The following is a 57671-nucleotide window of genomic DNA, read 5'->3' on the forward strand; positions in this document are numbered from 1 at the left end:
CTTTATGAGATGGCTAGAGAATACGATGTGGCCATTATAGAAGATGATATTTACGGCGATATTGCCTATTCGTATCCTCGCCCTAAAACGGTTAAATCGTTTGATGAAGATGGCCGAGTTTTGCTGTGTTCGTCGTTTTCAAAAACATTGGCGCCGGGATTTAGGGTAGGGTGGATAGCACCCGGAAGCTTCAGAAACAAAGTGCTTCATGTAAAATATGTAAGCAGTTCGATGTGCCCTACATTTCCACAACTTGCCATTGCTAGCTTCATTGAGCAAGGCGGGTACGACAAGCATATTCGGGCAATGCGCCATTACTATTTAAGCGCAAGAGACGCACTACGGGCCGATATTAAACGCTACTTTCCAGAAGATACCTGCGTAAGTTACCCACTAGGAGGTTACGTGCTTTGGGTTGAACTGAATGCAAAATATGATGCGGTAAAACTGGCAGAGAAAGCCAAACAGCACGGTGTTTATATTGCCCCAGGGCAAATGTTTTCAGCAACTGGAAAGTATCGCAATTGCCTACGGTTTAATTTTATAGATGGCTCGCAAGAGGTTCGTACACAAAGCATAAAAGTGCTTGGCGAATTGATTGGTTCTTTAGTTAGCTAAGGGCTTTTGATTTTAGATAAAGGCTTATATATCCGCTGAAGGCTCATTTACCCGCTGAAGGCTCATCCGCTCAGGGCTGTTGTTCTAAAACTGGAGCCTCCGTTACCAATAGAAAGCTTTTTACCAGAGTATCTTTCTTGTAAGGTTATGGAAGTAAAAGGAGATAAGCAAATAAGGAAGAAAGGGAACAAGGAGAGCGAAGCTTTAGATTACAAGCGCACGTGTGCCAACACCCTAATTAAAGGCTGTTGGCATTCACTAAGGTTAGCGCTTCACTTTTACTTCTTGACTGTTAAGCACAGCCAACAGAGGGTTATCAGCCAGCACTTGCTTTTTAAAAATCATCCCGATGGCAATACCAGCAATGAAGCCACCGATATGGGCCCAATAAGCTACGCCACCTTCACTATCATCAGACAAATATAGGCCTAAAATATTGATAAGAAGCCACAACCCAAAGAATATCGCTGGGCTAACTTTTTTCTGATAAACAATAATCATCAAGGTTAAACTTGCATGCCTAAACCATAATAGGTACATACCAAACAAACCCGCAATAGCCCCACTTGCCCCTACCACAGGAATAAATGAGCTTGTATTAGCTAGGGTTTGAGCAGCAACAGCAGCCAAGCCGCACAAGATATAATAAAAAATAAACTTACGGTGTCCGAGAGCGTCTTCGAGATTGTCACCTATGATATACAAGAAGTACATGTTACCTACTAGATGCAAAATCCCTGCATGCATGAACATGTGCGAAAATATTGTCCATAGCTGCTGTCCGTGACTGATCTCGATAGGATGCAACGCAAAGTTATTAAAAGCATCAGTGGCATCAATAGGCCCAAAAGCATAACTAACAAAGAAGATTAGATTCAGAACCACTAAAGAATACATAGCCCAAGGCGTTTTTTTTGGCTTTAAGTTATACTCGACTGGCATTTGAGACAAGAATTGAAATAACCATGTACGCTTTTGAGTGGGTTTGTCTAATTCCAATAAGGCTTTTGCTATTGCAGGAGAATGGGTAACTTTTTCCAACTCATCTTTGTCTAACCACACACCACTGCAGCTTGGGCAGGCATCAACTTCAACTTCAAACCCCGACATTAAATAATATCGACATAGCTTTGTATCACAGATATGACAATGCCGCTCTGATACACCAAGCATTTCCCCCAAAGCATCCTCTAAAACAACTTTCGAATGACCATTATCAGCCACCGATAAAGCATCGTTTAGTTCACCGGCCTCTAGCCAGATACCATTACAGTCTTGGCATTGCTCAACTTCCTGATGGTGAAATACATGTTTATCCATTGAAGCGCTTACACAATTGGGACATTTTTCCATGGTTATGCGCCTTCAATATTCGTCAATGGGCTAACATCAATACCAGCTTCCATTAATTCATGGTGCAGCTGAGTATAATGACGAATAAGATCTTTTAGCGCGCCATCGGTTACCTTTTTATTGAGCGCTAACAACAAACTCGAACCGTGCTTAGGCCCGAATTGATTACTTTCCATTTTTGTAATAATCAGGGCAACTTCAGAATTATATCGACGGATTGCAGAGAGAATATCACTTGGTGTTTCTAATGCATTTGGAGAATACTTCATACTCTCCCACACAAAATCGCTGACAACCGGTCGATTAGCTTTTATGTCATAAATAGGTTTATTTTGAAGCAGGTCGGCGTAGGCATTTAGGGAAGTAATATTATCGTCAAGCTCATCTGCTAAAGCGTGTTGTAAATAATAATTTCTTTCTTTGCTATTGAGATTTTCAAACAATAATGCTTGCGACAAACCTTCTTGGGCCGCTAAATAAACGCCCACCACGGTTGCAATAACCATAAATATTTGTCCGATCCAAAATCCAGTTTTAACTAAATCAGAGTTATCAAGCTTTATGATAGGTTGTTGCCTTTTGATAGCTTTTGCGGGGGATTTAGGTGTTGCAGAGTCCATTTCTTCTCACTTCTGTTATATGTTGCTTATATAATATTACTTCGGGGATTATGTTAAAAAAATAATACCATAAACGCATGGGGTTTCTATAAATTACTATGTAAATTAATAAGATATACAATATAACCGCGCTACAAGAAAATGAAGTTTTTGTAGTGAAATTCTAGAACTAACGCGCCTATTGTAGAGGCAGAAAAGAATAACCCATCTTTACTCTAAGATGTTCATTAAAGAGGTGAGGTAATGTATTTTTGTGGTATGTAACGATAGTGGCCTGTTATTTGATATTTAAACAACATATCTTCACTATTTGGGCCTGAGCCAATATTATGAATTATAAGTGGGTTGCCACTAACTTCTGAAATTGTATCGCTGACAATCCCTATATGGGGTAAATTTCTAGGCAGCGACCAAGTTACAATATCTCCTGGCGCATAATCTTTTGCTGCAAGCGTTATAGGTAAACTCTCACCATATCGAGATAAAAACACCTGTAAATTGGGCACTCGGCGATGATCAATATTTCTGTCTGGTTTATCTAAACCCCAAATTCTTTTCGATGGATACACTGCAAAGTTACTAGACATATCTTGATGAACAAGCATTTGTAAATCGGTACCCAGTGAACGGTAGCTGCGGATAACTACGTCTGTGCAAACGCCAAAATTTTGGGGAACGTCTCCATTGGGGTATGGAATAGAAAAATATGACCCATCATAGGTAATGTCGTGTTTGGTGCGTTCAATTGCAGCTGAAACAATATCTTGCTTGAAACTACCACCCATACAATGTTGAGAAAATATCAACACTATAATACTTAGAAGTTTATTCATGACTTAAACACCACCTCTGCCGACACTTGCAGAGTAATACGTTTGTTAGCGACTAACGTCACAGTCAGAGCTCTTATGTAATAACTTTAAGAAAAGCCAACACATACATACTTGGAAACACTCAAATCTAGGCAGACTATCTGCCTAGATTCAGAGTGAGAAGCTCTTCGAGGTGTATTAGTTGTCGCTATCGCACTCGCTAACATCACCACCCATTTTTTCTTTCATTTTAATGCAGGCTTCACGTACCTTTTTAGAGCCTGCATCCATCATGTCAGCACCCTTTTCTTTGCCATCTTCATATGCATCAGAGGCCATGTCTTTGCCATCTTCATAGGCATCTGATGCCATGTCTTTACCGTCTTCATAGGCATCAGAAGCCATGTCTTTACCGTCTTCATAAGCACTTGATGCAGAGTCCTTAGTTTCGTCCCAAGCATCAGCTGCTTTTTCTTTCCCTTCTTCGTAGCCTTCAGCTGTCGCGTCGCCAGCCTTCTCCATTTCCATCATGGCTTCTTTTTTAGCTTCTGCTGCTGATTCTTCGTTAGACTCAGAACAGCCTACAACGGTGAGTAATAATGCTAACGCAATTGCTTTGTTTTTCATGGTGAAACTCCTTTTGCTGAATTTAGTGCAAATATTAAGGTTAGTAAAAATGTTGCTTTCAACTATTAGCGTTAAGCTAGAATGTGCAATTAGCTTTTTTACGGACTAATATTTGATATTTCCAGTCTAGCCTAATTATCCATCAAAGTATAAATAGTATTATAATCATAACAATATAGACTAATTACATTAGTCGATAGTCTAATAAATTGCTGAATTTCTTCAGGAATGAGCGACAATAAACAAAACAGCTTTCTACAAATTAAGATGGACACCACAGATGAAAAAGCTTTCTAAAGTGCAAATTAAACAACAAGCACTTGTCCTTGATGTTGCGAACATGCTTGAAGCGCAAGGGCGCGCTGAAATTCCTGGCATGGTGCAATGCTGGTTTGATATGAAATACGAGCTGTTTCCAAGCTCTTTACTACTGCGCTTTCAGTTTGAAAATGAGCAAGCCCTAGCCGCTGCAGAACCCGAATTATTAAAATGGCGAAAGCGCTTAAGCGCCGCCATGGTCAAGAAAGGCGTTATTTTAAAAGATATGCGTAGGCACTTGGTGTTTACCCTAGAAGGGCCTGATGATTAAATCAGGACTGCGCTATTTTTGCATTTCACATTGCATTAGCTCCCTGCATTTCTAGCCTAAATTGAAGCCAAACTTCATATTCAACATTAATTATCCCCTACAGTTTTGCGTAGTCCTTATGATATTTGATCAATATCAATTTACGCTTTTTAGGTATCCGCTATATTAACTACTCTATCGTTACTACGCTGAGCATCATTGAATGGAATTTAAAGATTATTATCAGATCCTTGGTGTTAAAGAAGATGCTGATTTAAAAGAAATCAAAAAAGCATATCGCAAGCTTGCCTTAAAGCTGCACCCCGATATGCAACCTGATAGTAATTCCGATGAGGAATTTAAAGAATTAGTCGAAGCTTATGAGGTGCTTAAAGATCCGCAGCGCAGAGCCGAATATGACGAATTGAAAAAATATGGTGCAACTTCACGCGATAATTTTCAACCGCCACCAGGCTGGCAAAGTAACAATGATTTCAATGGCGCTCACACCAGCGGCGACTTTTCCGATTTTTTTAATTCAGTATTTGGCGGTGGGTTCAATCAGGGGCCGCGTAGCCATCATTCAGACGACTTTTCAGGGTTTAACAATCACGGGCAAGATGCTGAGATTGAAGTTCCAGTATTCCTTGAAGACTTATTTTCAGAAACACCTAAAACCATTCAGTTTTCGATGCCAACGCTAGAAGATGGAGAAGTTAAACACGTCAATAAAACTCTCAAAGTTAAAATACCAACTGGCGTGGTTGACTCAGAACGGATCAGGCTGAAAGGCCAAGGCGGTAAAGGGCAGGGGCAGGGTAGAAACGGCGATCTATATCTACACATTCGTTTAGTGCCGCATCCACTGTTCGATGTAGAAGGACACAACCTCGTCATTACAGTGCCTATATTGCCTTGGGAAGCCGTACTTGGATGTAAAGTTGAGGTACCGACTTTGGCAGGTAAGATTAACCTGAATATAAAGCCAAATAGTCAAGCTGGTCAAAAACTGCGAGTTAAGGGCAAAGGGCTTAAAATGAAAACGGGCCAGGGCGATATGATTGCTGTTTTAAAAATCGTTACTCCAGATAAAACGACCGACGAAGGCAAGGCTTTGTGGCAACAACTAGCGCAATTAGAGCATGATGATCCTCGCGCGCAATGGAGTAAGTAAAATGACTAATTCACTGCTAATAATATCATTTGAAGAACTTTGCCACGTTGAACGACTAGACCAAGAAATGATTATCGAAGTTATTGATTATGGCATTGCTGAACCCATCTCGGGTGACGGTACGAGTAATTGGGTATTTGATACAAATAGTGTGCGGTGGGTAAAAAAAGCTATAACGCTATATTCCCAATTAGAGTTGGATTGGGTAGCGGTAGCGATGATTGTTGAGTTGCTGAAGCAAAAAGAAAAGCTGGTAGAAGAAAACGAAAATCTTCAACGTCGGCTAACGCGGTTTTAACCTGTTTTTACGTTTGTAGTGCTTCATGGTTTGCCATTTTTTCTGTCAGCCATTCACAAAAATGCGCTATACGTTGTTGCTTTGGCGAGTTCTTTAGATATACAAAGTGAGATTTCCAGCGCACTGGATGGGGAATATCAACGGGCACTACCAATTGCCCTGATTTTAAATACTGCCCAATCATAACATCAGAGGCTAACATGATGCCTTGGCCTGCCAGCGCAGCGCTAAGCGCCAGATCGCTAGAAGACACTACGGTTTTTCTCAACACTTTACTCGATAGATTTATTTTATTGTGTTCGAAGTATGACTCCCAACTGGCTTTCTCTTCCCCTGCTAGTGCTAACAGGCGAGTAGCTAACATATCTTCAACAGTATGCAGCTGCTTTTGGGTTTGAAAAGCTGGAGAGCAAGCGGGCACTACGCCATTTTCACCAAACCTTTGCATGATAAGGCTGTCATCTTGCGATGCGGTGGTTGAGGTATAAAAACGAATAGCTACGTCGATATCGCCTTTATGTAAACTTTCGATGCGGTTAGATGCCTGAATATTGATATTAATGTTGGGGTACTGATTAAAAAACTCGAACAAATTAGGCATAAGCCATAACGAACAAAAAGCTTGAGTAGAGGTAATTGTTAAGCTGCCTTCCAACGGCTCTTCGTGTACTTGGTTCAAACCATTGACGATTTCGCTAAACCCTTTCTCACACGATGCATAAAGGGTTCTTCCCGGCCCAGTTAATAGCATTTTTCGTGACTGCCTGCGAAACAAGCTTACCCCCAAGTTTGCTTCTAACTGCCGCATTTGTTGGCTTACCGCAGCTTGCGAAATATACAACTCTTCCGCCGCCTTACTATAGCTCTCATGTCTTGCCGCAACCTCAAAGCAAAGCAAGTTATTTAGCCATCGCAATCGCTTGTCCATTATTTTCCATTATATAAGTTCAGCTTATTTTATAAGTTAGATTTAATCGTTGGTTAAGTAAAGAGCTAATCGAGACACTAGCTCCACTAAATGACAAGGAGTTACTGGCGTGAATGCTAAAAAAAGTGGAGCGATTTCATATTTAATAGCAGTAAAAAATAAACTTTCAGGCAGTTTTCACCATGCTGGTAAACAAGAACCTCCACATGTCGAAAATAACGCTAGCGTTGAATGCGCTGACAGTAATGAAACAGATAATACTTGTGAGAACATCGCTTCAAAGGGCATGCTTTCTAATATGGGAGATAAGCTGTGCTTATCAAAATGGAGTGCGTTTAAGTAGTCTTGGCAAAATGTGCTTCCAAACTAGGCTCAATCAAAGAGTTGGTACATAACGACTTAGCAAAAAAAATACAAAGTGAAGAAGATAAACGCAGCCAAATTCTATCGCTAACGGAAAGTGGAAAACGCGCACTTGAGATATTCATATAGTATAGATAGAAGAGCGCGTTTTTTCTGACATGCTGAAAGGCGTTAGCGATGAAGAAAAAGAGATACTTAAGAAACTAGTACTTACACTTAAAAGTAATTTAGATGAAAGGTGAGTTAAGCCTGGTTATTTGGGGTTATGAGTTATTACTTGATGTCAGTGAGTAATATTTTTTAAAAGGTGAACTTGAAACTTTAGCAGATTGAAAAATTTCACAATAGGGTTGCCATTTATCTTGTTTCTTTTACCAAACCGGTCAATGTCGCTTTGTAGTTTTCTTGTCTTAAACGGGTAAGGTTTTATACCGAAAGCCTTTATTTTATCTACTGACAACCATTGAAGCTCAACATCAACAGGCCTAGAAAAAGACTCTGTATATTTTAATAACTTTTCTGCACCGCTATAAGAGATTACTTGCGCAGAAGCACCAATAGGTAACTTATTGTATTTCACCACCGAGAGATTGTTCGTGGTGTACATGGTTTTCGCTGCCCGCTTTTCATGCACTTCATTGAGTTTGATATAGTCCCAAGGCTCTTTGATTTTATCTATCGCTTCACCCAGTTGTTTAAAGCTACTCTCAAACATCACATCGTCTTCTAGTACAATGGCGAATGTTAATTTCTGCTCGAAAATAACAGACCAAGCTTTTCTGTGACTAAGAAAGCAGCCAATTTCCCCAGGGGTTAATTTTTTGTAGTAATTAAGTTTGTTCGCGCGCGCCGAGTACCCTTGACAAATAGCGCGATCTTCCGAGCCATTAACTGCCGTTATGATCGAAAAGTCAGCTGAATAATGCTTTGCGCTCTCTGAAAACAATTTGAGTCGGTCGACTGACTCAGGCAAGTTAATTAGTAATATTTTCACATATTGACTATAGCTGTTTCTTTATTTAATTATTTTATTAGGCATAGATTACAAAAATAAGTCAGCTAGTGGGGAAATTTATTGCTCTGCATTCTTTTAAGTTTTGTAAGCTATAAATGCTTTTCAATTTCCACTTCTATACATTCGCTATTGCCAGCGCTTTCGATAGTTAGCCAAATTTGGCCATCTTGCACCGTTACTTGCATTTGCATTGAACGGTCAACGGCATTCGCCAGTGTGGTAGATAAGCTTTCAGGCAAGGTAAACACCGATAAGTTCTTTCTGGTACGCAAGCTGTTCTGTTCTTTTTTCCACCAAGCATCAAAGCTGTTATCTGCGTACGCATAAATCATCATCTGCTGACTTTGATTGCAGCCTTTTTTGATACGTTGCTCAGAAGGTTGCCCTAGCTCAATCCACAGCTCTATTACATCGCTGAAGTCCTTTTGCCAAATGTCTGGCACTTCATCGTCAGATAGGCCCTTTGTAAACTGTAATTGTTCGTGAGCATTCACAATAAAAGCTACGATACGAAGCATCATGCGTGCATCGTTTTCAGAAGGGTGGCGAGCAATAGTTAAATTGTGCTCGTTGTAGTAATTTCGATCCATATCGGTTATCGATATGTCAGCTTTGAAAATGGTTGCTTTAAGAGCCATGGTGATCCTGAGTATTATGCCAAGTGCGTTATGTAGTGCTTAACGCTAGTCTTATTTTTATATTTATATTCATTTGGCGCACGCACTAGTGTTATTGGGCGCTAAAACTTGAAGCTAGCGCTTTTATACAAGTATACAGTTTCGTGCATTGCTTATTTTTAGCATATGTTTGCTGAGAATATATGTCGCGCTTATTTGCTGCGCTTGTTTAATGAATATAATAACAGGTATTAAGGCCTTGCGCCCTCTTCTAAAATTTCAGTAACTACAGCTTTCACATCCGCATATCTGCAAAACTCACAACTTCCGAACCCTTGAACTTGCCTTACTTTTAAACGCGTAAATAAAGGCATAGTCATGGCGGTTAAAAACCGGCAATAGATAGATTCAGTAATGGCTTCATTAAACTTACCGTCAAGGTGAGCATTAAGCGCTGCCATTGCTTCGGCTACGTGAGTTTTATCTGGTAAGGGAATAGGCGATGAATAATCCAATTTAGCCACTTTACCATTGCACACGCTGCAGTGGCCGCATTCTTTTGGGGCCTGTTGGTCATCAAAATAGGCCGATAAGTTATAGTTTAAACAACTATTAAGCTCAAAGAACCGTACCAGAGCAGCAATACGTTTTACTTCTTTAAGCTCATTTTCAGCAAAGTAGTGTGCGAGGGTTTCAGCTAGGCTATTCGGTAGATCTTCGGCTAACAGTGCTTGTTGATTCACCTCGTACACATCGGTGATTAAACGCGACGCTAACTCGATATGATTGTGTTCGTGTAAATACTCTAATGCCGATACTACTCTTGCGCGCTCGGCGCCATAATGCTCAAAAATACTGTCGAAATTCACTACCCCCCACACTTTTTTCATATCGGTATGGGTGAAAACCGCGTTTAGGAAATCGCTTCGTTCTTTGCCAAATAGATCAAGAATGTCGGCTTTTTCGGTATTAAAACGGTATTTGAATTCAGCAAAATAGGCGTATAAAGGGCGGATGACCTTGGCTAGCTCCAGTTGTACTAACAGTGTTTTTAGCGGCAACTGACGAATATTGCTTAAGGTTGATAAGCTATTAATTTGTGTTTCCCACTGGTACGTACCTTTGTCCGAAGCACTGTTTGCAGTGCTACTTGAAGAACTGCCTGAAGAACTAGCGCTTTGCTCAGGCGCTTGACTGGCAATGTCTTTGAGCACCCGCTCAATAGCGGATTTGTCTGGCGTATCGCCATAAACAAAGTTTTCGATAGTTACCAGACCATCAAGGTTGGCCAGCACAGTGCAGTTAGCGTTTTGACCGTCGCGGCCGCCTCGACCAATTTCTTGGCTGTAGTTCTCTATAGACTTGGGTAAATCGTAATGTACAACAAAGCGAATATCAGATTTGTCGATGCCCATGCCAAATGCAATGGTGGCCACTACTACTTGGAGCTTGTTGGCCATGAAATCTTGTTGAATGTTCTGGCGCACATCACTGTCTAGCCCCGCGTGATAGGCACTTGCTGCACAGCCGTTTTGTTGTAAATAGCGAGCCACTTGTTCAGCGGTTTGTTGCAGTGTTACATATACAATGCCTGCGCCTTGTTGGCGCTTAAGTTCATCTAATAGCGCTTGGTTTTTATTTGCTTCTACAACAGGCAGCACATTCAAGTTAAGGTTTGGGCGGTAGAAACCGGTTTGAACAATATTGTCTGGCGAAATATCAAACCGGCGTGCCATATCAAGTTTCACTTTTTTAGTGGCCGTTGCGGTTAGCAGCAGCACTAAAGGGATATTTAATTCTTGTTGATAAGCTGGCAGTTTCAAATAATCAGGGCGAAAGTTGTGCCCCCATTCAGAGATACAGTGTGCTTCGTCTATAACCAACATTGAAACTGCAACAGACTCTATAAACTGCCTGAAACGTTCGTTCTTAAACCGCTCTACCGACACCATCAAAATTTTGCATTCACCTGAGCGCACTTCATTCATCACTTGCTTATTTTGCTCAGCAGTTAATGTTGAATCGATGCTCGCAGCAGCAATGCCTTTGCTATGTAGAAAAGCGAGCTGATCTTTCATCAAGGCTAATAGGGGGGATACCACCAACGTTAAATTAGGCAATTGGGTTGCCACAAATTGATAGCACAACGACTTGCCAGAGCCGGTAGGGAATATGGCAAGCGATGAGCGCTGACTTAACAGACCTTCTACAACCTCTTGCTGACCGGAACGAAACGAGGGAAATCCAAACAGGTTTTGTAAAAGTGAAGAGTAGTCTGGGGTCATTTAACTGCGCATAGCCTTGAAGTATTTGAGGGTATGATACAACAAGATAAGGGGCGTTTGCGCAAAAGCCTTTATAGGTAAAATATATCGATTTGTGCTACCTAACTAAACTTATAGAAAATAATACTTTAGCTATATAAAACATAGGCTTCGCGTGTTAACAAATACAAAGAATACAGGCAGAATTGCAAGAAACTAAAAAGGAGTAATTAATGACCGGAGAGTCAAAAGCTTTTTCAGGTAGGGATGTTGAGGAAGGTGTAACTAGTTCGAATGGAGCATCATCCCCCTTTACAACAGGTCATCAAGGTATTGACATAGCTGAGTTGGACAAAGGTGAGATGGAATGGTTGTCCACGCAGCGAAGTAAGTTAAAACTGGTTAACCCCGAGGCGGTATATAGGTTTCGTAACTCTAAGATAAGTTACTATCACTCTTTTTGTCACTTCGTTCTATTAGTCCTATTATCCCCACTGTTAATTGGCTTTTTAATTTTACCTATTTTTTTATATAAAACTCATGTGCAAGGAATAGGTGACGTAGGTGCGCTTAATTTTGTTGACCATTTCACTATTACGCTAATAGTGTTTTTTTCTATCTTTAAAATATGGCAAGTGTTTAAGGTCAAAGGAGCGGGCAGTGCTAGTCAGTATCGCCTAGCTATTATCGCTAACTCTATTGGGAGGGGGGGGATTGGCTTTTTTAAACTATCTATAATTGTTGTAGCTTGTTATTTACCAATTATAAGCATGTATCCGGATGAGAAGGTATCAGATGCATTTTTGCATGCGGGGAACGGCGTATTTTCCGATACATTTGATTTAGTATGTAATTTTTTGTTGATATTCATTCTCTTAAGATCATTTAGATGGTTAGGTAGGGGGTGAAAATGAAATATATGTATCTCTTTATTTTTTTAGTTTTTTCTATGCCTTCTTTTTCATACGAATCGCTACCTAGCAACTGTAGTAACCTCGATGAGGTTGTGGAAGAAAGCTTTGTAATTTTTAGTAAAATGGAATTTATTCAGCTCGGAGAATGCTTAGCTGAAAACCTATTAAAGAAAAGGAAGACTCTCAATATTGTAGATGCATGCAATGAGGTTGTGGAAGATAAGAATAATTACTTAGGCATATTATCTTTGTCAAAGGCCGAGTCTATAAAAATTGGGCAGTGTGCTGGCGCTATAAAATATATATACACTCGTTATGATGAAGAGTTGGTTCCTCACCGACCAGGGTACTATTCAAGCCATCGAGTGTATCGTTGCAAAAAAGGCTCAACAGCGATAGAAGCTATTCGGAAAAGCGGTGAAGTATCTATGAATCGTGAAAATCTGAGAGATTTACTTTGTGATTAGGCGAAGGTATGAATTCAGAAATTGAGATTCAAACATTTGTAGATATAGCAAAGTCGTGCTTGGAAGCTGATCAGCTTCCTGAGCCTATCAGAATAGCTTTGTATACTATTCTTACTAAGAAAACATCGGCTTCAAAGAGCTATCATCATATCGTTATCAACGAGAATGTTAGGGGAGTTCCAAAGAACAAGTCACCGCTTAACAAAGGGAAAAGAGATAGCATCAGGAATATTCTCATTCTATGGTATCTCTTTGGCGCTGACACAAATAAAACAAAATCTTTTTTAAGTGCTTATGCTGAAAGGCGCTCATTAAGCAGCAGTATTAAAGAACTCGAAAAGCTAGCTAATAAACAATATCTTGAATTTTTCTGTTTGGGTGTTGTTAGAGAAAACGTTGAAAGTATCATTGATAAGTTAACATCAAGCGAATTCAACCTCTTCGAGCAAAAACTTCCATCACCATTCTTCACCACGAAAAAAACGCCCTATGATATATCGCCCATGAGGAAGTTATTTTCTCAAGAGATACCATGGCAAGACTACATGGAAAGATATAAACAGGCAGATGCTCTTTTCAACGAGAAAAAATATTCAGACGCCAAGCAAATTTTAATAAAGTTAGAGCAGGATACGATTGTACGCCTGCCAGTAATTGAAAGCTTGAACAAAAATATAAAAGCTCAGGAAGACGAGGCATTGGAAGCGTGGGAATATTTTAATAAAATTTTAAATTAACCGTTGTTTGTGCGGCGCACAAAATGAATATGGTTCTCGTCATTTGAGAGGAGATAATCATGACAACAGTTAATCTACTATTTAGCGAACAAAGTACATCAGAGTGTCGCCGCTACCTTACTAAAGCTAAGGCTATAGAAGAGGCATTAAATACAGGAGTTCAGTATTCTCGATTCGGAGGGAAAAAACTGAAACTCTCGAAGAACCTTGTAAGATTTAAATTAGGTAACTACAGGCTGATTTTCAAATATACGCCTAACGGCCTTATTCCAGAAAGTCTAATTCAACGAAAGCATCTTTCACGTTTCCTTAAGCGAAGGTAATACAAAGCGTATTACATTCACCATAGTTAAATACATTTAAGGAAATCAAAAAATGAACGATAAAATCAAGCCGAGCGATAATTCCGCAAATCAAAAAAATCGCAACAAGGGGACGTCAGGTACGAATCGTCAATACGATCAAGCTCAGGGAAATCGTAGCAAGCAAAAGCAGCAAGGAGGGAAGTAACATGGATTTATCATTCAAAGATTTATCAGACAATGCCCATTCGTCTGTGGCGGGTGTATCAGTAGATAGTATTGAATACACATCAATGGTCAATACGTTAAATTTTGATAAATTAAAATGGAAACTTACTAAATCTAGCGAGGCGTCTTGGTCCAGTGACTTATGTGACTTTGCGGAAGAAGAGTATAAGAAGTTTTTATACTTGAAGCTGCGTTATCCGAAAGTTTCTTTGGTACCGAACAAGTTAGTTGATAAATTTTGGCATGAACATATCTTAGACACTAAGTCTTATCAAGATGACTGTAATAAGATATTCGGACACTTTATTCACCATTTTCCATATTTTGGTATTTACGGAGAAGAAGATCAAAATGCCTTACAGCAATCTTTCGATATAACTGTATCGCTATATGAGGAGCACTTTGGTGCTTATCCGTCCAATGAAGTTCATGGGAATCTAGGAAACGTAGCAGCACGTTGCGGGGAGCATGCGTGCCATGTACCGACTTCGTGTGCATGTCGCGTTCCAGGAGCATGCAAGTAAGTTCTTAAAGTAAATAACCAGCAATACATTAATTTTTGTATTGCTGGTTTTCAGAGTTGTAACGTTAGATTGAAATTCACTGACTTCAACTACCCCTCAAGTCCTCCGGCGTATTATCTGCCACCACAGCATTGCGTTCACCCATAGGTTTGTCTTTTCCAATGGTGCTGTCGGCGGTGGTCTGAAGTTCTATCGATGCATTTACCTCTGCTCCAATCAATATGATGTAGGCACTTAAATACAGCCACATCAACAGAATGATGATCCCACCTACGGAGCCGTAGGTTTTGCTATAGCTGGCGAATTCGTTCAAATAAATTGAAAATCCATAAGATGCAGCTATCCACATTAGCGTTGCCAAAAGTGCGCCTGGGGTTACCCATCGCCATTGGGCAGAGCGGCGATGCGGAGCATAACGGTAAAGTGCTGACAGGCTAATATTAAATAGCACTAACATGACAGGCCACGTTAGCCATGCTGCTTGTTTGTCGCTTAGCAAACCTCCTGCTGCCCAGCTTATAATTTCTGGAAGAACGGAAATGCATGCTAAAGCAACAATAACGGTGGCTATCATAAAAACAGTACAGGTTATACGCGCTAGCATGCCTCTGAAAAAGCCTCTGCCGTTGTCTTCACTGTAAGTAATATTGCATGCGGTAATTAATGCATTAGCACCTTTACTACTACTCCATAAAGATAAAACTAGCGTGAGTAGAAAGCTCCACCCTAAGGCTGAGTTTGATTTCTCGGTAAGGTTTTTAAGCTGCTCTTCAATAATATATCTGCTGTCGGTAGGTACAACGTTCACCAACAGTGACATGTGTTTTTGCAATTCATCAGGCGATACCATCAACCCATATAATGAAATAGTTGCCCCCAATAATGGAAATATTGCTAACAAGCAATAGAAAGCCACACCTGCTGCAATAAGCGGCACATTGTGTTTTTGAATATTAGTGAAAATGCGCTTGGAAATGCTCCACCAATTTTTTACTGATAGTCCAAATGCGGATTCGGCTCTGTTCTGATGGGTTGTGTTCATGTAGTCGCGTTAAAATGATAGTAGTTACAGTTAATACAGCGCAGTGAACAACTAAGTTTATAAAATTTATTGGCTTATTCATTTAGGGCGGTCAAAAATAGAGAAGGACGTGGGATAGACCCCATTTAGTCCTATTGAAATTAGCCCGTATTGAGATTAGCTGGTCATGAGAAAAGGAGCCGTTTTACTATTTTGACAGCGAGCCACTTCCATTGGCGTACCTTTAGCCACTATTTTCCCACCAGCATCACCTGCACCAGGGCCGATATCTATTAAATAATCACTGGCCGAAGCAACTTGCATATTGTGCTCTACCATTACCACGCTGCTGCCTTCATCCACTAATGTATTTAGATGCTTCATGAGCAGGGCGATATCTGCGGGATGAAGCCCAGTAGTGGGTTCGTCTAGTACATAAAGTGTATGTTTCTTGTCGGCTCGTTTTAACTCGGTAGCCAGCTTTATTCGCTGTGCTTCTCCCCCTGAAAGTTCGGTGGCAGGTTGGCCTAATCGCAAATAGCCTAAGCCGACTTTTACCAGCGCATTTAGTGCACGAAAAACAGGAGCTTCATTGGCGAATATGTTATGAGCCTCGGCCACGCTTAGCGACAGCACGTCGGCTATCGATAAGTCGTTCCAAGTAACGTCTAAGGTGTCTTGATTATAGCGTTTTGTGTTGCACACGGGGCAGGGGGAATACACCGATGGCATAAAGAGTAATTCTACCGATACGAAGCCTACACCCTCGCAGTTGGCGCACCTACCTTTGGTTGTGTTAAACGAAAATCGACCTGCATCGTAACGTCGTTTTTTTGCTAAGGGTGTGGCGGCAAACAGTTTGCGCACATGGTCGAATAGCCCAGTGTAAGTCGCTAAATTCGAGCGGGGCGTTCTGCCGATTGGGGATTGGTTGACTACCACCAATCGCTTTATTTTCTCCGCATCACTTGTTATGGATTCTGAACTGCCGTCTTCACTACTTTTATTTATGTAATCTTTATCAATATAGCCACTAGCGGGTTGCTCATCGTTGTTTTCCAGTAAGGTGGCTTCGGTAATATCTGCTGGTGAATTTTTATTGGCAGTGCTTTTATCTAGCGTTTTGCTAGTTCCAAGTGACGCTTTCACTAGTTCTACCAATGCATGGCTGACTAAACTCGACTTACCTGAACCCGATACGCCGGTTACCGTAGTAATAGTACCTAGTGGAAATGCGCAGTCGATATTTTCAAGATTATTTTTGGTAATGGCTTTTAATGACAACCAACCCTTCGGGGCGCGGTTATGGTGCTTAAGGGCTAATGCGTCATCGAATAGATATTGCGAGGTTATTGAATTAGATGCTTGCTGCAATGCACCTACTGGCCCACTAAATACTAATTCGCCGCCATTAATGCCGGCATTGGGGCCTATATCAACAACCCAGTCAGCGTGTTTAATGACTCGTGGGTTATGCTCAACCAAAAATACGCTATTACCAGCCTGTACTAGCGCATCAAATGCATCGAGTAAGGCATTTACATCGTTGGGGTGCAGGCCAGACGAAGGCTCATCCATTATGTATACCACGCCAAACAATTTTGATTTTATTTGGGTGGCTAGCCGCAATCGCTGTAATTCACCCGCTGAAATAGTCGTGGTGCTTCGCTCTAACGACAGATACCCCAACCCTAGGGCAATAATGGGTTTGATACGCGCCACGATGTCTTTGCCAATATTGCGAATAACTAGCGCCCGCTCGTTGTTTTGCGCTTCGGCGGTTTCAAGTAGCGTATGTAAATGTTCCACCACGTCGCTTAAAGAAAGCCGAGAGAAGGCGGTGATGTCTAGGCCACAAAGTGTCACTGAAAGCGAAGCTTGCTTTAACTTTTTCCCATGGCATTGTGGGCAGGTTGAAACCGCAAGATATTGGGCGACTTTTTGCTTAATTTTTTCTTTTTGAGAGGTTTTAAAGGTTTCAAGTACATAGCGTTTAGCCCCAATAAACTTGCCATTATAACTGGCGGGTTCGCCTTCTTCCTTCGCCGCTTGGGTTTGCGTCAAATTGTAGTTTCTGTAAACAGGCACTTGGGGGGTATCGTCGGTGTATAAAATCCAGTCTCGGGTAGACTCGGGTAACGCATGCCAAGGTATATCTACATCAATGTCTAACGACAGCAATACCCTAACTAGATTTTTACCCTGCCACGCTCCGGGCCACGCTGCAATAGCGCCTTCTCGAATAGTAAGGGTGGTGTCGGGTACAAGTTTGTCTTCGGTAACATCAAACACAGTACCTATACCATGGCATTGCTCGCAGGCACCTTCAACGGTATTTGGCGAGAACCCATCGGCATAAATAATCTTTTGACCAGCAGGGTAATCACCTGCACGGGAATACAACATACGCAGGCTATTTGAAATAGTGGTAATACTGCCTACCGATGAACGAATAGACGGTGCGCCTCGGTTCTGATGCAGCCCAACCGCGGGTGGTAAGCCTTCAATACTATCTACATCGGGGGTTTCAATTTGATCAATTAACCTTCTGGCATAGGGGGAAACTGAATCTAAATAACGGTGCTGCGCTTCTGCGTACAAGGTGCCAAAGGCGAGTGAGGACTTACCTGAGCCAGAAATACCCGTAAATGCCACAATCCTATTCCTGGGGATATCAACATTCACGTCTTTTAAATTGTGAACCCGTGCTCCGCGTACCTGCAGAAAATTATCATTATCTATAGTCATGCTTCCGTTACCACCTTAATCACCTATTCCACTCTTACCGCTTTAGATAAAACCAGCAAACGTAAGATGAGTAAGCATCAGACATTTATTACGATCATAAATTGGACCGAGAAACCTAAAGTATAGAGATCAATTTATACACCTCTCTATTTACTTAGCGTGCTAAGTAATGCTATTGTAGTTAGCATGCTAAGTAAGTTGGAGGTGTGCATGTCTGCACAAAAGCCGTTTCACGAAACGTTAGATTTTACGCTTATTGGAAATATGGGCCGAGTACATCGGTTGTGCAGAGAGGCCGTGACCTTGATTGTTGAGCCCTTGGGGTTAACCCAATCAAGGTGGCTTGCGTTAATGCACATCAATTTAATTGGCGAAGGGGTTACCCAACTAGCGCTAGCGCAAAGCTTGGGCATAGAAATGCCTTCGTTAACCCGCACATTAAAGCAGCTTGAAGAGCAATCGTTGATTAGCCGCCAAGTTGATGACAACGATAAGCGCAGCAAAAAATTGTATTTTACCAAGGAAGGTCGTGTTGTTTTGAATTCGCTAAATGAAAAAATAGCAGATGTTAAGCAGCAGTTTTATGCAGGGTTAACCCACGAACAACTTGATGTGATGGCGCGCGCGTTGTTGCAAATAGAGCAAAATGCCTCTGACTGTATTTCTCTGCAGGAAGAGCGCCGAAAAAGTAAAATAGAGGAAGGTGAATAATGACGCCCGATCAGAAGTTTTCTCTTTACGTTAGGTTTTCTTTAATTGGTTTTGTGTTGGTATTTATTTACTACCTAATTGCCGACACCTTTATGCCAGTAACGCCCCAAGCACGTATTTATCATCCGGTTGTGCAAGTTGCGCCTCAGCTAAGCGGCGAAGTAACGCAGGTTTTTGTTACCAATAACCAAACGGTAAAAGCGGGCGACGTGCTGTTTCAGATTGATAGGGGGCCTTACGACATAGCATTAACCCAAGCTAAGTTAGCGCTAGATGATGCCAAATTACAAAACAAGCGACTGGATACCAATATTAAATCGCTAGAGGCTCAAATTAAGGCGGCTAGTGCCAAGTTGCACGAGCAAAAGTTACTTCAGCAACGCAGCGACGCTTTATATAAACAGCGCGCAATTTCAGAACAAGAACTGGAAGCAATGCGAGCCAATTATGAAGCGAGTGTTGCCGATAAATTAGCCTTAGAGGCACAGTTATCTGAGGCTTTACTGGCAAGAGGCGATTCTGGTGAAAGCAATCTTACGGTACGCCATGCTGCAAATCAGCTAGCCGAAGCCAAATTAAATCTATCTTACACCCAAGTACGAGCACGCAACGATGGTGTGGTGTCTAACATGCAGTTACGTGAAGGCGCCTATGCGGTAAAAGGTAACTCGTTGTTGGCTATTGTAACTAGCGAAACGGATCTGGTTGCCGATTTTAGAGAAAAATCCTTGGCACATATGCCGGTGCATAGCATCGCTAAAGTGGTGTTTGATAGCCGCCCAGGTGAAGTATACGATGCGCATATTGCCTCTTTCGAGGCCGGTGTTAGTGATGGTCAATTAAGTGCAAATGGTACGTTAAGCGTTACCGAAACGAGCAATAGATGGGTGCGAGACGCCCAGCGTCAGCGGGTTCATATTGTCCTGCAAGAAAACGAAGCCTTGATAGAAAGTATGCCAAGTGGCGCTCGTGCCACAGTACAATTATTACCTGAATCAACACTAGGTCAGTGGTTTGGTACGTTGCAAATTAACGCCATTAGTTGGTTGCATTACATTTACTAGCGGAGGCTAAATGTCGACAACAGTTAGTAAAGGGCCGCGGTTAGATGCCAATGGTCTGCGCCAAGCATTACGTATAGCGGGTGGCTGTACCCTGGGCTTTGCCATCAGTAATGTGATGAACTGGCCTTATGGTATTTTCTTTACGGTTTATCCCATGTTGTTACTGGGTTTAGTACCCGTTATTAATAAAACAGTGATAAAGCAGTTCGTCGCCAGTGCGGGGTTCAGCGCCTTTATTGTATTAGTACTGCAAGGGCTATTTTCCCACATTCCAGTGGTGATGACCCTTATTGTGTTTCTATGCTTTTGTATTTTGTTCTATCAAATGAGCAGTGGTGGCGGCTTTTTGTTTGGAGCATTAGGGGCAGTAGGGCTTTCAATACAGCTGCACTTTTCAAGTTATGTAACCGGCATAGATACTGTCTACCCGTTAATAGTGAGTAATGGGGCAGCTACGCTTTTATCGATTGTTATTGCGGCTTTCATGCATGGCATATTTCCGGATGTTGCGCCGCGAACACCTCGTGTTCCACCGCCTAAGGCGAAAGAGAGTATTCGTCACGAAGTACTGTTATGTGCAAGTGTGGCAACCTTATCGTTTGTAGTGTTTCAAGCGCTGGATTTGCAAGACTCGATATCAGCTCAGGCGTCATCGGTGCTTATTCTATTTTCGCTTTGCTGGAAAGCAGCAAGTTTAGCTGGGTGGCAACGGGCAATAGGTACGCTTATCGGGTGTAATCTGGCATTGCTGGCTCAATTGTTTTTGTACAATCACAGCGATTTTTTACTTTTTCCGGTGCTTGTATTGTGGATTTTAGCTTTCATTTTTAGTCGCTATCATATTTTAGGCGGTGGAATGCCAGGCATTGGGTTTGGTGTGCTAACCACGTTTGGTATTTTATTTGGAAACTCTTTAACGCCAAACCAAGATTTGGTGTATAGCGCGCTTTACCGTTTTAGTTCTGTGGCCGTAGCCATTGCCCTTAGCTTAAGTGCTGTTTACGTTATGCATCATATATTAAATCGCTTTAGCGTTACCCGTCACCATACTTATGAATAGCAAATACGCTTAACCATGACACATTAAAAAATGCCGGATGTTTTCACATTCGGCATTTTTATTTAGTGTTAACTTACATGATTAATTAAAAGCTATAAGTCACTTTTCCGTAAACATAACGGCCTGTGAATCCATACGACGAGAAGCCTGAATATGGAAAAATCATAGAGAAAGTCGTTACGTCATCAACTAAATCACGGGTGGCTTCTGGGTATACATCAAAGATGTTATTTGCACCAACAGAAATCGCTAAGTTGTCGGTAAGGGCGACGCGAACATCTAAATCTGTGATCCACTCAGAAGGTATAATTTCGTTACGAGCTTCAACCGATGATGGGTCTTCCACTTCGCCATAGCGAGTAGTACGTAACGTGGCATTATAACGGTCGTAAGACCAAGTTACGCCAAGGTTAACTTTGCTATCTGGTGAGCTTGTTTCAAAACGGCGTAGTTCAACATCGTCAAACAAGTTACTTTGATCGAACCCTGCACCTTGCAGTACATCTGGCGCTTCTAAAATATCAGTCACTTCGATATCGTTGAAGTTGATACCCACATTGAAGTTAAACGCACCCAAATCAGCCGTGTTTAACGTGTAGGTAGAAACAATATCTACCCCTTCAGTACGAGAATTAATAGCATTTAAGAAGAAGCGAGCTTGGTTAGCACCAGTACCTTCAAGTAATGCTTCAATAGCATCGCCTGATAGGTTGTTCGACAACACAATACGATCGTCAATATCAATACGGTAGAAATCTACGGTTAGGTTGAAGTTGGCGGTAGGCGAGTAGGTGAAACCAGCACTGTAGTTATCTGATTCTTCAGCATCAAGACCTGGACTACCCAATGCCTGTGCAACATCACTTGAAGCGGCAAACGTACCCGTTTCAGTTGGCTCGCCATCCACAAATACTGTGGCAATAGAAGTAAAGTGCTGTTGTTGCAACGACGGCGCTCTAAAGCCAGTAGATACAGAGGCACGTAGGGCGAGGGCATCGGTAATGGTTACTCGATGTGACATTTTCCAGTTAAAGGTACTACCGAAATCAGAATAGTCTTCATAGCGACCAGCTACTGCCACATTCCAGTTCTCAAGCACATCGGCTTCTACATCTACATAAAAGCTATAGTTGTGACGCGTGTTTTCACCTGCTGACTCTGGGGTGAAACCAGGGAATACTTGTGATCCCGCTGAGCCAAAAGGGCCATCAACAGGGTCGGTTACTACGCCACCTGGGCCAAACGTACCTTGGATATACGAATTTTCTTCACCTGCGGTAATTTCATAGCTTTCGTGACGATACTCCGCGCCCATAGCGAAGTTCATTTCACTGTAGAAATAGCCTGTATCAACAAGGCGCGAAGCATCAGCGTTAATAATAGTGGTGTTGTATTCAAGCTCACCGGCGTTAAAGCTGGTTTGGCTTGTTGGCCCAAGAGAGGTGTTTAAGCTATTTACTACGCTGTACTCTAGTGCATTTCCACCGTGTGTGAGTGACAAATCGTAGTTCCACACATCGCCGTAACCTTTAATACCGCCTAGTACCGACATATCTTGAATATCAGTTTGAATAGAAGGTAAGAAGCCATCAGGGTAGATAGAAGTGATATTGCGGCTATCTGAAGCTCTGCGATAAAAACCACCGCCAATAGAATCACGCGAACTAAAACCAGCAGTACCGTAAAATTCGATACTGTCGTTAATAGCTTTACCTGCGTTTACAAACAGCGCGTAATCTTCTACTTCACCGTTACCATATACATGGTTGTAGCGGTTAACCGTAAATTCTCTTTCATCTAAATTACCATCAGCATCACGGGCATAGTTTTCTCGTGTATCGAAGTCGGAACGATTTGATTCGCCGCGATCGCGGTATTCTGCTGATACATTTACAAAACCATCGTCGCCCCATTCAAAGCCCATGTTGCCGCGAAGGGTAAGAGTTTGTCCGTCAGTTAGTTCACGATCTGAACCTGTATCAAAAGCTAGGTCGCCATTGGCATCTGCACTTACGCCTTCTAAATTCGGCACACCGTCCATCGTAGTTACGTTCGCGCCGTATGTGGCCGACACTTCACCGCCTTCGCTAGCGTCTTTCAATACAATATTAATCACGCCCGCAATGGCGTCTGAACCGTATTGTGCCGCCGCGCCGTCGCGAAGTACTTCAATGCGTTTAATCGCATTGGCCGGTATAGCATTTAAGTCTACAGCCGAAGAACCACGGCCTACAGAACCGTTTAGGTTAAGTAGTGCAGAAGTATGGCGGCGCTTACCATTTACTAAAACAAGTGTGTGATCTGGCGCTAACCCACGAAGCTGTGCGGGGCGAACATGGTCTGTTCCATCGGTAACAGAAGGCTGCGGAAAGTTGAAGCTTGGCAACAACGAGTTAAGGATCATGTTGGTTTCGGTTAAACCAGTGGCTTCAATAGAAGACGCATCGATAATATCGATAGGAACCGGAGAGTCATTCACAGTTCGGCCTACACGGCGTGAACCAACAATTTGGATTTGCTCAACATCTTGCTCGTCAATGTTGGTTTGTTCCTGAGCCATTACCGATGTTGAAAGCGGCATAGCAGCGATTGCGCCTGCAATTAAAGAAAGCTTAAAAGCAGAAGCGTTAAAATTTGCCTGTTGCATTGTGTGTTCCCGAATTTTTATAAGTGTATTTTTAAGCGAATGAAATTTGCAATAACAGTGTGCTTTTGTATGCAGGAACTAAGCGTATTTTGGGTACGCATACTGGATGCATTGCACAAACTGCAAATACTTCTTTTCTGTTGCGGGGTACAGCTAAAAGCCGATTTGTCTGATAAGACTTATAATTATTAGATGTGATAAACGAGTTTCGTCTACGGGACTGAGTTAAGCACAAAAGAGAAGGTCGATACAATACTTAAGTAATAAAATTTACTTTATGTTCATTATGAAGTGGCCAAATATTTAAAGTGGCTGATTTGTGTACCGCTAAGTTCAGGCCTTTTTATTGACATTGTCGCCAAGCTGAATAAATGTAGAACCTATATACGGGAATTGCAGCTTCTAAATGTCAAAGGTTCTGAATTTGAAAGCTGCTAAAGCTAAAACGACTGAACTACAAAGAACAAATAAAAAACAATAGGGAACAGAATGAAAACTTTCTTTAAGTGGGTAGGTATTGGTGTACTGGTAATTATACTTGGTGCAGCAGCGTGGGGTACACATGAATGGAATGCTGATAAGCCATTCTCATATCGTGTGTTTTTAGACAGAGCACTTATTCAGCAGGCATTAAAGAGTCCGCAAACCTTAACCTCAATTGGGGTGTTGGACGGTATGGGCATAAAAGGCCATAACGCCCACCTTGATGATGCGAGTTTAGCGTCTTCACAAGCTACGTTTGACGAGCTGATGGAGATTAAAAGCGTACTTATACAATACGAGAATTTGGATGAAGAACAGCAATTATCCAAAGATATCGCAATGTATTTGCTTGATACCTTAAGCGGGTTCGAAAAGTATCAATATCATAGCTACCCGTTCAACCAAATGTCGGGGGCGCAAAGTAACTTCCCTAGCTTTATGGATGGCCAGCACCCGATCACTGATGTAGAAAGCGTTGATTTCTACGTTAGCCGGTTAAGTGAAAGTAAGCGTTACTTTACCCAGATGCTTGAAGGCATGAAGTTGCGCGAAGAAAAAAATATCCTTCCGCCACGCTTTGTTATTCAAAGAGTTATCGATGAAATGCAGGGCTTTATTGACACGCCGGTAACAGAAAATATTTTGTACACCTCGGTACTGCGTCGAATGGAAGAGTCTGATGCCATTGTTGAAGACGAATACGACGGGCTTTTGTCCAATGTATCAACTGAAATAGAAAATACGGTTTATCCTACTTACCAAATGCTTATCGATTACTTTACTGGTCTTAAAGAAAAGGCAGGTACGGATGATGGCTTGTGGCACTTAGAAGGTGGCGACGAAGCGTATAAACTGGCCCTTCGCTTCTTCACTACCACTGATTACTCTGCCGATTACATTCATAATGTGGGTTTATCGGAGGTTGATCGTATTCAGGCTGAGATTTTAGCGATATTAGCGCAAGAAGGTTTTGATATTAGCCAAGGTTTTACCGCGGCGATAAGTACGCTAGCAGAAGATGAACGCTTTTATTATGAAGATACTGATGAAGGACGGGAGCAAATTCTAGCCGATTATCAAACTATTCTTGATGAAATTGATGGGGGCCTTGGCGATGCATTTTTAGTGCGCCCAGAAGCGGGTATGGAAGTGAAGCGTATTCCATTGTTTAAAGAGAAAACAGCGCCCGGTGCATACTATCAACCGCCTGCTTTTGATGGCTCTCGCCCAGGTATGTTCTTTGCCAATCTATATGATATTAAAGCAACGCCTACCTACAGCATGCGTACGCTGGCCTATCATGAAGGCATTCCTGGTCACCATTTCCAAATTGCGATTGCAATGGAGTTAGAAGGTTTACCGATTTTTAGAACCGTAGCGCCTTTTGTGGCCTATGTAGAAGGGTGGGCTTTGTATTCTGAACGCTTGGCATGGGAGCTAGGTTTCCAAGACGATCCGTTTGATAATATTGGCCGCTTACAAGCAGAGCTTTTCCGTGCGGTAAGGCTTGTGGTTGATACTGGCATTCATGCAAAACGCTGGACGCGAGAAGAAGCCATTGACTACATGCTAGCGAATACAGGTATGGCTGAATCTGACGTAACTTCTGAAATAGAACGTTACATCGTTATGCCGGGGCAAGCAACTTCGTACAAAGTGGGCATGATGAAAATTCTAGAACTACGTGAAAAAGCGAAAGTAGCGTTAGGTGATAAGTTTGTTCTAGGTGAATTCCACGATGCAGTACTGAAAAATGGTGCAGTGCCTTTAGATGTATTAGAGCGAATTATCGATAAGTACATTGCCGACAAACTTGATTAGACCAAGGCTTACTTATGACAGCGTTCAATTTGGAATTCGCTTTATCAGGGGGGTGCTGATTTAACAAAGTGCACAATCAAACAAACAAAAGACGTTACTTTTTAAAGTAACGTCTTTTTTATTGCTATAAATATGTGAAACTAGGACAAACCAGCAACAAAGCGCTGTATGCATTTGTTCACTTTGTCATATTGCTCGGCAAATACCATATGGGTTCCAGCTTCTATAACGTCTAATTTTGCGTTTGGTAACTGTGCTAATAAGTATTCAGAATACTTAACAGGGGTCATAATGTCTTTGTCGCCTACAATTAGCTGAACGGGTAATACTAGATTAGCTAGGTCGTGCATAATGTTGAAATGGTCACAAGCGGTGAAGTCTTTTAGCATAACTGCTGCACCGTTGTTAACAATTGCCATATTCACCTGGGTTCTTAAAGGCTCTTGCAATTGTTGGTTTGAAGCCAGCAGGTAATCGGGAAACTCCCCATCTTCTTCTATAAGCGTGGCTAGCGAGGTAAGTAACTGTGGCATTACTTTTAATTTAGCGCCCGCACCTATTAGCACCAGTGCTTTGAGCCGATTTGAATCAAAGGTAGATGTTTCCTGTAAAGCAAGCAGAGCGGCTTGCATAGCAACCGCGCTACCTAAAGAGTGACCAACGAGCACTACGTCTTTTGACTCTTCTTGTTCAATGGTGTCGAGCACCCACTGAGCAATAGATTTCACATCACTTATTGCTTCGCCGTTAGGATGACCAGGAAAATCCAATGCTAGGCTATTTTTGAAAAACGAAACTTGATGCTTCCACACGTTACTTGTGCAACCAGAACCGTGTAAAAATACTAAAGTCATACTAAGCCTCTTTTGTTAAATTGTGATGTGAAGGTACTGTATTGCCAACGTTGTCCACGCTGTCTACGTAGGTCTCTTTATTACTGAAATGTAGAGCCGCGTCTTCGATAGGGTCGTCCAATAGCATTTTTCTGTCCTTTCCATAATGCATGGTCACTTTCCAAGGGTATTTACGACCTTGGCGTGGCAGTTGATGTTTTCCCCTTTGTACATAGCCTGCTTGCAGAGAATCCATGACACCGTCATCCAGCGCGCAATTGTCATGATCTTCTGGGATTACTACATCAAATTCATTGTCTTCCATGTAGTTAAATAAACGGCAAAGGTACGTTGCGGAAATATCTGCTTTCAATGTCCAAGAAGCATTAACGTAACCAAATATCCACGCCATGTTCGGCATATCCTCAATCAACACACTCTTGTAGGTCATTTTTTCTGAGAACGAACAGGGGGTATTGTCGATGCTAACAGCAGTACCACCAAGGGTAAGTAGATTTAAGCCCGTTGCGGTAATAATAACGTCAGCCGGTAGTGTTTTACCGCTTTTCATTAAAATACCATTTTCAGTAAATCGCGCTATTTCACCTGTTTCAATAGACGCTTTACCATCATTAATCGCGTTAAATAAATCGGCATCAGGTACTGAGCAAAGTCGTTCATCCCAAGGCAAATATTTGGGGGTGAAATGGCGCATATCTACATTGGGGCCAACTCGTTTTTGAACATGGGATATAAGGTACTTTCTCATGAAGTTGGGCCAACGACGACAGGCTAAATAAATGATGCGTTGCATTGTTAAATTGCGCTTTCGCGCAAATTTGTAAGCCCAACTTTTAGGCAAAAAGCGCTCAAGTCTGCCTGTCATTTTATCGATGGAAGGTACTGACACAATATAAGAGGGAGAGCGTTGAAGCATAGTGACATGTTTAGCATCTTCAGCCATGGCGGGCATAAGTGTAACTGCTGTAGCGCCACTTCCTATTATGACAACGTTTTTGTCTTTGTAGTCGAAATTTTTCGGCCAATGTTGAGGATGGACCTGTTCTCCCTTGAAGCTAGATTCGTTGGGAAACGCTGGCCGGTAGCCTACATCTTGGTCGTAATATCCGGTACAACTGATAAAAAAACCGCAGGTATACTCACGTTTTTCACCTGACGCTTCGTGAAGGGTTGTTACTGTCCAGCACTTGCTTTGGCTATCCCAATTGGCACTTAGCGTTTTAACGCCAAATTGAATTTTCTCTGTTACCCCAAATTCATCTGCAGTATCAGAAATATATTGTTTAATTGCAGGCCCATCGGCCAACGTATGTAATTTGTTCCAAGGGCGAAAGTTATAGCCAAATGTAAGCATGTCAGAGTCTGAACGAATACCTGGGTATTTGAATAAATCCCACGTTCCACCCAGTCTTTCTCGCCGCTCTAAAAGGGTAATAGATTTTTGCGGGGACGTGTTCGCAATATGACAAGCCGTACCAATACCAGAGAGCCCCGCACCAATAATGAGTACATCAAAATGCGGTATATCAGCAGCTTGCTTATGCATCATGTATTTCCCTAATCCATACCTATGTAACTAAATAATAACTCAATTGTTAATTTTTTGTTTTATTTTAACCCTTTGAGTATTTACCAGATTAAGTATTTAGCACTACGCGACAGTCATTGCGATTGAGCAAAGGCTTACAAAGAAAGCGGAGAACGGTGGCTAGTAGACTGAATGCTTCTAGGTTGAATGCATCGCGATTGAAGAGCGAGCAATCGGTACGAATATTGTAACTACTCATCGTATGACTAAATAAGCAGCAGTTTTGTGAGCAATTTACAGCCTTAGTGTTTTTCATAAGTAAGTGTTTCACAGGCTGGCTACTTACGCTTGATTCAAAGAGTCGCTATTCACAACGAACATTATTAGCAAACACGACACAGAAGGGGAGAATGATGAATAAAAGTGCAATCCTATACAGAATGGTAACCGACAATCATATTTGCCCATTTGGTTTACGTTCGAAAGATTTGCTTGAAAGAAAAGGCTATGAGGTAGACGATCGCCCGCTTACTTCCAGAGAAGAAACCGATGCGTTTAAAGCTAAACATGATGTTGAAACCACGCCACAGGCTTTTATAAACAATGAGCGCATAGGTGGATACGATGAGTTGCGTACGTATTTTGGAAAAGGCGAGGCGGGTCAAACCGGCACCACTTATACCCCCGTAATCGCCATTTTTTCTGTAGCAGCATTACTAGCACTAGCATTTCAATATACTGTAGCCGGTGCGTATTTTTCGCTTCGCACGCTAATGCTATTTATCGCGTTTTCAATGTCATTATTAGCAGTACAAAAGCTTAAAGATTTATTCAGCTTTACCAATTCATTTATCACCTACGATTTATTAGCCATGAAATGGGTTCGCTACGGGTATATCTATCCGTTTGTAGAAGCCTATGCAGGTATTGGTATGGTGGCTCAACTGCCCGCGCTAGTAGTGGCACCGTTTTCTCTATTTATCGGTACGGTGGGAGCGGTTTCAGTTATCAAAGCGGTGTATATCGACAAGCGAGAGCTTAAATGTGCCTGCGTAGGTGGTGACAGCAATGTGCCATTGGGCTTTGTCTCGTTAACTGAAAACCTGTTCATGATAGCCGGTGCTCTGTTGATGTTTTTCTACATGTAGTTGGGTTCATCCTCATGTAAAACCTTCATAAATGCTGAAAAAGTCGCACGCTCAAGGTTCCGGCTAAAGCACTGTAACTTTTCATTTCTGACAAAAGCTTTATATAAACAAATGCTTAAGGTTTTTATGGCACTGGTTTGGTTATTGCAGTCTCAAAGTACACACACTAGTTAGTTATTCGAGTTGCCAGCTTAGAAAGTGTACGCACTGATGAGCGTACATACCAGCAACCTTCATTTTTCAGCTTTGCTTTACGCAAACACTGAATGGGAAGTGGCATTAGATGTTGATTAAGAAGTAGGAGTTTAATTATGAGCAACCAAAAAAATTTAGAAGGCAAAAAAATCGCAATTTTAGCTACCGACGGTTTTGAGCAAAGTGAGCTAGTGCAGCCAAGAGATATGCTTACAGACCAGGGCGCCACAGTAGAGATACTTTCAATTGATGACCGAAGCAGTATCACTGCATGGAATGAAGGGAATTGGGGTAAACAAATATCGGTAGATGCCCAAGTGTCCTCGGTAGTACCAAGTGATTACGACGCGCTGATATTGCCAGGTGGTCAAATTAACCCAGATATCTTGCGTACAAACAGCGATGCGGTTTCATTTGTTAAGCAGGCATACACTGAACTTCGTATTAGAGCACTTGCGGCTATATGTCATGGACCATGGCTACTTGTCGAATCGGAAGTGGCAAAAGACAGCACAGTTACGTCTTTCCCAAGTATCAAAACTGATTTAATCAATGCCGGCGCAACCTGGAAAGACGAACAAGTGGTACAAGACGGCAAATTGGTAACCAGCCGAAACCCAGATGACATTCCAGCCTTTGTGGAGAAAATTAGTGAACTCATTGCTTAAGGTTTTAGGTGAGACTAGAAACTCACAGGAAAAATGTTAGGCGAGTAAACAAGTAGATTTAAAGGAGTAGGTATGTCTGATCAGAAAACAGATTCAAAGGTTATTGTTATAACCGGCGCATCAAGCGGGATTGGCAAAGCGACTGCGCAAGCACTGGTAGATGAAGGAAACAAAGTTGCCTTAATTGCCCGAAGCGAAGGTAAGCTTAATGACCTAGTGGCAGAGCTTGGTGAAGGAAATGCATTCGCCGTTACTGCCGATGTGAGCGATTTCGATGATTTAGAAAAGGCGTTTAGCAAAGTTACTGAGCATTTCGGTCAAGTAGATGGTGTTTTCGCTAATGCTGGTACAGGCGCTAAAAGCGCAGGTATTGAAAATGGTGAAGTTGAAGAATGGCAAAGTATGTTGGGCGCGAATGTAAATGGGCTTTTATATACCGCTAAATTAGGGCTTCCTTTACTTAAACAAACCAAAGGACACTTTATATTAACCAGTTCGGTAGCAGGAAGAATTGCGCTGAAAGGTTCTGTATATGGCGCAAGTAAATGGTTCGCTTATGGCTTTGGGCAAAACTTAGCGGTAGAAATGAAAGAGTGGGGCGGGCGATGCACTACTATTTGCCCTGGTATGGTTAATACGCCGTTTTTCGATGAACCCAAAGAAGACAAACTACAACCTGAAGATATTGCCAAGTCGGTGTTGTTCGCGTTATCGGCAAACGATTCTGCGTGCATAAGAGAAGTTTACGTGATGCCTACATCGACTAACTGATCAAGTAGTATTGGGCAGTAAAGGTTTGAAACTTCAATACTCTTAACCTTCAATACTCTTAACCTTCAATACTCTAGACCTATAAAGCTCAAAGGTTAAGCGCAAGGTAGGAAGCCTGCGAGTCAGGCTCCTACCTAAACTGTACTAATTAAAGAGAAACGATACATGGTGGTGGTAATCCACCGCCATGGCAATTGATAATGCGGTGATATTAACGATTGAAAACCCGAACACTTGGCGCGCCCAGCCTTCAATATTTATATCGCGGCGATAACCCCGTAACGCCATTATTAACCACCACAAGCTGGTGGCAAAAGCGACGGCCAAAAAGCCCACACCGGTATAACCACTAATTGGTAACAGCAGTGTGACCATGGCATACACCGCAATGTATAACACAATGTGTTGCTTCGCTTTTGCAATGCCTTGTGCCACTGGAAGTACCGGTATATTGGCCGCTTCGTAATCTTTATAACGAAAAATAGCGATGGCGTAAGAATGAGGCATTTGCCATATGCTGAACATCACTAGCAATATAGCCGCGGCCGCATCGAACTCTCCGGTTACTGCACAGTAACCTACCACGGGCGGTACCGCGCCAGACAAACTACCTACAAGGGTGCCATACACAGAGTTACGTTTCATGTATAAGCTATACACACCTACGTAAACCGCATAACCTAAGGCAGCGAAAAACACTGCCGTTAGATTGGTGTAAAAAGCCAGTAAAGCGAACCCTGCAACCCCTAGCACTGCGCCGTGCCAGAAGGCTGCTTTCAACGACATTTCGCCGGTAACCGTGACCCGAGTGCGCGTTCGCTGCATTTTGGGGTCGATGTCGCTGTCTATGCAGTTGTTAACCGCACAACCAGAAGCCACCACTAAAGACAAGCCAACCAAGGTTGCTATCATTAAAGGCCAGTCAACATCCCCACGGGCGGCAAGTAAAAATCCACCTGCTACGGAAATTAAGTTGCCCATAATAATGCCGGGTTTGGTCACCGATAAATAGCGGCGAAATATAGCGTTCATTTTACTGTTTACCTTTTTTGTTGCTGTAACTCATCGCTTGCGAAGCGCTAGTACATCATCATGGCGTTCGATTCGTAGATTATCCAAATCGACAAGCCCACTACCATGAAGATAATGAGTGCGCTGAATAAAAACGAAATGGTACTGGCTCGACCGTCTTCAGTAACAAAGTTAAGATGAAGGAAGTACTTTAGGTGAACCCAGATTTGTACCAGAGCAAAAATAACGATGCTCCATAGGGTGGTCACTTTTGAGAAGTCGCCTTCCATTACCATCCAAAATGGGATAACCGTCAGGATCACTGAAAGCACAAAACCAATTAGATAGGTTTTCACATCGCCATGATCTTGTGCGTGAGCACCGTTATTATGAGCCGATTCAGCATGAGCAGCCGTGTGTGAACCTTGATGCGCCATTACATTGCTCCCATTAAATAAACCACGGTGAAAACACAAATCCATACGATATCGAGGAAATGCCAGAACAAGCTTAAACAGCTTAATCTTGTTACCGTTTTCTCAGGTAAACCACGACGAGATACTTCGATAAACAAAATTGTCATCCAAATAAGCCCCGACGTAACATGAATACCGTGTAAGCCTACTAGTGAGAAAAAAGCGGTAAGAAAGGCGCTTTCTTGAGGGCCGTTACCATGCACGATTAAGTGATGGAATTCATACACTTCCATACCGATAAAAGTAGCACCCAACACCCACGTAATAGCAAGCCATGCCAATGCACCACTTTTGTTTTGCTTGTGCGCACAAATCATGGCGAAGCCAAAGGTGATACTACTAACTAGTAGCGCGGCGGTTTCAACCGCCACAAAGTTTAGTTCGAAGATGTCTTTACCAGACACGCCTCCGGCCGTGTTCATGAACAACACGGCGTAGGTAGCGAAAAACGAAGCGAACAACAAACAATCAGTCATTAAGTACAGCCAAAAGCCGAATACCGTATTGTTTTCGTGATGTTCATGCTCATGTTCTTCATGTATATCGTGAGCCATATCAGTTGCTATATCATTTGCTAGTGCGCTCATACAGACGCTCCTTTCGCATTGGCAGCTAAATGCGCTTGTTCAATTTTTTCTATCTCATCTACCTGAACGTAGTAATCAACATCAGAGGTGTAACAACGCTTAATAAATACACCTATTCCAGCAATAAGCGCTGCAGCGGCTAACCACCAAATATGCCAAATAAGCGCAAAGCCCATCACGGTGAAGCTCATGCTCATGAATACGCCAGCAGAGGTATTCTTCGGCATGTGAATAGGCGCGTATTTCTCAGGTTTATGATAAGAGTCGCCCCGTTCTTTTGCGTCTGTCCACGCATCAATATCTTGGATGTGAGGAATGTGCGCAAAATTATAAAATTGAGGCGGAGACGCAGTAGACCATTCCAGTGTGTGTCCATTCCATGGATCGCCGGTGGTGTCATCAAGTTTGTCTTTATTTTTAAAGCTTATGAACAACTGTAATAGCTGGAAGAAAATACCAAGGGCAATAACAAACGCACCAACTGCAGCAATGTATAACCATAAGTTCCAGTCAGGGTTGTTGGTGTGGTTAAGTCTGCGGGTCATGCCCAAGAAACCCAACACATACAATGGTAAGAATGCCATCATGAAACCAATTTGCCAGCACCAGAAAGCGGCCTTACCGGTTCTTTCATCAAGCTTGAAGCCCATGGCCTTCGGGAACCAAAATGCAAAACCTGCCAAGTAACCAAATACCGCACCACCAATAATGGTGTTATGGAAATGAGCAATCAAAAACAGACTGTTATGAAGTACATAATCGGCGCCAGGTATAGCTAATAGCACACCGGTCATTCCACCAATGGTAAAGGTCACCATAAAGCCTAATGCCCATAGAACAGGTACACTAAGCACAAGACGGCCGCGGTACATGGTGAATAACCAGTTAAATAGTTTCACCCCTGTCGGTACGGCGATAACCATGGTCATAATACCGAAGAAGGCATTTACATTGGCACTTGAACCCATGGTGAAGAAGTGATGCAGCCATACCACAAAGCCTAAAATAGCAATTGCACCCGATGCATATACCATTGAGGTGTAACCAAATAAGCGTTTTGCCGTAAAGGTTGATATAACCTCTGAGAAAATACCAAAAGCAGGTAGCACCAAAATGTAAACTTCAGGGTGGCCCCATGCCCAGAATAAATTAATGTACATCATAGAGTTACCACCCGCTTCGTTAGTGAAGAAGTGGAAGTCTAGATAGCGGTCTAGTGTTAGCATAGCTAGCACTGCCGTAAGAATAGGGAACGACGCAGCAATAAGGATATTTGCCCATGTGCATGTCCACGTGAAGATTGGCATTTGCATCAATTTCATGCCCGGTGCACGCATCTTAAATACAGTCACTAAGAAGTTAACCGCAGTAAGTAGCGTGCCGAGCCCTGATATCTGCAAGGCCCATATGTAGTAGTCGACGCCAACCCCCGGGCTTAATTCAAGCCCCGCTATTGGCGGATAAGCTACCCAACCTGTTTTTGCAAATTCACCTATACCTAATGAAATATTAATGAGGATGGCGCCGCCAGCGGTAAGCCAAAAACTTAAATTATTCAAAAACGGGTAGGCAACATCACGAGCACCAATTTGCAGCGGCAGCACAATGTTCATTAAACCAATCATAAATGGCATGGCCATAAAGATGATCATAATAACGCCGTGGGCGGTGAAAATTTGGTCGTAGTGTTCCGGTGGCAAATAGCCAGGCGCACCATTAGTCGCTACCGCAAGTTGGGTACGCATCATAATGGCGTCGGCAAAACCACGCAGTAACATCACCATAGCCAGCACGATGTACATAATACCTAGGTGTTTATGGTCAACAGACGTGATCCAATCGCTCCACAGTGTGCCCCACTGCTTATATTTTGTAATGAGTAGCGCAACAGCAATACCCACTACAGCAATCACTGCCAACGTAACCATGATAATGGGTTCGTGGTAAGGCACTGACTCTATAGATAATTTACCTAAAAAAGACATAATTATTCGTTAACCTCTTCATGATGACCCTTGTGCATAGCAGGCATCGCTTTTTTCATACCTGTAGCAGCGTTATTAGGCTTGCTGTAAAAATCCATCGAGCCGTGGTCTTTCATATATTTCATTAGTATTTCGTGGAATAACCCATCACTTACATCGCCGTAGTAGGTCACAGGGTGATTTTCGGTGGGCTCTGCGAGTTCTTTGTAAGAGTCAGAAGTTAATACCGTATCTTCTTGCTTAACCTTTTCTACCCAAGCGTCGAAATCAGCTTCTGTAGGGGTGGCAATTGCATCGAATTTCATGCCCGAGAAACCAGCGCCACTGTAGTTGGACGAAATGCCTTTGAACGTACCTGGCTCATTTGCAATGAGGTGTAGCTTGGTTTCCATTCCGGCCATTGAGTAGATTTGACTGCCCAATTGAGGAATGAAAAACGAGTTCATGGCGTTTTCAGAGGTAATTTTGAACGCGATAGGTTTGTTAGCAGGAAAAACTAATTCGTTAACCGTAGCAATGCCTTGCTCTGGATAGATGAATAGCCACTTCCAGTCTAACGACACCACTTCTACAGTAAGGTGTTCACCTTGACCTTCAAGCGGCGCATAGGGGTCTAGCGCTATGGTTGAACGCCAAGTTATAACGCCTAGCGCAACAATAATGAGTACGGGAACTGACCATACCAAGGCTTCGATTTTGGTCGAGTGGGCCCATTTTGGGGTATAAATTTCAAAGTCGCGGCTGGCGCGATATTTCCAGGCAAAATAGAGTGTTAGCACAATGACTGGGATCACAACAATGAGCATAAGTATGGTGCAAAGAATGATTAGATTCTTTTCATCCACACCTACTTGCCCTTTTGGATCGAGTACGCCGCCACTGCAACCGGCCAGCATCAGCGCGATTGTGGTAAAAGTTAATTTCAAGAGGTTACGAATAGACAAAAACATTTTTCCTATAACCCGTAAGTTCAAGGGAATGCGGCAATTAGTCAGCAAAAATAGACAGTGCAGACGAGCAGCAAAGATAAGTATTAAAGACGAGCAGCAAATAGATCATCGATATACATATCGAAGACAATAGAGAGCCGCGGTGCTTAATCCGTAAAGATAAGCACGCCATTTAGCGTTTTCGGGTAACGATTAGTGTGTATACATCGATATCAAAAACGGTTAGCTGAGAGTAGGAGGTGCTCGGCTACCAACTTTTTGAATAAAGGGGTGAGGATATTCGTGAAAAACGAAAGGAACTGGTTGGTCATTGCCAATAAATTGGGCTCTAGCGATGGCACAAGCATGAACTTGAAGGCCAATCAGCACCAATATAATGGTAGGAAGAGAAAACAGGGAAAGCGCTTGGTTAAAAGCGGCAATGAAAAAAGGCTCAATAACAATATTGTCGTGAAGTGCGCTAACAAACTCGCCAGAGTCGGCCATTGTACCGCTGGCTATCAATGCAACGTTAAGCAGTAAGGCCGCGTTTGCAATCCATAGGAACACCCCTACACCAGTGGTGTAGCGTTGAAGCTTCTGCACAAATGCTGCGAAAGCAAGCTGCAGAAAAACATCAATTGAAGGGCGTGGATTAGCCATGCTTAAGTAAAAAACCTCGAAAATTGTTGGGGCAATAAAATGAACTTGAGTCGCTATTTCAGCGAGGGAGAGTAATGATTAATTCTATTCATCACAAGGGGGCGCATGCCCACTTTAATAAAAGTCACCTCAATAAAAAACTTTCGATTTTCACTCACGTTAACAAATAATTAATTTCTAATAGGGTTGGGAGTATAGATGCTGTGGGTAGTTAACAGCCTGATAAATCGAGCATGTGTATTCGGCTTATGTATTTAACTCACAGCTGAGATGTGAATTTGTTAATTTAATGTTTTGTTTTTCCGCGTGATTGAGCATACACAAAGTAAGTTTAGATAACAGTTAAGTAAGCCGATTTTTGCGATGAGTAGAAGAACTCCATTTTGGCTTACAACCTAAATATATTTTGATTATCAGTCATATTCCATTTAGAAGTCATATTTTGGAATAATGAAAAACACGTTGGTTTATTAGCTTCACTAAAAAGCAGGAATCTATTCTCTTCACATTATTGATTTCATGAAGTATCTGAAATTAGCCAAATAAAGTATCTACCCTTACATCCGCAGACTACTCTACTTACCGATTATATAACTTATTTAGCTCCGCTTCTTTGTTGACCTTACTTTGATCTGGTCGTAGTGGTGGCGGCAAGCAGAGGTTGCAGCAATCATATTTGCTGCGCTAATAAAAGCAACAGGAGAGCAGATGTCTCAGTCTAATGAATTTTCAGGTAAAACCGCGGTTATTTCTGGCGCAGCGGGTGGAATTGGCTTGGCCCTAAGTGAAGCATTAGCGGCGCAGGGAATGAATATTGTGATGGCCGATATAGATGCCGCAGCCCTTGCACAATCTAGCGAAGATTTGCGCGCTAAGGGTTATAAGCTAATAACCTGCTCACTTGATGTAACCGACTATGCCCAGTGGGAAGAGGTTGTCGCGAAAGCCAAAGAAGCGTTTGGCAAAATCCATATGGTCATCAACAACGCTGGTGTTGGTGGTTCGCCTGGAAAAATAGAAGACTCAGAAGCTGAAACCTGGCGCTGGGTGATGGACGTAAATGTGATGGGCGTTTTGTATGGGGCTCAAGCTTGCGTGCCTGCTATAAAAGAGCACGGTGAAGGGGGCTGGGTATTAAACGTAGCGTCGATGGCCGGCATGATGGGTATGCCATACGCTGGCGCATACTGCGCCTCTAAGGCGGCGGTTGTGTCTATGACTGAAGGTTGGGTGCCAGAGCTCGAGCCATTTAATATTCACACATCGGTATTATGCCCTGCATTCGTAAAAACCCGTATTCATGAGTCTTATCGTAATAGACAAGAAAAGTATGCGGTAGCCACTGCAAAGCGTATCGATAAAGAAAAGCTTAAAGCAGGGGCGAAAGCTGCCACTATGGCCGTGGAGTCGGGAATTCCTGTATCTATGCTGGCTGAACGTGTGTTGGAAGCATTGCGTTCAAAACAAACCTACATTTATACCCATCCTAATTACCGCAGGGTAACTCGCGGGCGCGCTAAGGCCATCGATAACGGGTTTGTCGATGCAGAGAACAGCTCGATAGTGGGTCATTTGATTAATGATGACATCGTCACTTTTTAGTTAGATGCTGGTGCGTATTGAAAGCTGCTTATTGGAGTAGCTTATTGAGTGAGGCGTATTTTTATTAAGCGCCTTACTTTGTCACTATCTTCTGGCGCTATTAAAAAAGCGTAATTAATACCGCTGAAACCAAACATGCCAACCATTATTTAGGGAGGGAGTATAAAAATCTCTCCTTAAAATGCCCGTCCACTCACGACCATTTTTTAACCTCTATATTCGGTAGTTGGTCGTGTGTTTATTGAAACTTTATAGGTTTGTTAGTAACTCTATATAGTGTAAATACCTATAGTTCCAAATTCAGAATTCTAAATTCAAAATAAACACTCTGTGGATAATAATAATGAAGAAGCTTTTTAAAGCTGCAGTAGCTGTATCTCTTGCACTCTCATGCTCGACTGTTTTTGCAGAAAAATCTAACGACAACAAATCTATTTTTAGCAGTTCAACTTTCAAAGCTATGGAGCTTAGAAATATTGGGCCCGCTTATATGTCTGGCCGAATAGCTGATATTGCTATCGATCAAAATAACCCTTCAACATGGTATACCGCTGTAGGTTCCGGTGGCGTATGGAAAACCACAAACGCAGGTAACACCTGGACGCCTATTTTCGACAAACAAGCGGTTTACTCTATTGGCGATGTGACCATTGCGCCTAGTAACTCAAATATTATTTGGGTAGGTACTGGTGAAAATAACGGCGGGCGCCATATCAGTTTTGGTGACGGTGTTTACAAGTCTGTCGATGGCGGGCAAACATGGAATAATGTGGGTTTAGAGAAATCTGAACATATCTCTGACATTATTATTCACCCAACAAACCCAGACATCGTGTGGGTTTCAGCCCAAGGGCCATTGTGGTCTGGCGGCGGTGAACGTGGCTTGTACAAAACCACCGATGGTGGTGATACTTGGAAGCAAGTACTAACGCCAGCCGACAAATGGACTGGCGTAACCTCCTTACTTATCGACCCGCGCAACCCTGATAAACTTTATGCAGCAACATGGGCTCGCCAGCGTTCTATTGCGGTATATGTAGGCACTAACGAAGGTGCGGGCATTCATACCTCTGATGATGGCGGTGAAACCTGGACCGAACTTAAAACCGGTTTGCCAGAAGGCAACATGGGTAAAATAGGTATGGCGATATCGCCTATGAACCCTGATGTACTTTACGCCACTATCGAAACTGATAATCGCAAAGGTGGCTTCTATCGCTCAGCTGATCAAGGCGCAAGTTGGACCAAAGTGTCTGATGAGATAGGTGCTGGAACAGGCCCTCATTATTACCAAGAAATTTTTGCTGACCAACACCAGTTCGACCGTGTTTATATTGCCAGTAACTACAGTAAAGTGTCTGACGATGGCGGCAAAACGTGGACGCCAATCAATACCAAACGCAAGCACGTAGATGATCATGCTATGGCATTTCATCCTACCGATCCTGATTTCGTGTTAATGGGATCAGACGGCGGCATTTATATGTCTCATGACAGAATGGCGAATTGGCGCTTTATGGCGAACTTGCCGTTAACCCAGTTTTATAAAGTAGCGCCGGATGATTCAAAACCCTTCTACATGATTTATGCGGGGGCGCAAGATAACTCTACCCAAGGTGGGCCATCGCGCACAATGCGCGAGGAAGGTATTAAGAACAAAGATTGGTTCTTAACCCTTGGCGGTGACGGGCACCAGCCAGCAGTTGAGCCAGGCAACCCAGACATTATGTATTCACAGTGGCAACAGGGTAACCTTACCCGTGTAGATATGACGACTAAAGAAGGTGTTTACGTTAAGCCGCAACCGCTTCCGGGCGATCCAGCAGAGCGCTATAATTGGGACGCACCTATTAATGTGTCTAGCCATGATCCTGCTCGCATTTATTTTGCTTCACAGCGCGTATGGCGCTCAGACAACCGCGGCGATAGCTGGACCGCCGTTTCTGGCGACCTAACCCAAGACGGAAACCGTATGCATATGCCTATGATGGGCAGAACGTGGTCGGTAGAAGCGGGTTGGGATTTGTACGCCATGACAGAATTCCACACCATTGCTAACTTCTCTGAAAGCCCTGTGGACGAAAATATTCTATGGGCGGGCACCGACGATGGCATTATTCAAGTCACTACCAACGGCGGTGAGTCGTGGAAGAAAATTGAATTAGACGATATTAAAGGTATTCCAGCCACCGCTTATGTAAATGATATTCGCGCTGATTTATACGACCCGAATACCGTTTATGTTGCCTTAGATAACCATAAATATGGCGATTACAAACCCTACTTAATCAAGTCGACTAACCTAGGCAAAAAGTGGACATCACTTGCCGATGATTTACCTGCAAAGCATCTTGTTTGGCGTATTGTTCAAGACCATGTGAACAAAGATTTGATGTTCATTGGTACTGAGTTTGGTGTTTTCTTTACGGTGAATGGTGGTAAAGAGTGGGTTGAACTTGATGGTGGTATGCCAACCATTTCTACTCGCGATGTGAAAATTCAGCGCAGAGAAAATGACTTAGTGGCCGGTACATTTGGCCGTGGTATCTACATTTTAGATGATTACGCACCGCTTCGTGCATTAACTGAAAAGTCGATGCAGCAAGATGCACTGTTGTTCGCGCCTAGCCGCCCCGTGAAATGGTTTAAGCTAGACACTAGACATTCTGACTCAGACGGCGACGACCGCTTTGTGGCAGAGAACCCAGCACATGGTGCTACGTTAACCTATTTCCTAAAAGACACTTTGTTAACCGCGAAGGGTAAGCGTCAAGAAGCTGAGAAAAAGCTACTTGAAGATGACAAGTATCCGAAGTATCCAAGCTGGGAAGCGATTGAAGCTGAACTTCAAGAGCCAGAACCTGCAGTTTATGTTGAAATTCGTGACAGTGCGGGCGACGTAATAAATCGCGTAGCGGGTAGTACTAAGAAAGGGCTTCACCGCATCACGTGGGATATGAAGTATTCAAATACCACACCGCTTACTAAGAAAGACAGTAAAAATAATGGCTTAATGGCATTGCCAGGCACCTATAGCGCTACGTTATTTAAGCGTGAGGGGGCAAGTGTTACTCAATTAGCTGAACCTGTTCAGTTTACGCTGGAGTCTATTTATGAAGGTGCACTGAAAGGGGCATCTGCAGAGGACATTACAGCCTATGGGAACGCCGTTACTAAAGCGCAAAAACGAGCAATGTCTTCTAGTACTGTGCTAGGCCAGGTGAAAGAAACGATGGCATTATTGCGTGTTGCTATTGACCGTACCCCTAGTGATGTAAGCCAGTTAGAAGCTAAATTTGCGAGTATTCAAAGTGAATTAAACGACATTAATAAAGCGTTTAGTGGCTTAGAATCACGTGATCGTAAAGGCATTAAACCGGCTAATATTATGAGCCGTTTACGTTACGCTAGGTCGGCATTAAATTCATCTTATGGGCCTACTCAACAGCATAAAGACCAACTAGGTTATGCTGAAGGTGAATTAAACCAAGTGAGTGCACGTATAAAAACACTGCATGAAACTACTGTGCCGGCGCTACAGCAAGCCGTGGTGAATGAAGGTGGTCCGTGGACCGCTGGCATTCCGGTAATTGCAAACTAACGTGCGTTAGTCAAAACAGATGCGGCAGCGTTATGCTGCCGCGTTTTTATTCTTACCCTTCCTTTTATTAGTTTTATTACCGTAGCAAGACCCAATGAAAAGCCTGTCGTATTCTTTCTGTTTTATATTCCGTTCGAAGTTTTTTGAATTACCTTCGGCTAAGTTTTCAATTTTTAGATTAGCCCCTTTTAAGTTATTTTTAACCGTTTCATTTTTAGCTGCTCCCGTTTTTTGTGCCAGTGCTAGTAGTATTGACGGCGCTGCTATTGAAGGATCTGCTACTGAAGAAGCTCACGCTGCTAGTACTGAAGTTATGAGTACCGAGGAGCTAGAGCGGTACACTGTCACGGCTGAGCGCCCGTATTACAATGAAACCTTGAACAGTATTTTCCCCCAATATAGCTACGATAAATCGAACCTTGTGGGTAGCCCTCACATCAATGACATTTTGCTTCAATCGCCGTCTGTTAACTTAAATGGGCAAGGTGGGCAAATTCAAAACATCAATATTCGCGGCTTCTCTCGCTGGCGAATTCAATCGCTACTTGATGGCGTACCTATTGTGAGCGACCGCAGAGCAGGGGCGAGTATTGGGTTTGTTCCCCCATCATTTATTCAAGGTGTTGCCGTCATTCCAGGGGCTGCGTCTACCTATTTAGGCTCGGGCGCTATTGGTGGCGCTGTAGATTTGTTACTTCCATACAACACTGAATCTAACCTTCAAGTGGGGTGGAGCAGTAACCAACAGGCTCAAGATTATAGTTACGCCGATTACGCAGGCAATACCGATTGGAATCTGTCGTACCGTAAAGGGAATAACGGTAATGATGCACAAGGTAATACGCTGTTCGATAAGTTCGAACAAACCGCGCTATTCATAAGGCATCGACCGGAAAGTGGGGTGCTGAAAGAAGCGTGGACTTTGTATTCAGACAACCGTGATATTGGTAAATCCAGCAGTGACTTTCCCGAAGACAGAATAACTACCTACCCAGAAAATACGCATTGGCTAGGCAAAATGACCTTTGCATTCTCTGATTTATTTAGCGGAGATTTATTTAGCGGAGACTTATTCAGCGAAGACATAGCTAACTCTGACCCATCTAGCACAGACCTAGTAAGCAACCTTTGGTGGCACCAATCCACATTGGACACCCACATTTTAAGGCCAGAGGATCGGATAAACGAAAGTGAAAGCGAGGCGTTAGATTTCGGGTTTGATGTTGGCAGTAATGCACGTATTAATAACTGGCAAGTGAATTGGCAAGTTCAATTGATGGGACGAGAGGGGGTAATTATTGATGAAAGAGAGTTTTCCTTGGTTTCCTCTGCTAGTGGATCGCTTGTAGGTGAATCTATTATAGACGAATTTCTTGGAGACAAAACGCTTACAAATCAGCCTCTTTTAGATGAAGCTTCAAACCTAACCGATTCATCTTTTATCTCTGAATTAGCTTACGAGCTTCGTACATTGGATGCCAGCGAAAACACAGTGGCAGGTATTGCTGATGCATCGCATACCTTTGGTGCTACTTCGCTAGCATTTGGAGGCAGGTTAGATTGGCAGCAGCAGTCTAACAACGCTGATGATGTCACTAATACTAACGTTAGCGGTTTTATTGGGGCTAGCCATATGCTCTCGCCGCAATGGTCGGCAAGTGTTTACGTATCTAGCGCCTTTAGAAACCCGTCATTAACAGAGCGTTACTTTTCGGGAGAAACCCCTCGGGGCACCGTGCTAGGTGATGCCGATTTAGAGACAGAGCAGGCCACAAACATACAGGCTTCGTTATCGTACAACAGCAAAGATTTAACGGGCTCAGTTGAAGTATTTCATCAAAAAATTAATCACTATATTGAACGTATAACGGTATCTGAAGATGTGCAGGTTTATAGTAATTTAGACAGTGCGACCATTCAAGGCATAAGCTATCAGCTAGATTGGCAACAGTCACAAGCGGTAAATAGGCCGCAAAGTAACGTACCAAATCAGGGGTATTGGTTTGCGCAGTTAAATGGCGCGTGGATTGATGGTGAAGATGCTGCAGGAAACGCTATCGCGGATATTCCGCCAAACAGTCAGCGATTAACATTAGGGTATGAACTAGAGAATATATGGCTATTTTCAACACTGGTTTATCGTGCTAGCAAACGAGATATTGGCGATGGTGAAAAAGAACTCGACAATGTAACCACATTAGATATTGGTGCGGCATGGCAATTGAGCCAACGTATGTCGTTGCAAGCGAGTTGGCGGAATCTTACTAATCAGCAATATTATGTGAGCGCCGATGACAAAGCAGCGTTTGCACAAGGTGAAAGCGTACAGTTAGTGCTAACTTTTTTGCTGTGAGCGATAATATTGCTTTAGATATTTACTTTTTAACGTAGTAAACAACATCACTAAGCCCGTCAGCCATAAAATGAAAAGCAAAATGGCGGCGGGCAAAAACAACCATAGTTTTGCCCCTTCAAAAAACCAGCTGCCATCGTGAATAGCTTCGATAGTATCGGTACGCCGATAAGCAACCTGCAGCACTTCGCCACTAATTGCATCTAGCTGCACTTCCCAATGATTCTTACCGCGTACTTTTATAATGCCTTTATTGGGGCGAACGTCTAAACGGTCGATATCGCCCCAACCATTTAATTCGGCTTCAGGAACATTTTTTACCGCTTCAATAATGTTATCAAAGCTAATAGATGGCGTATCGCCAAGGGCTTTTTGGGTAGGCGGTTGTAGCCAGTCGAACTCTTTTTTCACCTGCAACAAAAGGCCACTGCCAATCACAACAACGACAGGAATAAAAATGACCAAAGAAAGCCACAAGTGAAAATTGCGGCTTGTTTTACGCAGGTTAATCGACATTCATTTACTACCTAAAAATGGACGTTCACTATACTGCATCTAAGTTAGCGAGTAAAAAATGTCAGCTGATACTAAGATTTCAAGCGACGAATAAATAGGTTAAAACCGCTTGGTAATCACCATAATATTGGTAGTCTTATAGAAAGTAGAATAACCACTGAGTAAACCCATGAAATACAGGCTTCTTTTATCACTATTTACCTTGCTACCATTTGGCCTACACGCCGAAGCACTTCAACCTTTTGAAGCACAGGGCAATCAAGAGGAACAGATAGCGCAAACACTAAAAGTAGCCACGTTTAACGTAAGCATGGAATCGACTAACTACAAAGCGCTTGGGTTAGCGCCTAGTGCTAAGGTTTTACAGCAGGTGCTATCTAATGGTGATAATCAGCAAGTTAAGAATATTGCTGAAATTATTCAACGTGTTAACCCCGACATTCTGTTACTCAATGAGTTTGATTATATCGCCGACCAGTCAGTAGGTATCGATAACTTTATCAAACATTACCTAAATGTCTCACAAGCTGGTCAAAATGCTGTGGATTATGGCTATGTTTATACTAATACCGTGAATACCGGCGAGCCCACGAATTTTGATTTAGACAACAACGGTAAAAAAGAACAATACGGCGGTGATGCTTATGGTTATGGGTTATACCCAGGCCAATATGGCATGGTGGTATTGTCTAAGTACCCTATTGATCATGCTAGCGCACGTACGTTTCAAACCTTCAAATGGCAAGATATGCCTGATGCCCAACAGCCCATGTTACCTGCCGCCAGTACTGAAGAAGCGGGTACGCCTTGGTATTCAGAAGAAGAGTGGCAGGCCTTTCGTTTAAGCTCTAAATCTCATTGGGATATTCCGGTTAATGTGAACGGAGAATTAGTGCATGTGTTAGCCATGCACCCCACGCCGCCAAATTTTGATGGTGAGGAAGACAGAAACGGTACCCGTAATCACGATGAAATTCGCCTAATGGCAGATTATTTAACGCCAAAACGTGGTGGCTATATTTATGACGATGCTGGCGAGCAAGTTAGCTTAAAAGACAACGACCGATTCGTACTAGTCGGCGACTTTAATGCTGCTGATATTGGCGATAAACATAGACCTGATGTGATTGAGCAATTAACTGAAAGCCTGTTAGTGAACAATAGCCTTATTCCTACAAGTGCGGGTGGTGCAGAAGCCTCAAACAAAGCCTTCAGTAACCGATTCACTGCGTATTGGGGGGCAAGAGCCGATTATGTGCTGCCTTCACAGTATGGTTTCGACGTAAAAGACGCCGGCGTATTTTGGCCTACCAAAGACAGTGATTTATATAGGCTAGTAAAAGACAGGCAAGCAAGCTCTGACCATAGAATGGTTTGGGTGTCGCTAACTATCAAATAGTTCGATTCCAGTCGCTAAACGTTAAAAAAATTTAATGAATTGCTAATCTGTTCTGGTCAATTGCCCGTTTATAACCTCATACACCTTCGCCTGCATCACTTGATGTGGGCCATGTTTTGAGGAGAGGCAGGTTTCTATGGACGATCCTACGCTAATAATCCTAATGTATTTCATCATTCCCATCTGGTTCTTGGCGGGTATTGTCGATTGGTACTGCCATAAGCGAAGTAATATTTCCGGTACTAGCGGCGCAAAAGAATCGCTTATTCATTTACTTATGTTCGCTGAAGTAGGCATTCCACTTTTCATGGTGCTGATATTTGAAGTAAACAGCCTAATTATTGCTATCAGTATTCTGCTCTTTTTTGTGCATGAAGCCACAGCCATGTGGGATGTCTCTTACGCGGTAACTAAGCGCCGTGTAGGACCCATTGAACAGCATGTTCATAGCTTTTTAGAAATGATCCCGCTGCTAGCCTTAGTTTTAGTGGTGGGCCGACATTGGCCTCATTTCACCGCGCTGTTTGGTATTGGCGATATCCCCGCCGATTTCGCGCTTCAACTTAAAGAAGACCCTTTACCCACATGGTATTTAGTTACCGTGTTATTGGTAGCACTAGCCTTAGAGTTTGTACCCTATTTGGAGGAATTAATGCGTGGTTTAAAAGGTAAGAATCAAGATGGAAACGTTGACGCTTCTGAGACCCTGGGCACCCAGAGCACCCGTGATAGCAACGTTACGCCTGTTTCGGATGCGGAAGCCAAGGCTGCTAGCCCCTATGCGTCGTCAGTAGCTGGGGAAGAAGATCCCGGTGTGGCGTTAGAAGAGCTTGTAGGGGAAAAAAATAGAGTTACCCCTATTTCCCAAAAGCGGTAAACATCGGTAATAGGAGGTAAAACATCGGTAATAGATGGTAAAAAATCGGTAATAGATGGTAAAAAATCGGTAAATAAGGGTAAAACCGTAACTGATATTTATGGATTCATTTTACCAATATAAGTAAGGGCTCCTTAATCGGCATGCTATCCACTTCATGCTGTGCTTATTGCGGCATGGCATGGAGTGAATAGAGTGGCGCGTAGTTAAGGGGCTCTGTTTTAAGCTTATTCCTCAGTTTGCTTATCCTTTATTTCAGCTTGCTCTTCTTGCCAAGCTTTATAGTCTTCAAAGCGTTGCTCGTAACGAAGCACTTTGCTGTTCGGATCGGCAATTACAATATCGTATTGGCTTACAAATAAGCTGTTTTGGTTTTGCATATCGAGCGTGGTTACTTTACCGTTTACGCTAACCTCTAACGGCATAGGGAAGGGTAAATCACCTTCGGTTTGCCATGTAAAGCTTACATCGTGGTCAGAGCGAGCAACGTCTAATTTAGGTAAGGCCGCGCTAAATATATACACGTCAAAAAACCAATCTAGGTTTTGCTCACTGTTTTTATTGACGATATCAATAAAGTCTTGAGTATTGGCGAAAACTGGTTTGAAATTTCCAGGTTCTGGATCGCTACGACCGTACACTAATTCAGTGACAGAGCGGAAAAAATCTTTGTCGCCCATTAGTCCTCTAAGTGTATGAATAACCCAAGAACCTTTGGCATAAATATCACCTGCAGGGCCTTTTTCATACACATCTTCTTCAGACATCAATTCATTACTTACGATGGGGTGAGCATTAGCCAACCCTTTTCGCTGTGCATTTAGCTTAGTAAAATACGCTTCGTTGCCGTGAAGGTATTGAGCATAAAGCGGCTGCATGTAGGTGCCAAACCCTTCGTGTAACCACATGTGATCCCAGTTGTCGTTGGTCAGTTGATTACCAAACCATTCATGAGCAAACTCATGTTGCATCAACCAATCGTAACCAGCATCGTCTTTTTTATATTCGTTACCATAGGCGTTTATGGTTTGGTGCTCCATACCCAAGTGAGGCGTTTGTACTATGCCCACTTTCTCGTCCGCAAACGGATAGGGGCCAATCATACGCTCGAAAAAGGTAATCATTTCAGGTAGCTCATCAAACAGGGCTTTCGCCTTGCCTTCGTTTTCTGGCAGGTGGTAGTAAGTTAATGGGTAGGTATTGCCATAGATGCTAGTGAAGTTCTGTGTGAGCTTTTCATAAGGTGCAATGTTTAAGGCAATGCCGTACGTGTTATGCATCGACTTGGTTTGCCAGTGAAACGTGCGGTCGTTACCATTTTCTAAGGTATCTACTAATACCCCATTGCTGGCAGCCACGAGAGGCTTAGGTACTGTAATGTAAAGATCGGCATTAGCGGGTTCACCATAAGGTTGGTCGATACACGGCCAGAAAATATCGCACCCTTCACCTTGCACCGCCGTTGCCAACCATGGGTGTCCATCAGGTGTTTCTTCCCACATCACACCGCCATCCCAAGGGGCTCTAATCGGCGTGCGAGGGTGGCCTGAATACACAACCCGTAATGTAGCAGGAAAAGCAACATTTGTAGCCGGCGATACAATAAGCTCGCCTTCAAGGTTACTAAATTGCTGTGCAGATAGTGCAGTATCGTTCAGCCAAACGCTACCGATAGTAAAACGCGTGTCTAAATCCACAGAGATTTCTTGTTGTGGTGAAGGCGCTTGCAGGGTGAGGGTAGTATCGCCAAACACTATCTCTTTGTCGAAATCGAAGGAAAAGGCGAGTTTTGCATGGCTAATTGAGAGGTGTTTTTGTCTTTCAGAAATTTCGCCACCAGACTTTAATGTGTATGGCGTTGATATTTCTGCAGGCTGTGACTGATTCGTTGATGAAGTTGCACATCCAAAAATAATTGAAGAGGCACACGCTAGTGCGAGTGTTTTGAATTTCATGTGGTTTCCGTTCTTATTATTACATTCTAAGGAATATATAAATCAATGGGTTATGATTCGCAAAAGTCGCTGCACATTGCAATGCCTAAACGGTTAACTTGAGTAATCATGGGGTGAAAGGCTGAAGTGGCATGCCTAACTTAATGGCGTGTTTGTGATTCAAATAGGTTTTTATTTTTCATGGTATTAGATATGTCGTAGTAGTAACGGGGATTTTGTAAGGTGTGTTGATTAACCCGTGCCATAGATACAAAAATATTACCCATTGGAAATAGTATTTATTAAAAGCAAAAAAGTAAGTGCGAATTTAAGAAAAATCAGAGTTAACTTTTAATAAAAAGCCCCTTAAGTAGGTTTTTAAGGGGCTTTGTTCGAATATTTTGAGAAGTTTTTTCTATCGAAAAGAAATTACTCTTCTCAAATTTTTTTAGCTTTATTAGGTTTTATTACAATCTACCAGTAAGGAAAAGTAATAAAACAACCAGTAGAATAACACCACCGATGCCGCCGATAGCTACATTTTGTACTAACGCTGCAATTAATAAAACTAAGATAACTAAACTTAATAAACCCATTCTCATAATATTTTCCTCAATTAATTTCACTTACTTTTAATTCAATGATGAAATTGCCTTATTAAAGCTTCACTGCGTAAACTTTACGAACTGCGCCAGCACCAAGGTGGCCACCCATCAATCCGGCAATTAAGCCTAAAGCAGAGGCAATAAATGCTGTCCAAAGAACAGCCTGGGTATAAGTTCCTACTGTCTCAGTTACTTTGTTAATCTCAGCTTTTGCTTCTGCAATAAGCTGTTCAGCTTCTTGTTCCGCACCATCTACAATGGCTTCAATTTCTTGTTCAGATAGGCTTGTATTTACTGCTAAAACATCTTTAGCCATTTCAGGTTCACCGGTAATTAAATATTGGCCTGCTTCCATCAAAGTTTCAGAGTTTAACTCTTTAATTGCTTGGCTAACTTCCTGTGACGAAACTTCACCGCCAGCCATTTCACCTACTGAATCGCTTACCGAGCTTTCAATGCTATTCATTTGCTGACTCAACCAGTTTTGTGCTTCTTGGGCTTCACTTGAATTGCTCCAAGCTTCCGCTTTTTCTTCGGCACCAGTAATTATCGAGTCAATTTCTGTAGCGCTTAAACTGGTACGTTGTGATAGTTCATTTCGCGCCTTTTCAGTATCACCAGAGATGAGTGCACTAGTAATAGCACCTGAGTCTTCAGCACTTAATGATTCAATTGCAGAACTAACTTCTTGCTGATTGGGGCTTTGTGAGCCAGTACCTGTTTCGCTAATAATTTGTGAGGCTTGACGCTTCATCATTGCAGCAATACCGGTTTTTACTGATTCAGGCAGCATGCTTTTATTGCTTGAACCTGTTTTCACAATAGAAGAACTTGCTTTGTTTGCAGTACCTAACGCGTTACCAACAGAACCCATGGTGCTGCTAATGCCTGAAATACTTAGCATGATGATTAACACTGTGCCTACCGACCATACGGTAAGACCGTGCAGGGCACCTACTCTGTCGTCTACCGTACCCGCCATTTTTGCTGCCAATACACCGCCAGCAAAGGTAGAGAAGATAGTGGTAACCAAAATCCAAATAATCGAGCCTATACCTAACCCATTTCCCATTGCAGATAAATCGGTCGCATCAGCAATACCTACGCCTATTGCAGAGCCTAAAAGCAGCATGAGCCAGCTTAATGCAATCATTAATGTTATACCCGCAATAATGGCACCCCAACTAATACGATGCCCGACTGGTAGGTTAAAGTTAGCGGCCGTTGCGGCAGGTGTTCCAACGATTTCTCTTTCCATAATGAATTCCTCGAATAAATGAAGGACGGCGTAATTCAAACCTCGCCATCGAAGTGCTAATACTGAATGCAATTGATAAATCGTATTAGTCATCGCAATATTTACGCCAATCAAAAATAAAGATGGCGTGTTTTATTCGATAGCGCGGCTAGAAAGCGATATAGCACTAATTAAAATTAAATTTTTTAAAATAAAATTAGAAAGCTCTGTTTATTCATTTGAAATAATTACGTAATATTTACAGTTTGAAAGTTGAGGTTTTAGAAGTGTTTTACTTTTAAAATTTTGTCTTATGTAAAAATTTATGAAAAATGCTTTTAATTATAATTGGAGTGTATAGTTAGCTAATATTTTATGAGGTGTTTTTTACAAGGTGCTTGATACTGTTATTTTAAAAAATATAGTATGAATATTATCTAAGCTGACTGTCTTTACTACCACGTCGATTGAATGCAGATTCAACCTTCGTCGCCTTTTCCATTTCGGCTTGGCAGTTAATACATAACTGAACACCGGGCACTGCTATGCGTCTGCGCTCAGGAATAGGGGCATCGCACTCTTCACAGAACTCGGAACTCTCGCCGTGATACATGTTGTTTTTAGCACGCGCCACGGCATCTTCAACGCTTGCGTCTATTTGATCTTGTACTGCACCATCTTTTGCCCAGCCACCAGCCATGTTTCCTCCTAAATGTTACTTGTGAGTTGTGCGAACTAACTAATATCTAAACTAATCAGCATCAATCCTAATCACTTGCTTTAACCATAAAATGAAGCAAAGACAGTGCCGAGCCCTCCTTTAGTAATTTTCGAGAATAGTTACAGTAGGTTAGGGGAAATGAAAACGAATAAGCGATGTATGGCGAATGAAGTGCCCGTAGTCTTTACTGGTAGCAGTGAAATATTTGCTTCGTACTACGTTGGTGTAGGCGAAGACATGATCGGTTAAGAGAGAACAGGTTAAGAGAGAATAGGTTAAGAGAGAACAGCTTAAGTGAGAAAAGCCTTGTTTGGAGAAAACACTAAAAGGAGCAACAGCTCCTTTTAGTATTCTATTTGTTTTCGTAAAGTCTATTTCTCAGTGCCCGCCGTTAAAGGCTGATCAAGTTTATAGTCGAGCTGAACTAACAAACCCGTTTGCCTACGGGCAAGACCACCTTTAATTGCCGGTTTGTATTTCCATTGTCTAAGCGCGGCTTTAGCACTTTCATCAAATATACCGTCGGGAGTGGCATTGACTACCGTGATATTGTCGGTGCTACCAGTTTTGGTAATATCGAACTGCAATACAACGAAGCCTTCAATGTTGCCCTTTTCGGCCGACTTGGGATATGCAGGCGATACAAATTCTACCGGTGCAGCGTCGTTAACCTTCGATTGTTTGTGCTCAGTATTTTGAAGTGGCACATTAGCTAACGCCATATTGGCAGTGATTAAGGCAAAAATAGCCGCTGTGCCAGCGGCAAGTAACTTATTACCTTTATACGGGGTTTTAATCGCGTTCAATCTTTTAATCATTGTACTTTTCTCTCCAAAGGTTGGGTACAGGTTTACTGCTTTTGAATTATGCTCGGCACAACATACAAGTGCTTTTGCATAAATGAGTTTCTCGTCTGGTGATTTGTTGGCCAGTACCGAGTTATCGCATGCTAATTCTTGGCTGCTACGAAACGACTTTAACGCAATCCAGGTTGCAGGGTTGAACCAAAAAAGCACCGAAAATGCTAACGCAGTGGCATTCCATACATTGTCTTTGTGTCGGCTATGTACATTTTCATGTTCAAGAATTAATGCTTGTTGAGTGCTTGAAAAAGCGGTCTCAAAGTAACGGGGCAGTAGCACCGCGGGCTTTATAAAACCAAAAAGCATAGGTGTAGAAGCTTTTTCAGAATAATAAGCGTTAAGGGAAGGTGACGTATTTGCGCCTACTGAAACGGTAGATTTACGCGAGTGAACAACCTGTTTTTTATCAATAGACGTTAATATGCTTATATGGTGCACCAATATGTACGCTGCTACTGCGCTAGCACCTGTTGCCCACAGCCAAAACAGCACGTTGAATGGCGCACCGGATACATTAGGGTTAATACCCACTATATAGCGGCTGATGCTATTAGCGGGAATAGAGACCAAATCAACTGGCAGGTTGTTCATCAAAAGTGCGGCAGGTACTAACAACCACGATTTATAAACAAATTTTGTACCTAGTTGGTTAGTAAGGATTCGCTCACAAATGATCAAAAGCGCCAAAACAACCGTTAACATAACCTGCTGAGAAATCACCCACTCAATCATTGTTTTGCTCCCACTGCTTGATGACCGCTTTAAGCTCATCAATATCTTCTTTAGATAATTCATTTTGGTTGGCAAAGCCTGCAATCATTGGCGCAACTTTGCCTTTGAACAGTCGGCTTAAAAAACTACTGGTTTCTTCTTGAACATATTCTTCGCGGGCAATTAAGGGGTAGTAAAGGTATTGGCGCTGCTGCTTGTGAAAACTGATTGCCCCCTTTTTAACTAGGCGGCCGAGTAAAGTTTTTACTGTTTTCTCATGCCAAGGCTTATGTTGATTAAGGCGATCAATGACCTCGTTAGACGATACCGGGTTGCTGTCCCAAATTACGTCTAATACTTCAAACTCGGTATTGCTAATATCTGGCTGCGCTTTAGGTTTATTCATAATTTATTCGCTTTAGCCAATGTCATAAAGGCTTTTCAATAAGTGGATTACACATGTAGTCTTACATTTAAGATTACATGTGTAATTCTAAAGCGCAAGCGTTAATCGCGTTTTTTTTAATCAGTGCTGGTTTTGAGGGAGGTGGCTTATTAAAGATGTAGGGAAGTTCAAATGGTTCGGGGGAAAGAGGGGAACTAGTATTTATTCATGCCCATCTATTTCATTTTGTAGCTTGTCTAGCTCATCAAGTACTCTCATAAACTTTCTGCCAAACTCGGTGACTTCGTACTCAACGCGAGGAGGAACTTCGTTATAAGAAACGCGGGCTAAAATATCAAATTCGATATTTTTGCGTAAACATTGATTAAGTACTTTTGTGGTAAGGCCCTCTACACTGCGCACCATTTCGCCAGGGCGATTAATACCATTACTAAGTAGCTGATAAATAGTAAGCGACCATTTGCACCCATAAATAGTTTCCACCATTTGCGCGGCCTTGCTTGGTACTAATTTTTTTGAAAAATTCTTCTCTAGTGTTTTCATTAAGATGTACCAAAAAGTACCTACCTTACCGATAAGTGCTTACTTTTTAAGTTTATTGATTGCCGTTAAATTTGCCGCACAGTTTAACATAACCAAGGTAATTAATTATGGATTCTTCAAGCATTGCATTGATAGTAGGTGGCTCTAGTGGAATGGGCTTGTCCACCGCCAAGCAACTTATTGCTAAGGGCATTAGCATTGTTATTTTAGGCAATAAAAGCAGTAAATTAGCTACTGCTAAATCTGATTTAGAAGCTTTATCTAAAGATGGCGCTACGGTTGAAACTCTTCAAGCTAATTTATATCAGCAGCAAGACATAGACAAAGTGATACAAAACATAAACAATGAAAGTCGACATATTCAGTACTTAGTGAACGCAGCAGGTTACTTTAGCCCTAAGCCATTTTTGTCTCATGAAGCTAAGGATTACGATACATACGCTAGCCTAAATCGCGCTACTTTTTTCATTAGTCAGGCGGTGGTGAATAATATGATTGAGCATGGCGGCGGCGCTATTGTGCATATTGGTTCTATGTGGGCAAAACAGGCAATAAAAGCAACACCGTCTTCTGCCTATTCAATGGCGAAAGCAGGGTTGCACGCATTAACGCAACACATGGCGATGGAGCTCGCAGAGCATAATATACGGGTAAATGCAGTATCACCCGCGGTAGTTAAAACACCCATTTATGAGTCGTTTATTAACCCGTCTGAACTTGATGATGCGCTAGCTGGCTTCAATGATTTTCATCCTATTGGGCGTATTGGTACGCCCGATGATATCGCCAACAGTATTGTCTTTTTGCTACAAGAACAGACCAGTTGGGTAACCGGTGCGATTTGGGATGTTGATGGCGGAGTTATCGCTGGGCGAAACTAAGCGGGTTTATTTCATTACAATATTGTAGGTAAAAAGTATGAATGTCAGCATGTTTATCTCAGCCGTTTTTATAGGGCTTGGGGCAACCTTGGTGCTAGATGTTTGGGCTGAGCTGATGAAACGTACCATCAAATCCCCAACCACCAATTGGTGTTTTGTGGGAAGGTGGTTTTCTCATATGCAGCAAGGTGAATTCAAACATACAAGTATTGCCGCTGCAGAACAACGGCCGTTTGAATGTGCCATCGGGTGGATTGCCCACTATGTCATTGGTGCGGTATATGGTGTGCTGTTCTTATTGTTAGTGTCGGCGGCTTGGCTTCAACAGCCTACCGTCTTGCCAGCGCTGCTATTCGGTATAGTTACTATCATATTTCCCATGTTTGTAATGCAACCTGCGTTTGGAATGGGGATCGCAGCCGCTAAAGCCCCTAATCCGTTAGCGGCGAGATTTAAGACTATTGTGAACCATTCGATATTTGGCTTAGGGTTTTATCTGTCTGCGCTTCTTATTCAAGGTATCTGATAGCCATTAGCGGAATCGGGTAGCCATTAGCGGTATCGGGTAGCAGGCAAAATTGCTCAATCGAAGGCGTTTAACTGGCAGCTGCAGTGCCTTTAAACGCCGCGAACTTTTTTGAAAATACTAGCGGAAAATAATGATAAAAGCCCTGTAGCTATACCCGCTAGCAAGCCAACCCAAATAGCGTGTAAGGGAATAAAAATGAGGGCTAACCCTGCTGTGGATGATAGGCGCTCACCCGTATAGGAAGGAGAGTTTAGGCCCCAATATCCCCAACAATGAAAGAGCGCAATAGCGATTAATGCCCCCCAAAAGGCTATTTTTTCATGAATAGTATAATGAGCACCAAGAAATGCAGCTAAGCTAGCAAGTAATAAGTAAGGAATAAGCCGAAAAGGAGTGGATTCAAAGTAACCTAGCGGTGAGGAATATCGGAAGATATGTTCAATACTTGCCTTAAAATCATAACCGCCAATGGTAATAGCAAGTATCCAATCTACTGTTGTCTCATTCACTATTAAAAAGCAGAAAACCAATACACCCCAAAACCATCTGTTCATCTAGAAATCCATTTTAATTAAAGTACTCACCGCTACTGGTTGATTAAAACCTTAATTAAGTTTCAGCTACTTCGCCTTATGCTTTACATTTTACTGCTGATTATTTACACGCATTGACAGTTGGCTGCAGCCGAACTGAAAACCTGTCTTCTTGTACCTATTCCTATTCTGAGTCTTGTAACAAGTTTTAAATACAAAATAGTCATGCTTTGCACGTTCGCACTGAACAGAGAATGAGAGGCTTTACATTCAGAATGACACATTAGTAAATTATGTGGTTCAACAATTGCTTTAATTGGCCTTAATAGAAGATTTGTGGCTCAAGTTCATTGAAATACAAACCTTTTTTCTTTTCGTTTAAGCCTAGCAGTGAGTGTGAACCTATGAGTGAAGTGCCAGAGTATTTAAACCGCAGACGAGTGCTAAAAGCCTTGGTAGCTGGGGCGGTCGGTGGGACGGTAGGAACTTTGGCGGCAACAAAGTTGGTTCACGCTAGTAGTGAAGTTGCATCATCGGTAACTGCCAAATTACCCCAATTACCCAAAACACCTAAAAATATATCGCCCGAAATGCTGGCAAAAGATGAGTCATTTTGGGCTCAAGTTGCACTGAATTATGACAAAGTGCAGGGCATTGTTAATTTAGAACATGGTTATTGGGGAAAGATGTCTAAGCAGGTGCAGGAAGTATTCATTGCGAAGACGGAAATGGTGAATACTCAGCTTTCTGTTTATGGCCGTAGACACTTTAAAGATGACCTAGCCCATAGTACCAATAGAGCAGCACAAGCACTTGGGGCTGAAAACGAAGAAGTGGTGCTTACCCGCAACGCCACTGAGTCTATTCACAATCTAATGCGGCAATACAATAATTTTGAGGTAAACGATACCGTACTGTTTGCCGACATTGATTACCCAAGCTTTAAAGATACCATGCGTTGGTTGGCAAAAACGCAGAACGTAGAACCTGTAGAGGTTATTTTACCCGCGCAAACTAACCAATCTGAAATCCTCGATATTTACGTTAAAGCATTTGATAAACACCCTAATTTGAAGCTCATGCTGCTTACCCATGTAAGTAACCAGCACGGGCTCATACTGCCCGTTGCCGACATTGCTAAAGCGGCCAAAATGCGAGGTATAGATGTTATTTGTGACTGTGCTCAGTCGTGGGGCTTGCTCGACTTTACCATTGCTGACCTAAATGTGGACTGGGCAGGCTTTAATCTACACAAATGGATTGGCAGCCCTGTGGGTGTTGGGGCGCTTTATATGAAGAAGGGCAGCTTAGAAAAAATCTCTCCATACCCAGGAGAAATCGACCCTAATAATACGTTAGTAAATAAGCGGGTTCACACTGCCACTTCAAATTTTGCATCTATCTTAACGGTTCCTGCTGCTATCGACTTTCATGAGTCTATTGGGCCTGCCAATAAAGAAGCTAGGTTGCGTTATTTGCGTAACTTGTGGGTAGAGGAAGCGAAAAAGCTGCCTAATATTGAAGTGCTGGGCGGCGAAGATGATGCATCAAGTACGGGAAT

At 42.5% G+C, this 57671-nt stretch carries 54 protein-coding genes (1 of these 54 running past the window's edge); 26 read left to right on the forward strand and 28 right to left on the reverse strand.

What is annotated here, in order from left to right; genetic code table 11:
* The coding region (locus tag Q4561_RS18135) for a PLP-dependent aminotransferase family protein (RefSeq protein ID WP_303462659.1) at positions 1-618 on the forward strand (618 nt) is incomplete at its 5' end.
* Positions 619-882: 264 nt separating this feature from the next.
* On the opposite strand, the gene Q4561_RS18140 is transcribed toward Q4561_RS18135, so the two are convergent.
* From Q4561_RS18140 to Q4561_RS18155, 4 genes are all read right to left on the reverse strand, one after another.
* Positions 883-1971, reverse strand: coding sequence for a rhomboid family intramembrane serine protease (locus tag Q4561_RS18140; RefSeq protein WP_303462660.1), 1089 nt, complete (start codon positions 1969-1971; stop codon positions 883-885).
* Positions 1972-1973: 2 nt separating this feature from the next.
* Positions 1974-2591 carry a hypothetical protein gene (locus Q4561_RS18145; protein ID WP_303462661.1) on the reverse strand — a complete coding sequence of 206 codons (618 nt, stop codon included), beginning with the start codon at positions 2589-2591 and terminating at the stop codon, positions 1974-1976.
* A gap of 227 nt (positions 2592-2818) precedes the next feature.
* Positions 2819-3424, reverse strand: a complete 606-nt coding sequence (locus tag Q4561_RS18150) for a DUF1287 domain-containing protein (RefSeq protein WP_303462662.1) — start codon at positions 3422-3424, stop codon at positions 2819-2821.
* Positions 3425-3601: 177 nt separating this feature from the next.
* Positions 3602-4030, reverse strand: coding sequence for a hypothetical protein (locus tag Q4561_RS18155; protein ID WP_303462663.1), 429 nt, complete (start codon positions 4028-4030; stop codon positions 3602-3604).
* A 280-nt stretch (positions 4031-4310) separates the two neighbouring features.
* On the opposite strand from Q4561_RS18155, the gene Q4561_RS18160 reads away from it, so the two are divergent.
* The 3 genes from Q4561_RS18160 to Q4561_RS18170 all read left to right on the forward strand — a co-directional run bounded on the left by Q4561_RS18160 (position 4311) and on the right by Q4561_RS18170 (position 6070).
* Positions 4311-4619 carry a hypothetical protein gene (locus Q4561_RS18160; RefSeq protein ID WP_303462664.1) on the forward strand — a complete coding sequence of 103 codons (309 nt, stop codon included), beginning with the start codon at positions 4311-4313 and terminating at the stop codon, positions 4617-4619.
* A 202-nt stretch (positions 4620-4821) separates the two neighbouring features.
* The gene (locus Q4561_RS18165; RefSeq protein WP_303462665.1) at positions 4822-5772 is read left to right on the forward strand and encodes a DnaJ C-terminal domain-containing protein; all 951 of its coding nucleotides are present in this window, start codon (positions 4822-4824) and stop codon (positions 5770-5772) included.
* A 1-nt stretch (position 5773) separates the two neighbouring features.
* Positions 5774-6070 carry a chaperone modulator CbpM gene (locus Q4561_RS18170; protein ID WP_303462667.1) on the forward strand — a complete coding sequence of 99 codons (297 nt, stop codon included), beginning with the start codon at positions 5774-5776 and terminating at the stop codon, positions 6068-6070.
* Positions 6071-6077: 7 nt separating this feature from the next.
* Here the strand turns inward: Q4561_RS18170 and Q4561_RS18175 are convergent, their stop codons facing one another.
* Complete coding sequence (locus tag Q4561_RS18175) at positions 6078-6998, reverse strand: LysR substrate-binding domain-containing protein (protein WP_303462668.1); 921 nt, start codon at positions 6996-6998, stop codon at positions 6078-6080.
* Positions 6999-7107: 109 nt separating this feature from the next.
* On the opposite strand from Q4561_RS18175, the gene Q4561_RS18180 reads away from it, so the two are divergent.
* Positions 7108-7341 (forward strand): hypothetical protein, encoded by a 234-nt coding sequence (locus Q4561_RS18180; protein WP_303462669.1) that lies wholly within the window; start codon positions 7108-7110, stop codon positions 7339-7341.
* A 303-nt stretch (positions 7342-7644) separates the two neighbouring features.
* Here Q4561_RS18180 and Q4561_RS18185 read toward each other — a convergent pair whose 3' ends face one another.
* The 3 genes from Q4561_RS18185 to Q4561_RS18195 form a co-directional block, all read right to left on the reverse strand.
* A complete protein-coding gene (locus Q4561_RS18185; protein ID WP_303462671.1) occupies positions 7645-8355 on the reverse strand; it encodes a glycosyltransferase family 25 protein in 711 nt (236 codons plus the stop codon).
* A 110-nt stretch (positions 8356-8465) separates the two neighbouring features.
* On the reverse strand, positions 8466-9014 hold the full coding sequence (locus tag Q4561_RS18190) for a YaeQ family protein (RefSeq protein ID WP_057790162.1): 549 nt from the start codon (positions 9012-9014) through the stop codon (positions 8466-8468).
* 230 nt (positions 9015-9244) lie between these two features.
* Positions 9245-11278: an ATP-dependent DNA helicase RecQ gene (locus tag Q4561_RS18195; RefSeq protein ID WP_303462672.1), complete on the reverse strand. Its 2034-nt coding sequence runs from the start codon at positions 11276-11278 to the stop codon at positions 9245-9247.
* Positions 11279-11490: 212 nt separating this feature from the next.
* On the opposite strand from Q4561_RS18195, the gene Q4561_RS18200 reads away from it, so the two are divergent.
* From Q4561_RS18200 to Q4561_RS18225, 6 genes are read left to right on the forward strand one after another with little or no spacing between them, the layout of a single operon-like run.
* Positions 11491-12165, forward strand: coding sequence for a hypothetical protein (locus Q4561_RS18200; RefSeq protein WP_303462673.1), 675 nt, complete (start codon positions 11491-11493; stop codon positions 12163-12165).
* 2 nt (positions 12166-12167) lie between these two features.
* Positions 12168-12638, forward strand: a complete 471-nt coding sequence (locus Q4561_RS18205; protein WP_303462674.1) for a hypothetical protein — start codon at positions 12168-12170, stop codon at positions 12636-12638.
* A gap of 8 nt (positions 12639-12646) precedes the next feature.
* A complete protein-coding gene (locus Q4561_RS18210) occupies positions 12647-13375 on the forward strand; it encodes a hypothetical protein (RefSeq protein WP_303462675.1) in 729 nt (242 codons plus the stop codon).
* Between the two features lie 59 nt (positions 13376-13434).
* A complete protein-coding gene (locus tag Q4561_RS18215) occupies positions 13435-13698 on the forward strand; it encodes a hypothetical protein (RefSeq protein ID WP_303462676.1) in 264 nt (87 codons plus the stop codon).
* Between the two features lie 52 nt (positions 13699-13750).
* Complete coding sequence (locus tag Q4561_RS18220) at positions 13751-13885, forward strand: hypothetical protein (RefSeq protein WP_303462677.1); 135 nt, start codon at positions 13751-13753, stop codon at positions 13883-13885.
* A 1-nt stretch (position 13886) separates the two neighbouring features.
* Positions 13887-14429 (forward strand): hypothetical protein, encoded by a 543-nt coding sequence (locus tag Q4561_RS18225; RefSeq protein ID WP_303462678.1) that lies wholly within the window; start codon positions 13887-13889, stop codon positions 14427-14429.
* An 85-nt stretch (positions 14430-14514) separates the two neighbouring features.
* Here the strand turns inward: Q4561_RS18225 and Q4561_RS18230 are convergent, their stop codons facing one another.
* Together Q4561_RS18230 and Q4561_RS18235 are read right to left on the reverse strand one after the other, a co-directional pair.
* Complete coding sequence (locus Q4561_RS18230) at positions 14515-15471, reverse strand: YihY/virulence factor BrkB family protein (protein ID WP_303462679.1); 957 nt, start codon at positions 15469-15471, stop codon at positions 14515-14517.
* A gap of 156 nt (positions 15472-15627) precedes the next feature.
* Complete coding sequence (locus Q4561_RS18235; RefSeq protein ID WP_303462680.1) at positions 15628-18198, reverse strand: excinuclease ABC subunit UvrA; 2571 nt, start codon at positions 18196-18198, stop codon at positions 15628-15630.
* A gap of 210 nt (positions 18199-18408) precedes the next feature.
* Here Q4561_RS18235 and Q4561_RS18240 point away from each other — a divergent pair, with 210 nt between their 5' ends.
* The 3 genes from Q4561_RS18240 to Q4561_RS18250 are packed head-to-tail and all read left to right on the forward strand — an operon-like array spanning position 18409 to position 21033.
* Positions 18409-18909 (forward strand): MarR family transcriptional regulator, encoded by a 501-nt coding sequence (locus tag Q4561_RS18240; RefSeq protein ID WP_303462681.1) that lies wholly within the window; start codon positions 18409-18411, stop codon positions 18907-18909.
* Complete coding sequence (locus Q4561_RS18245; RefSeq protein ID WP_303462682.1) at positions 18909-19973, forward strand: HlyD family secretion protein; 1065 nt, start codon at positions 18909-18911, stop codon at positions 19971-19973. Before Q4561_RS18240 ends, Q4561_RS18245 begins: the two co-directional genes overlap by 1 nt.
* Before the next feature lie 10 nt (positions 19974-19983).
* A complete protein-coding gene (locus tag Q4561_RS18250; protein ID WP_303462683.1) occupies positions 19984-21033 on the forward strand; it encodes a DUF2955 domain-containing protein in 1050 nt (349 codons plus the stop codon).
* Positions 21034-21118: 85 nt separating this feature from the next.
* Here Q4561_RS18250 and Q4561_RS18255 read toward each other — a convergent pair whose 3' ends face one another.
* A complete protein-coding gene (locus Q4561_RS18255; RefSeq protein ID WP_303462684.1) occupies positions 21119-23680 on the reverse strand; it encodes a TonB-dependent siderophore receptor in 2562 nt (853 codons plus the stop codon).
* 489 nt (positions 23681-24169) lie between these two features.
* Here Q4561_RS18255 and Q4561_RS18260 point away from each other — a divergent pair, with 489 nt between their 5' ends.
* Entirely contained in the window at positions 24170-25984 is a 1815-nt protein-coding gene (locus tag Q4561_RS18260) for a DUF885 family protein (RefSeq protein ID WP_303462685.1), read from the forward strand.
* 140 nt (positions 25985-26124) lie between these two features.
* Here Q4561_RS18260 and Q4561_RS18265 read toward each other — a convergent pair whose 3' ends face one another.
* Both Q4561_RS18265 and Q4561_RS18270 read right to left on the reverse strand, forming a co-directional pair.
* Entirely contained in the window at positions 26125-26838 is a 714-nt protein-coding gene (locus Q4561_RS18265; protein ID WP_303462686.1) for an alpha/beta fold hydrolase, read from the reverse strand.
* Position 26839: 1 nt separating this feature from the next.
* Positions 26840-28387: an NAD(P)/FAD-dependent oxidoreductase gene (locus Q4561_RS18270; protein ID WP_303462687.1), complete on the reverse strand. Its 1548-nt coding sequence runs from the start codon at positions 28385-28387 to the stop codon at positions 26840-26842.
* A 392-nt stretch (positions 28388-28779) separates the two neighbouring features.
* Between Q4561_RS18270 and Q4561_RS18275 the strand changes: the two genes are divergently transcribed.
* From Q4561_RS18275 to Q4561_RS18285, 3 genes are all read left to right on the forward strand, one after another.
* On the forward strand, positions 28780-29514 hold the full coding sequence (locus Q4561_RS18275; protein WP_303462713.1) for a MauE/DoxX family redox-associated membrane protein: 735 nt from the start codon (positions 28780-28782) through the stop codon (positions 29512-29514).
* A 311-nt stretch (positions 29515-29825) separates the two neighbouring features.
* Positions 29826-30377 carry a type 1 glutamine amidotransferase domain-containing protein gene (locus Q4561_RS18280; RefSeq protein ID WP_303462688.1) on the forward strand — a complete coding sequence of 184 codons (552 nt, stop codon included), beginning with the start codon at positions 29826-29828 and terminating at the stop codon, positions 30375-30377.
* A 72-nt stretch (positions 30378-30449) separates the two neighbouring features.
* Positions 30450-31148, forward strand: a complete 699-nt coding sequence (locus Q4561_RS18285; protein WP_303462689.1) for an SDR family oxidoreductase — start codon at positions 30450-30452, stop codon at positions 31146-31148.
* Between the two features lie 144 nt (positions 31149-31292).
* Here the strand turns inward: Q4561_RS18285 and cyoE are convergent, their stop codons facing one another.
* From cyoE to Q4561_RS18315, 6 genes are all read right to left on the reverse strand, one after another.
* Positions 31293-32171, reverse strand: coding sequence for a heme o synthase (gene cyoE / locus Q4561_RS18290; protein ID WP_303462714.1), 879 nt, complete (start codon positions 32169-32171; stop codon positions 31293-31295).
* 56 nt (positions 32172-32227) lie between these two features.
* A complete protein-coding gene (gene cyoD, locus Q4561_RS18295; protein ID WP_303462690.1) occupies positions 32228-32596 on the reverse strand; it encodes a cytochrome o ubiquinol oxidase subunit IV in 369 nt (122 codons plus the stop codon).
* Positions 32596-33189, reverse strand: a complete 594-nt coding sequence (cyoC, locus tag Q4561_RS18300) for a cytochrome o ubiquinol oxidase subunit III (protein ID WP_156501803.1) — start codon at positions 33187-33189, stop codon at positions 32596-32598. The genes cyoD and cyoC overlap by 1 nt, the downstream gene beginning before the upstream one ends.
* A gap of 29 nt (positions 33190-33218) precedes the next feature.
* Entirely contained in the window at positions 33219-35207 is a 1989-nt protein-coding gene (gene cyoB, locus Q4561_RS18305; protein ID WP_303462691.1) for a cytochrome o ubiquinol oxidase subunit I, read from the reverse strand.
* Positions 35208-35209: 2 nt separating this feature from the next.
* On the reverse strand, positions 35210-36151 hold the full coding sequence (cyoA, locus tag Q4561_RS18310; RefSeq protein WP_303462692.1) for a ubiquinol oxidase subunit II: 942 nt from the start codon (positions 36149-36151) through the stop codon (positions 35210-35212).
* A 228-nt stretch (positions 36152-36379) separates the two neighbouring features.
* Complete coding sequence (locus tag Q4561_RS18315) at positions 36380-36799, reverse strand: hypothetical protein (RefSeq protein ID WP_303462693.1); 420 nt, start codon at positions 36797-36799, stop codon at positions 36380-36382.
* A 708-nt stretch (positions 36800-37507) separates the two neighbouring features.
* On the opposite strand from Q4561_RS18315, the gene Q4561_RS18320 reads away from it, so the two are divergent.
* The 3 genes from Q4561_RS18320 (at position 37508) to Q4561_RS18330 (ending at position 44355) form a co-directional block, all read left to right on the forward strand.
* Entirely contained in the window at positions 37508-38401 is an 894-nt protein-coding gene (locus tag Q4561_RS18320; protein WP_303462694.1) for an SDR family NAD(P)-dependent oxidoreductase, read from the forward strand.
* Positions 38402-38744: 343 nt separating this feature from the next.
* Positions 38745-42002 (forward strand): glycosyl hydrolase, encoded by a 3258-nt coding sequence (locus Q4561_RS18325; RefSeq protein ID WP_303462695.1) that lies wholly within the window; start codon positions 38745-38747, stop codon positions 42000-42002.
* Positions 42003-42096: 94 nt separating this feature from the next.
* Positions 42097-44355 (forward strand): TonB-dependent siderophore receptor, encoded by a 2259-nt coding sequence (locus tag Q4561_RS18330; RefSeq protein ID WP_303462696.1) that lies wholly within the window; start codon positions 42097-42099, stop codon positions 44353-44355.
* On the opposite strand, the gene Q4561_RS18335 is transcribed toward Q4561_RS18330, so the two are convergent.
* Positions 44338-44871: a PepSY domain-containing protein gene (locus tag Q4561_RS18335; protein WP_303462697.1), complete on the reverse strand. Its 534-nt coding sequence runs from the start codon at positions 44869-44871 to the stop codon at positions 44338-44340. The two genes, Q4561_RS18330 and Q4561_RS18335, sit on opposite strands and share 18 nt — an antisense overlap.
* A gap of 169 nt (positions 44872-45040) precedes the next feature.
* On the opposite strand from Q4561_RS18335, the gene Q4561_RS18340 reads away from it, so the two are divergent.
* Positions 45041-46270: an endonuclease/exonuclease/phosphatase family protein gene (locus Q4561_RS18340; protein ID WP_303462698.1), complete on the forward strand. Its 1230-nt coding sequence runs from the start codon at positions 45041-45043 to the stop codon at positions 46268-46270.
* A gap of 136 nt (positions 46271-46406) precedes the next feature.
* Complete coding sequence (locus Q4561_RS18345) at positions 46407-47147, forward strand: diguanylate cyclase (RefSeq protein ID WP_303462699.1); 741 nt, start codon at positions 46407-46409, stop codon at positions 47145-47147.
* A gap of 227 nt (positions 47148-47374) precedes the next feature.
* On the opposite strand, the gene Q4561_RS18350 is transcribed toward Q4561_RS18345, so the two are convergent.
* From Q4561_RS18350 to Q4561_RS18380, 7 genes are all read right to left on the reverse strand, one after another.
* The gene (locus tag Q4561_RS18350) at positions 47375-49102 is read right to left on the reverse strand and encodes a M1 family metallopeptidase (protein ID WP_303462700.1); all 1728 of its coding nucleotides are present in this window, start codon (positions 49100-49102) and stop codon (positions 47375-47377) included.
* Between the two features lie 446 nt (positions 49103-49548).
* Positions 49549-49683, reverse strand: coding sequence for a hypothetical protein (locus Q4561_RS18355; protein ID WP_303462701.1), 135 nt, complete (start codon positions 49681-49683; stop codon positions 49549-49551).
* A 55-nt stretch (positions 49684-49738) separates the two neighbouring features.
* Positions 49739-50944, reverse strand: coding sequence for a hypothetical protein (locus Q4561_RS18360; protein WP_303462702.1), 1206 nt, complete (start codon positions 50942-50944; stop codon positions 49739-49741).
* Between the two features lie 412 nt (positions 50945-51356).
* A complete protein-coding gene (locus tag Q4561_RS18365; RefSeq protein ID WP_303462703.1) occupies positions 51357-51623 on the reverse strand; it encodes a DksA/TraR family C4-type zinc finger protein in 267 nt (88 codons plus the stop codon).
* 392 nt (positions 51624-52015) lie between these two features.
* Positions 52016-53239 (reverse strand): TonB family protein, encoded by a 1224-nt coding sequence (locus Q4561_RS18370; protein ID WP_303462704.1) that lies wholly within the window; start codon positions 53237-53239, stop codon positions 52016-52018.
* On the reverse strand, positions 53232-53624 hold the full coding sequence (locus Q4561_RS18375; RefSeq protein WP_303462705.1) for a BlaI/MecI/CopY family transcriptional regulator: 393 nt from the start codon (positions 53622-53624) through the stop codon (positions 53232-53234). The genes Q4561_RS18370 and Q4561_RS18375 overlap by 8 nt, the downstream gene beginning before the upstream one ends.
* 201 nt (positions 53625-53825) lie before the next feature.
* On the reverse strand, positions 53826-54167 hold the full coding sequence (locus tag Q4561_RS18380) for a helix-turn-helix domain-containing protein (RefSeq protein ID WP_303462706.1): 342 nt from the start codon (positions 54165-54167) through the stop codon (positions 53826-53828).
* A gap of 107 nt (positions 54168-54274) precedes the next feature.
* On the opposite strand from Q4561_RS18380, the gene Q4561_RS18385 reads away from it, so the two are divergent.
* Positions 54275-55048, forward strand: coding sequence for an SDR family NAD(P)-dependent oxidoreductase (locus tag Q4561_RS18385; RefSeq protein WP_303462707.1), 774 nt, complete (start codon positions 54275-54277; stop codon positions 55046-55048).
* Between the two features lie 37 nt (positions 55049-55085).
* Positions 55086-55574: a DUF2938 domain-containing protein gene (locus Q4561_RS18390; protein WP_303462709.1), complete on the forward strand. Its 489-nt coding sequence runs from the start codon at positions 55086-55088 to the stop codon at positions 55572-55574.
* A gap of 92 nt (positions 55575-55666) precedes the next feature.
* Here the strand turns inward: Q4561_RS18390 and Q4561_RS18395 are convergent, their stop codons facing one another.
* Entirely contained in the window at positions 55667-56131 is a 465-nt protein-coding gene (locus Q4561_RS18395; protein ID WP_303462710.1) for a hypothetical protein, read from the reverse strand.
* A 383-nt stretch (positions 56132-56514) separates the two neighbouring features.
* Here Q4561_RS18395 and Q4561_RS18400 point away from each other — a divergent pair, with 383 nt between their 5' ends.
* Positions 56515-57671: the 5' portion of an aminotransferase class V-fold PLP-dependent enzyme gene (locus Q4561_RS18400; RefSeq protein ID WP_303462711.1), read on the forward strand. 196 nt of this gene lie beyond the right edge of the window; 1157 of the gene's 1353 nt are visible here — the first part of the coding sequence; the start codon lies at positions 56515-56517; its stop codon lies beyond the right edge, outside the window.

Origin of the sequence: Alteromonas sp. 1_MG-2023 (genome assembly GCF_030547075.1) — a bacterium.
GTDB lineage: Bacteria > Pseudomonadota > Gammaproteobacteria > Enterobacterales > Alteromonadaceae > Alteromonas.

Excerpts from the sequence above, each read along its gene's own strand:
- Q4561_RS18140 (WP_303462660.1), bottom strand. The coding sequence starts at position 1,971 with ATGGAAAAATGTCCCAATTGTGTAAGCGCTTCAATGGATAAACATGTA.
- Q4561_RS18145 (WP_303462661.1), bottom strand. The coding sequence starts at position 2,591 with ATGGACTCTGCAACACCTAAATCCCCCGCAAAAGCTATCAAAAGGCAA.
- Q4561_RS18150 (WP_303462662.1), bottom strand. The coding sequence starts at position 3,424 with ATGAATAAACTTCTAAGTATTATAGTGTTGATATTTTCTCAACATTGT.
- Q4561_RS18155 (WP_303462663.1), bottom strand. The coding sequence starts at position 4,030 with ATGAAAAACAAAGCAATTGCGTTAGCATTATTACTCACCGTTGTAGGC.
- Q4561_RS18160 (WP_303462664.1), top strand. The coding sequence starts at position 4,311 with ATGAAAAAGCTTTCTAAAGTGCAAATTAAACAACAAGCACTTGTCCTT.
- Q4561_RS18165 (WP_303462665.1), top strand. The coding sequence starts at position 4,822 with ATGGAATTTAAAGATTATTATCAGATCCTTGGTGTTAAAGAAGATGCT.
- Q4561_RS18170 (WP_303462667.1), top strand. The coding sequence starts at position 5,774 with ATGACTAATTCACTGCTAATAATATCATTTGAAGAACTTTGCCACGTT.
- Q4561_RS18175 (WP_303462668.1), bottom strand. The coding sequence starts at position 6,998 with ATGGACAAGCGATTGCGATGGCTAAATAACTTGCTTTGCTTTGAGGTT.
- Q4561_RS18190 (WP_057790162.1), bottom strand. The coding sequence starts at position 9,014 with ATGGCTCTTAAAGCAACCATTTTCAAAGCTGACATATCGATAACCGAT.
- Q4561_RS18195 (WP_303462672.1), bottom strand. The coding sequence starts at position 11,278 with ATGACCCCAGACTACTCTTCACTTTTACAAAACCTGTTTGGATTTCCC.
- Q4561_RS18200 (WP_303462673.1), top strand. The coding sequence starts at position 11,491 with ATGACCGGAGAGTCAAAAGCTTTTTCAGGTAGGGATGTTGAGGAAGGT.
- Q4561_RS18205 (WP_303462674.1), top strand. The coding sequence starts at position 12,168 with ATGAAATATATGTATCTCTTTATTTTTTTAGTTTTTTCTATGCCTTCT.
- Q4561_RS18210 (WP_303462675.1), top strand. The coding sequence starts at position 12,647 with ATGAATTCAGAAATTGAGATTCAAACATTTGTAGATATAGCAAAGTCG.
- Q4561_RS18215 (WP_303462676.1), top strand. The coding sequence starts at position 13,435 with ATGACAACAGTTAATCTACTATTTAGCGAACAAAGTACATCAGAGTGT.
- Q4561_RS18220 (WP_303462677.1), top strand. The coding sequence starts at position 13,751 with ATGAACGATAAAATCAAGCCGAGCGATAATTCCGCAAATCAAAAAAAT.
- Q4561_RS18225 (WP_303462678.1), top strand. The coding sequence starts at position 13,887 with ATGGATTTATCATTCAAAGATTTATCAGACAATGCCCATTCGTCTGTG.
- Q4561_RS18230 (WP_303462679.1), bottom strand. The coding sequence starts at position 15,471 with ATGAACACAACCCATCAGAACAGAGCCGAATCCGCATTTGGACTATCA.
- Q4561_RS18235 (WP_303462680.1), bottom strand. The coding sequence starts at position 18,198 with ATGACTATAGATAATGATAATTTTCTGCAGGTACGCGGAGCACGGGTT.
- Q4561_RS18240 (WP_303462681.1), top strand. The coding sequence starts at position 18,409 with ATGTCTGCACAAAAGCCGTTTCACGAAACGTTAGATTTTACGCTTATT.
- Q4561_RS18245 (WP_303462682.1), top strand. The coding sequence starts at position 18,909 with ATGACGCCCGATCAGAAGTTTTCTCTTTACGTTAGGTTTTCTTTAATT.
- Q4561_RS18250 (WP_303462683.1), top strand. The coding sequence starts at position 19,984 with ATGTCGACAACAGTTAGTAAAGGGCCGCGGTTAGATGCCAATGGTCTG.
- Q4561_RS18255 (WP_303462684.1), bottom strand. The coding sequence starts at position 23,680 with ATGCAACAGGCAAATTTTAACGCTTCTGCTTTTAAGCTTTCTTTAATT.
- Q4561_RS18260 (WP_303462685.1), top strand. The coding sequence starts at position 24,170 with ATGAAAACTTTCTTTAAGTGGGTAGGTATTGGTGTACTGGTAATTATA.
- Q4561_RS18265 (WP_303462686.1), bottom strand. The coding sequence starts at position 26,838 with ATGACTTTAGTATTTTTACACGGTTCTGGTTGCACAAGTAACGTGTGG.
- Q4561_RS18270 (WP_303462687.1), bottom strand. The coding sequence starts at position 28,387 with ATGATGCATAAGCAAGCTGCTGATATACCGCATTTTGATGTACTCATT.
- Q4561_RS18275 (WP_303462713.1), top strand. The coding sequence starts at position 28,780 with ATGAATAAAAGTGCAATCCTATACAGAATGGTAACCGACAATCATATT.
- Q4561_RS18280 (WP_303462688.1), top strand. The coding sequence starts at position 29,826 with ATGAGCAACCAAAAAAATTTAGAAGGCAAAAAAATCGCAATTTTAGCT.
- Q4561_RS18285 (WP_303462689.1), top strand. The coding sequence starts at position 30,450 with ATGTCTGATCAGAAAACAGATTCAAAGGTTATTGTTATAACCGGCGCA.
- cyoD (WP_303462690.1), bottom strand. The coding sequence starts at position 32,596 with ATGGCGCATCAAGGTTCACACACGGCTGCTCATGCTGAATCGGCTCAT.
- cyoC (WP_156501803.1), bottom strand. The coding sequence starts at position 33,189 with ATGGCTCACGATATACATGAAGAACATGAGCATGAACATCACGAAAAC.
- cyoB (WP_303462691.1), bottom strand. The coding sequence starts at position 35,207 with ATGTCTTTTTTAGGTAAATTATCTATAGAGTCAGTGCCTTACCACGAA.
- Q4561_RS18315 (WP_303462693.1), bottom strand. The coding sequence starts at position 36,799 with ATGGCTAATCCACGCCCTTCAATTGATGTTTTTCTGCAGCTTGCTTTC.
- Q4561_RS18320 (WP_303462694.1), top strand. The coding sequence starts at position 37,508 with ATGTCTCAGTCTAATGAATTTTCAGGTAAAACCGCGGTTATTTCTGGC.
- Q4561_RS18325 (WP_303462695.1), top strand. The coding sequence starts at position 38,745 with ATGAAGAAGCTTTTTAAAGCTGCAGTAGCTGTATCTCTTGCACTCTCA.
- Q4561_RS18330 (WP_303462696.1), top strand. The coding sequence starts at position 42,097 with ATGAAAAGCCTGTCGTATTCTTTCTGTTTTATATTCCGTTCGAAGTTT.
- Q4561_RS18335 (WP_303462697.1), bottom strand. The coding sequence starts at position 44,871 with ATGTCGATTAACCTGCGTAAAACAAGCCGCAATTTTCACTTGTGGCTT.
- Q4561_RS18340 (WP_303462698.1), top strand. The coding sequence starts at position 45,041 with ATGAAATACAGGCTTCTTTTATCACTATTTACCTTGCTACCATTTGGC.
- Q4561_RS18345 (WP_303462699.1), top strand. The coding sequence starts at position 46,407 with ATGGACGATCCTACGCTAATAATCCTAATGTATTTCATCATTCCCATC.
- Q4561_RS18350 (WP_303462700.1), bottom strand. The coding sequence starts at position 49,102 with ATGAAATTCAAAACACTCGCACTAGCGTGTGCCTCTTCAATTATTTTT.
- Q4561_RS18355 (WP_303462701.1), bottom strand. The coding sequence starts at position 49,683 with ATGAGAATGGGTTTATTAAGTTTAGTTATCTTAGTTTTATTAATTGCA.
- Q4561_RS18360 (WP_303462702.1), bottom strand. The coding sequence starts at position 50,944 with ATGGAAAGAGAAATCGTTGGAACACCTGCCGCAACGGCCGCTAACTTT.
- Q4561_RS18365 (WP_303462703.1), bottom strand. The coding sequence starts at position 51,623 with ATGGCTGGTGGCTGGGCAAAAGATGGTGCAGTACAAGATCAAATAGAC.
- Q4561_RS18370 (WP_303462704.1), bottom strand. The coding sequence starts at position 53,239 with ATGATTGAGTGGGTGATTTCTCAGCAGGTTATGTTAACGGTTGTTTTG.
- Q4561_RS18375 (WP_303462705.1), bottom strand. The coding sequence starts at position 53,624 with ATGAATAAACCTAAAGCGCAGCCAGATATTAGCAATACCGAGTTTGAA.
- Q4561_RS18380 (WP_303462706.1), bottom strand. The coding sequence starts at position 54,167 with ATGAAAACACTAGAGAAGAATTTTTCAAAAAAATTAGTACCAAGCAAG.
- Q4561_RS18385 (WP_303462707.1), top strand. The coding sequence starts at position 54,275 with ATGGATTCTTCAAGCATTGCATTGATAGTAGGTGGCTCTAGTGGAATG.
- Q4561_RS18390 (WP_303462709.1), top strand. The coding sequence starts at position 55,086 with ATGAATGTCAGCATGTTTATCTCAGCCGTTTTTATAGGGCTTGGGGCA.
- Q4561_RS18395 (WP_303462710.1), bottom strand. The coding sequence starts at position 56,131 with ATGAACAGATGGTTTTGGGGTGTATTGGTTTTCTGCTTTTTAATAGTG.